The following is a 55,972-nucleotide window of genomic DNA, read 5'->3' as shown; positions in this document are numbered from 1 at the left end:
TGTTATCTTGATAATTTTTGCCGCATCTTTTTTAGGAGCTTTCGAAATTATGTTACCTAATTCTTGGGCTAACAAAGTAGACAGTCAAGCCAATAAGGGTGGGATTATCGGAATTTTCTTTATGGCTTTAGCATTGGCTATTGTTTCCTTTAGCTGTACCGGACCCATTGTAGGAACACTGTTGGTCGAAGCAGCATCAAAAGGAGGAATTGCACCTATAGTAGGTATGCTTGGATTCTCATTGGCTATTGCAATTCCTTTTGCATTATTTGCGATGTTCCCAGGTTGGATGAATACTTTACCAAAATCTGGCGGATGGTTAAACTCAGTAAAGGTAGTTTTAGGTTTCCTAGAATTAGCTTTAGCACTTAAATTTTTATCAAACGCCGATTTAGTTTTAGAGGCGCATTGGTTAGAGCGCGAGGTGTTTTTAGCACTTTGGATTGCTATTTTTGGTACCCTTACTTTATATTTATTTGGTAAAATCAGTTTGCCTCACGACTCTCCTTTAAAACATATTTCAGTTGGAAGACTCGGCCTAGGTTTAGTAACCTTATCTTTTACCATATACCTGATTCCAGGATTATGGGGTGCTCCTTTAAAAATGATAAGTGGTTTCCCACCACCTATGAATTATTCTGAATCTCCATATGGGGTAGGAAACACCAAAGGCGGAGGAACAGCTACCGCAACCAATAAAAGTGATTTCCCCGAACACGCCGAGCTAGGACCACATGATATTTTAGCTTTCACCGATTATGATGCGGGAGTAGCTTATGCTAAGGAAAATAACTTACCTATTTTACTTGACTTCACAGGAAAAGCATGTATAAACTGTAGAAAAATGGAAGAAAGAGTATGGAGTGAACCACAGGTTCTAAATAAACTGAAGAATGATGTTGTTCTTATTAGTTTATATGTAGACATTAAAGAGCAATTGCCTAAAGAGGAGCAGTACACCAGTGAAACTACCGGGAAGCGAGTTCGTACCATAGGTAACAAATGGAGTGATTTTCAAATCAAACACTATGGTATCAATGCTCAGCCATACTATGTATTACTTAATCACCAAGAAGTGGAGCTCAACAAACCCGTGGGTTATCTACCCGATGTAGAGGCTTATAGTGCTTGGTTAAAAGATGGAATTACTAAATTTAAAAATCAATAAATAAGATCTTTTTAGAAATAAAGAATAAAAAAACTCCCGTTTTAAGGGAGTTTTTTTATTCTTTATTTCTTGGTATTTAAATAATTTAAGAGCTGCTTAAAAGCTAAAGCTCGATGACTGATTAGATTTTTATCTTCTGCGGTCATTTCGGCAAAAGTTTTGGATTGATGTTGAGGTACAAATATCGGGTCATAGCCAAAACCACCTTCGCCACGGAGTTCATGGCTTATTTGTCCGGGGCAAATTCCGGTAAAGTCTTTTTGCTCTCCGTCAAAATACAAAGCAATTACGGTTTTAAATTGAGCCCTTCTGTCCTCTTTATCGGCAAGTTCGTCTAATAATTTAGCGATATTGGCTTGGTTGTTTTTTGACTCGCCAGCATAGCGAGCAGATAAAACACCGGGTGCCCCGTTTAAAGCTTTAACCTCTAAGCCTGTATCATCGGCAAAACAGTCATAACCATACTTTTCTTTTACATATTTAGCTTTGAGCCATGCGTTACCTTCGATGGTGTTTTCCGTTTCTGGAATTTCTTCGGTACAACCGATATCTTTGAGCGATAACAACTCGATATGTTGGGGTAAAAGTTGTTTTATTTCTGCCAGTTTGTTGGCGTTATTGGTAGCAAATACAAGTTTCATAATTATTGGTGATGATAGGGTTCATTTTTAAGAATTGTAAATCCTCGGTAAATTTGTTCAACAAAAAACAAACGTACCATTTGATGAGAAAAAGTCATTTTTGATAGACTAATCTTCTGCTTTGCTTGTTGGTAAACAGCATCTGAAAAGCCATAGGGGCCGCCTATTACAAAAACCAACTGCTTAGTACCGGCATTTAATTTTTTTTGTAATTCTTGCGCAAATTGCATTGAGGTAAAAGATTTTCCTGCTTCATCTAATAAAACCAACCAATCTGAAGTGTTGATTTCTTTTAAAATAAGCTCACCTTCTTTTTGTTTTTGTTGTTGTACATCTAAATGCTTTGTTTTTTTTAAATCGGGTATTACTTGCAACTCAAACGAAATATAATGTGTAAGGCGTTTACAATAATCTGCGATTAAATCCTGCAACGGACCTTTATCTGTTTTTCCGACGACAATCAGTTTTATTTTCATAGATATCTACTCTGTTTACAAAAATAAATGACTCTCCTGAATTTGAATCAATTTGTTTTATTTTTTCGAGATTAAATCCGCGTTAAGCGAAACTAAAATACAACTACAAAAGTTAGCAAATTGAAACACCTTTATGCTAACTATGAATAGATATCAAGATTCAACTACAAATTGAGAATACTTTATTATTTTAGCAGATAGAAATACCTTTTTATGATAGCACAAGCCCAATTTGAAAAAGAGATACAATTAATTATTGAAAATGCCATTCGCGAAGATGTAGGAGAAGGCGATCACAGTTCTTTAGCCTGTATACCGCAGGATGCATCTGGTAAAGCCAAATTATTGGTTAAAGATACCGGTATTTTAGCAGGTGTTGATTTTGCTAAACAGGTTTTTAGCTATGTAGATCCGGAATTGAAAGTGGAGACCTTACTCGAGGATGGAAGCCCTATACAATACGGAGATATAGCCTTTTATGTTTCGGGTAGCAGTCAGTCTATCTTAAAAGCCGAACGCCTGGTGCTTAACGCCATGCAGCGTATGAGTGCAATTGCTACTAAAACAAATGCTTTTGCGGAATTGCTCAAGAATACCAAAACCAAAATTTTAGACACCCGAAAAACAACCCCAGGCATACGCGCACTAGAGAAATGGGCGGTTAAAATAGGAGGAGGAGTAAACCATCGCTTTGCCTTATATGATATGATTATGCTTAAAGATAACCATATTGATTTTTCAGGTGGAGTAGGAGCAGCAATAGAGAAAACTCAAGCTTATTTACGAGAAAATTCGCTTGATCTAAAGATTATAGTTGAAGCCAGAAATATGGAGGAAATCAAAGAGATTTTAAAGTACGACGGTATTCATCGCATTTTAATTGATAATTTTAATTATGAAGATACTCGGGAAGCTGTGGCTTTAATCAATGGCAAAACCCAAACTGAATCGAGTGGAGGGATTACTTTAGAAACCGCGGCTGAGTATGCAGCATGTGGAGTAGATTACATAAGTAGCGGGGCTTTAACGCATTCGGTTTATAACCTTGACCTTAGCCTGAAGGCAGTAGATTAATGACAGATAAACAAGAAATAAGTTTCAAAAAAAAGCCTTTAGCCTGGTTTGAAGCCAAGGCCAGGAGCATTAAATTACCTGGCTTAAACGGCTTAAGCGTTTATGACTTGGGAGAGTTATATGCGTTGGGCATTATAAAAGGAACTTTTTCAACGCGAGCCAGTTCTATTGCATTTAGCTTCTTTATGGCGATTTTCCCATTTTTGTTATTTGTGCTGAACTTGATACCCTTTGTCTGGTTTATAGACGATTTTCATTTGGTGCTTTTGTCTTTTATAGATTCTTTTTTACCTCCCCAAACCTCAGGTTTTTTTAATGAGATTTTTGCAGATATTTTTAATAATCCAAGAGGTGGTTTATTGAGCTTTGTATTTATACTTTCTATTTTTTTAATGGCCAATGGGGTAAATGCCATATTCACCGGATTTGAATTTTCTTACCATACGCATATTAACCGATCGATTATTCGGCAATATATGGTTGCTGTAATCACTGCAATTATTCTGGCTATTTTGGTTTTAGTGGCGGTTATAGTGCTATTTTACTTAACCTTTATCATAGAGAATTTAAAAGCTTTAGGCTTGTTTACAGATGGCTTGCAGTGGGCACAATTTGGTAGATATGTCGTAGTGATCCTTCTTATCTATAATGCTGTTGCCATTTTATATTACTTTGGAACCAAAGAAGGTAGACAGTCTAGGTACCTTTCGCTGGGTGCGCTTTTTACAACGCTATTAATTTTATTAAACACCTATCTATTCAGTATATACATAGAAAATTTTAATAATTACAATGAGCTTTACGGAAGTATTGGTGCTTTACTAATTTTGCTTATATATATATGGCTAAATGCAAACATCTTGTTATTAGGCTTTGAATTAAATGCAACTATTTATAGATTAAAACAAAAAAAGTGATAAATTAGGCTTACAAATCTGAACACTATGAAAACACACATTAATTTATTATTGGCGCTATTTATTGCTTTTACAGGCTATAGCCAAACACAAGTAGAAGGGGTAACTTTGCCCAATACAATGAAAATAGGAGAACACCAAACCGTACTTAATGGTGCTGGAGTAAGAGAAAAGCTATGGATAGACCTTTATGTGGGGGCGCTTTATCTTACGGAAAAGAAAAGTAGTGCCAAAGAAATCTTAGATAGTAATGAACCAATGGCAGTACGTCTTCAAATCGTTTCAAAATTAGTTTCGAGTAGTAAAATGATAGAAGCCGTAGAAGATGGCTTTAAAAAATCAACCAACAATAATGTAGCTCCACTTCGCAAACAAATCGATCAATTTATAGGTTTTTTTGAGGAAGAAATTGTCAAAGGAGATATTTTTGATATTACCTACCAACCCGAGCGCGGCGTAGTAGCCTATAAAAATGGAGAGCAAAGAGGGGTAATACAAGGTAAGGCATTTAAACGAGCATTATTTGGTATTTGGTTAGACAAAAAGCCAGCAGATGACGATTTAAAAGAAGGCATGTTAGGTAAATAAGTTAGACTGTTTAAATAAATTGAAGCTATTAAAGCTTTTGGCTTGTCTATGAGTCATAATCTTTAATAGCTTTGTGTTTTAATAAGCTTTATGAATTTTTATATAGATGTAATTATCCCCTTGGCTATTAACAATACCTTTACTTATGCGATAAGTCAAGAGGAATATGATTTATTGCAACCCGGTATGAGGGTAGCAGTACCTTTTGGTAAATCTAAAATCTATACCGGTATTGTTGCAAAAATACATCAGCAGCACCCAGAAATTTATACGCCAAAATTTATAGAAACCATTCTTGATCAATCGCCGATAGTAAGCAAACTTCAATTGGCGTTTTGGGAATGGATTAGCTCCTACTATCTATGCAGTTTAGGCGAAGTAATGCGAGCAGCTTTACCGGGTATTTTTCTTCTTGAAAGTGAAACTGTGATTCAACGCAACAACCAACACGATACCATAGAGCTTGCCAATCAGCTTAGTGATGAACAATTTTTAGTGCTTGAGGCTTTAGAAAAACAATCGCAATTAAAAATTAAAGAAGTGGGGCAATTGCTGGGTAAAAAAAATGTATTACCCATTTTGCAAGAAATGGCCCAAAAAAAGTATATACTATTAGAGCAAGAAATATTTGAGCAATACAAGCCTAAATTGATTAAGTATATACGTTTAAGCGAATCTTATGAAAATCCGCAGGCTATGAATGCAATGTTAGAAGAATTGGGAAGAGCGCATAAACAAAAAGAGATTGTGATGCAATTCTTTACCTTAAAAGCACAATCGAATAAACCTATTTCAAGAAAAAAGCTAAAAGAAAAAGCTCAAGCTTCAGATGCCTCCTTAAATGCTTTGGTTGATAAAGGTTTTTTAGAAGAATATACGCTTCAAATAGATCGGGTGAAAAACCAAAACCAAATAGCACAACAATTAATTGATTTAAGCGCAGAACAGCAGGCGGCCTTGAACCAAATTGAGGCCAATTTTAAGGCTTCAAAACCTGTATTGTTTCATGGTATAACCTCTTCGGGTAAAACCGAAGTGTACATGAAGTTGATAGATAAGCAGGTGAAAAAAGGCAAACAGGTACTTTTTTTAGTCCCCGAGATTGCGCTGACCACCCAGCTTATCAAACGCCTAGAAGCCTACTTTGGCCAGGAGGTGATGGTTTATCATAGTAAATACTCACAACAAGAACGCTTTGAAACCTACCTGCATATTTATAATCAAACCAAAGGGAAAATTATTGTAGGAACGCGTTCGGCTTTATTATTGCCTTTTCAGGATTTAGGATTGATTTTGGTTGATGAGAGTCACGAGAATTCATTTAAGCAATTAAATCCCGCTCCACGGTACCAGGCAAGAGATGCTGCAGTAGTACTTAGTCATCTCTGTAAAGCTTCTATTGTTTTGGGTACGGCTACTCCGAGTATCGAATCTTATTACAATGCTCAAAGGGATAAGTATGCCCTTGTTAGTCTAAAGAAACGCTATGGCCAAGTGATACCTCCTGAAATCCATTTGATCAACCTTAAAGAAAAATATAAGCGTAATCAGATGAAAGGTCATTTTTCTGATGTGCTTATCGAGGCCATAGAGCAAACCATACTGGCTGGTAAACAGGTCATCCTTTTTCAAAACAGAAGAGGTTATTCCCCTACGCTTGAATGTCATACTTGTGGGCACAGTCCGCATTGTCCTAATTGTGACGTGAGTCTTACTTTTCATAAACACAATAATAGTTTGCGTTGTCATTATTGTGGTTATCACATTGCCATGCAAAAGGCGTGTATGGCTTGTGGGAGTAGCGAGGTAAGTACCAAAGGATTTGGAACAGAGCAAATAGAAACCGAGTTAAACACTTTGTTACCCAAAGCTCGTGTTGCCAGAATGGACTTGGACACCACCCGAGGTAAAAATGCTTACGATAAAATTCTAGATAAATTTGAGCAGCACAGTATAGATATTTTAGTGGGTACCCAGATGCTAACCAAAGGACTTGATTTTAGGAATGTAGATTTAGTGGGCGTAATGAATGCTGATAACTTATTAAATTTTCCCGATTTCAGAGCTCATGAACGTAGCTTTCAAATGTTGGTTCAAGTGGCCGGTAGAGCCGGAAGAACAGCCAAGCAGGGTAAAGTGCTGATTCAAACTTTTAATCCGCATCATCAAATTTTACAGCAGGTAACCACCAATAGCTATGAAGATATGTTCAAAGAGCAGGTGTATGAACGCAAAAACTTTAAATACCCTCCATTTTATAGACTTATAAAAATCACCTGTAAACAAAGAGATTATAACGCTGTAGAGGAGGCATCTTTGTGGCTTTCGGAGGCTTTGCGTCAGGGTTTACGCGATAATGTACTGGGTCCTGAATTTCCTGCAGTTGCGCGTGTGCGTAATGAGTACCGCAAGAATATTATTGTAAAAATACCTATGAATTATTCCGTAAAGAAAACCAAAGACTTTATTTTGAAAGTAAAAAAGTCTTATGAGTCTATAGGGAAATTTAGAAAAGTAAAGTTAACGATAGATGTAGACCCTGTTTAAGAAATCCCGATACTAGCCATAGCAAAATCTAACTCTTTCTTACGGTTACGGCTAATAGGTATTTCTATGTCTTTAATCCAAAGATTTTTTGACTCGTATTTCTTTATTTTGCTTAAGTTTACAATATATGATTTATGTACTCTTAAGAATTGATCGCTAGGCAAACGCTCGTTAAAACCTTTTAAGGTAGAAAGAACGGTATACGTTTGTTCTTTGGTTACAACTTTCACATAATCACCAAAAGCTTGAACATACTTGATGTCATCTAAAAACACTTTAAAGTTTTTAAAATTGCTTTTAATCATGATGTAATTATCGTCTGAGATACGCTCTTTTTCAATGCGCAATTTAAAGAAATCAAGCACTTTACTTATGGCATAATCAAAACGCTTTGCACTAACGGGTTTTTGCAAAAAATCGATGGCTTTGTAATCAAAAGCTTTAAAGGCATATTGAGTTTTACCAGTAATAAAAATAATTTGTGGTTGCTTCTCAAGATTGTCGAGTAAATCAAAACCAGAGATAATAGGCATTTCAATATCAAGGAAGATGAGATCGATATCTTCATTTTTTAAAGTTTCCTTAACTTTAATAGCGTTATTATGTTCGGCAATTAACTCTAAATTTGGATGATCTTTAACCAATTTGGTGATTGAAATTCGTTGAATGGTAGAATCATCCACAACTATGCAATTTAATTTAATATCATCCACAGGTTATTGGTGTTGGTTATATGGTCTAAATGTAAGCAACTTTCGATTAACTCACAAATTATCGGAATAAAAAAATAAGCCAAACTTGCTAATTCGATAAAAAAACGTATTTTTGCATCCAAATTTTATTAAACTATATATTATGAATCATTATGAAACTGTTTTCATCTTGAATCCCGTTTTATCTGAAGACCAGGTAAAGGAAACAGTAAAGAAATATGAAGATTTTCTTGTTTCTAAAGGGGCGAAGATGGTTAACAAGGAGAACTGGGGGCTTAAGAAGCTTGCCTATCCTATCCAACACAAGAAAAGTGGATTTTACAACTTATTTGAATTTCAAGTAGATGGTGAAGCTATCGAGCCTTTTGAACTTATGTTTAGAAGAGACGAGGCGGTGATGCGTTACCTTACCGTGAAATTAGATAAGCACGCCATCGAATGGGCACAAAAAAGAGTTAAAAGAAACAAAGAAAAAGCGTAAGTATGTCATCTATAGAGCAACAAGCTAAAGGAAAAAAAGATGGGGAAATTAGATATTTAACGCCTTTAAATATTGAAACCTCGAAAACAAAGAAATATTGTCGTTTTAAAAGATCAGGTATCAAGTATATCGATTATAAAGATCCAGATTTTTTAATGGCTTTTGTAAATGAGCAAGGTAAATTGTTACCTAGAAGATTAACAGGAACTTCTCTTAAATACCAAAGAAAAGTAGCTGTAGCGGTAAAAAGAGCTCGTCATTTAGCATTAATGCCATACGTTGGTGATTTATTAAAATAAAAGAAACGACATTATGGAACTGATATTAAAGAAAGACGTTGAAAATTTAGGATTTATTGATGATATCGTAACCGTTAAGAATGGTTATGGTAGAAACTACCTAATCCCACAAGGATATGCAGAGTTAGCTACACCTTCTGCTAAGAAAATGCTAGCAGAAACTTTAAAGCAACGTGCATATAAAGAGAAAAAGTTTGTTGAAGAAGCAGAAGAATTGCAAGCTAAAGCAAACAAGTTAGAGCTTACTTTAACAGCAAAAGCTGGAGCTGGAGATAAGATGTTTGGTAGTATTACCGCAGCAGATTTGGCCGAGGCTTTAGCAAAGAACGATGTAAACATCGATAAAAAATACATTACAATTTTGGGTGGTAACATTAAGCGTTTAGGTCAATACGAAGCTAAACTGCGTTTCCATAGAGAAGTGGTAACCGATTTTACTTTTGAAGTAGTTGGTGAAAATTAATCTTATTCATAAGACTTAAAGCCTATCTAAGCGATAGGCTTTTTTTTTATCTTGTTTTTTAAATAAATACCTTTTTAACAATGAAATATCAACGCTTAAGCCAGGAACAATTCAAAGAAATGCACCAAGAATTTATTAATTTCTTGGCCAGTCAGTCTATTACTGCCGATGAATGGGAAGAAATTAAAAAGAACAAACCCGAAGTTGCCGAAGAAGAGCTCGATATCTTTAGTGATTTGATTTGGGAGGGAGTGTTGAGAAAAGTGAAATATCTAGAGCATTATTCACCGCAGCACTTATTTCTTTTCTCTATAGATGAAGACTTTATAACGCTAATTGGTGTTAAAGTTAAGAATGAAACTATTAATATAACCACGCGTGAGGGCTATCGTTGGCTACAGCAAAATTTGGCGCATGAAGACGTAGAGCTATATACGTCGAAAAAGGCTTTAAAAGCCGACCGTAATAAAGATGTCTTTGCATTGATTCAGCAAGGAGCGCAAATTACTAAAGGAGAATTATTTGCTTATTTTCAAAAAATAGTTGAATAGAGTTAATAATATTTGAAGGTATGATGAGGCATCAAACCGCTTTATTCATACCTCAATGACTCTATTGGATCTTGTTTAGCGGCTTTAATAGCGGGATAAGAACCAGATATAATGGCAATTAATAGAGAAATAACCGTTGCCCAAATGATGGCCACCCAGGGGATGCTAAATTGAAAGTCAAAACTTTGAGCTACCGCAAAACCAATAAGCATACCTAGAAAAATACCTATGATGCCTCCCAGCTGACCAATAATTATTGTTTCGCTAAAAAACTGCAGTGCTATAGTGTTCCTTTTTGCGCCAAGCGCTTTTCTAACTCCTATTTCTCGTGTGCGTTCGGTTACTGATACCAACATAATATTCATTAAAGCAATAGAGGATCCCAGAATAGTTATAATCGAAATGATCCAAGCGGCAAAATCTAAGACACCAGTTATTTTATAAATTTCATTAAGCAAACTATCGCTGCGTTCAATTCCAAAATTATTTTCTTCTTTAGGATTGAGTTTTCTAATCTTTCTAAATGTGATAACTGCCTCGTCTTGCGCACCCTCTAAAAAATTTTTATCGGCTACTTTTATACTGATGTTGTAATTGGGTTGGATACTAGTGAACATACTTCGGGCCTTTTGAAGAGGAATAAGTACCCTTAAGTCTTCGTTATTTCCAAATGTTGACCCCTTGCCTTCTAAAACTCCTATTATTTTAAATTTGGCACCTCTAATACTTATGGTTTTTTGAAGAGGATCACTGTTTTTGAATAAACCTTTTTTAAAATCGGCACCTACAATACACACATTAGAATTGTTTTCTATATCAAAAAAAGAAAAATCACGCCCTTCCTCCAATTGCAAACAACTATTGCCTAGAAAGTGCTCATTAACGCCAATTACGCGCACCTCTGGATCTGTTTTATCTTGTTTATACTTTACTTCAGCTTGGCTGGTGCCAGTAAAAGATATACTGGTAGTAGCATTTGGGAACTCAAAATTTTCTTTAAAATCTACTGCATTACGGTAAGAAATAATAGGGTTAATTTTGTTGCGTTCTCCACGTCCGCGAGTTTGTACACTAAAATTATATCGTTGAAGATTAAATGTGTTGGCACCCATTGAGGTGAAATCGCTGGTAATTGTGTTTTCTAAAGCATTAACAGCGCTTAAAATACCAACTAATGCCGTTATTCCTATGGCAATAATAAGAACGGTTAAAATTGTTCTTAAAAGTTGTGTTCTTATGCTATCTAATGCAATTCTTACATTTTCTCGAAATAAACCAAACATAGGTGCGTTTTAATTGTTGTTTATAAGACGAGTGAAAGTACAAAAAGTTACTTATTTTTTCTGATTTGTTTCAGTATATTTGGACTCTAAAAGAAAACTATGGCTCAGAAACCTTCAATACCAAAAGGAACGCGTGATTTTTCTGCGCAAGAAGTAAATAAAAGACACTACATAATAAATACTATAAAAAACCAATTTACAAAATTTGGATTTCAACCCATTGAAACACCTAGTTTTGAGAATTATGATACCCTAATGGGAAAATATGGGGAAGAGGGCGATCGGCTTATTTTCAAAATTTTAAATAGTGGTGATTTTCTTAAAAAAGTAAACCCCAATGATATTAAGTCTGAAAACACTTTGGCAATAACGCCTAAAATTGCCGAGAAAGCTTTGCGTTATGATTTAACGGTGCCATTTGCACGCTATGTGGTACAACATCAAAATGAACTAGACTTTCCATTCAAACGCTATCAAATTCAGCCAGTATGGCGTGCCGATAGACCTCAAAAAGGAAGGTTTAGAGAGTTTTTTCAATGCGATGCAGATGTAGTGGGAAGCCAGAGTTTATGGCAAGAGGTAGAATTTGTTCAACTTTATGATGCGGTTTTTACTCAGCTCAAATTAGAAGGTGTTCAAATAAAAATTAATAATCGTAAAATTTTATCGGGTTTTGCCGAAATTATCGGTCAGTCAGATAAGCTGATTGACTTTACTGTTGCCCTAGATAAGTTAGATAAAATAGGAGAAGAGGCGGTTATAGAAGAAATGAAGGCCAAAGGTATCACAGCTCAAGCGATTGATACTATTCAACCTATTTTTAATTTAAAAGGCGATTTTAGCGAGCAGATAGCTAGCTTAAGAGGTATTTTAGCAGCATCTAAGAGCGGTCTAGAAGGTCTGCAAGAACTAGAGTTTATACAGCAAGCCATCGAAGCTATGCCTTTAAAAACAGCAAGATTAACACTAGATGTTACCTTGGCTCGAGGTTTAAATTATTATACGGGCGCTATTTTTGAAATTGCTGCACCACCTCAAGTAAAAATGGGGTCAATTGGAGGAGGAGGTCGCTATGATGATCTTACCGGTATATTCGGATTGAAAAATATGAGTGGAGTAGGGATCTCTTTCGGTTTAGACCGAATTTATTTAGTGCTTGAAGAATTAAAATTATTTCCAAAAACGGCTGATGCTCAAACTCAAGTAATCTTTATAAATTTTGGACATCAAGAAGCCTTATACGCTATGCAAGCGATACGACTGTTAAGAGATAAGGGGGTAGCCGCTGAATTATACCCAGATGAGGCTAAAATGAAAAAACAAATGAATTATGCCAATAAAAGAGCCATACCATTTGTAGTGTTAGCTGGTAGTAAAGAGATGCAGAAGGAGCAATTTACATTAAAGAATATGATGACCGGTGAGCAAAACGATGTAAACCTACAGGAACTTAAGAAGATGCTCCAAGCTTAGTTTTTGGTAGAACTATAATACTATAAAGGAGAAACTAATATTATGGTTTCTCCTTTTTTAATGCTTAAAAATAGTTTAAAAAAAAACCTTAAAGTTATATACCTTAAGGTTTGTTTTTTTGTAGCGAGACCGAGATTTGAACTCGGGACCTCCGGGTTATGAATCCGACGCTCTAACCAACTGAGCTACCTCGCCGTTTGCGGGTGCAAATATATAATTATTTTACAATAACCCAAATATCTTTTGAAAAATAAAAGCAACTTTTTTTCATCGTTTTTTAATAAAGAATATATATATTGCCTCACAACTAAGAATAATCGTTATGGATAAAGTAAAATATGAAATGGAATTTCCAATACAAGCTTCACCGGCTTTATTGTATCAATATATATCAACTCCATCTGGTTTAAGCGAATGGTTTGCTGATAATGTGAACTCCCGAGGCGAGGTGTATACCTTTATTTGGGAAGGCTCTGAAGAGAAAGCAAAATTATTGAGTAAAAAAAGCGGTGAAAGGATTAAATTGAGATGGATGGAAGATGTAGAAAACGAGGATGCTTACTTCTTTGAGATGCGTATTCAAGTTGATGAGATTACCAAAGACGTATCTTTAATGATTACCGATTTTGCCGAAGACGACGAGGATGAAATTAACGAAGGGAAAATGTTATGGGAAAATATGATTTCTGACCTAAAACATGTTTTAGGATCGGCTTAAAAAGCAACCAAAAATGTATATTTGCCTTGATTAATCAATCAAGGTTTTTTTATGCTTAATTTTAACGGGGAACTCACACAATCTAAAGAAACAACTTTCTTAGTCCAAAATAGAGCTTTTCAATATGGTGATGGTGTATTTGAAACACTACGCGTACTTGGGGGAAAAATTGTTTTTTGGGAAGATCATTATTTTAGGTTAATGGCTTCAATGCGTATTCTCCGAATGGAAATTCCTATGGATTTCTCACCCGAATTCCTAGAAGAAGAAATTCTAAAAACTATTGAAGCTCAAGATAATCCGCATATTAATTTTAGAGTAAAATTGGTTGTTTGCCGTAAACCAGGAGGGTACTATTTGCCCCAAAACTTAGAAGTAGATTACTTCATAACGCTAACCGAACTAGATCACCCCTTTTATCTTGCCAATAATTTAGATTATAGGGTAGAACTTTTTAAAGATCATTATATCACCTCAGGTCTTTTATCTAGTCTAAAGTCAACTAATAAAATAATCAATATTCTAGCCAGTATTTATGCTCAAGAAAATGATTATCAAAATTGTTTATTACTGAATGAAAACAAAATGGTGGTCGAGGCTACCAATGCTAACCTTTTTTGGGTGAAGGGAAATCAAATTAAAACACCTCCTATAAGTGAAGGATGCTTGAACGGAATTATAAGAAAAAAACTTATTGAGATTATTAAAAAGCTACCAACTTATACCCTTAAAGAAGAAAAAATAAGTCCGTTTAATTTGCAAAAAGCAGACGAACTCTTTTTAACCAATAGCATACAAGGAATACAATCTATAAGTGGATATAGAAAAAAACAATTTACACACGTAGTAGCCGATGAGTTACGCGGGAAATTAAATGCATTAGCGCGTTTAAGCTAATTGTAGTTAGGGTTTTCGGGTGCGTTGGCCCAGATTAAATAGTCACCACCCAATTCCTGAAGCATTTCTTTCCAGTAGTTTTCTTGATTGTGTGCCAAAAGATCATTCTTGTTATACTGATCAACAGTAATCCAGTGGTTAGCTTTCATTTCTTCCTCTAATTGTTTGGCTGCCCAACCTGAATAACCCAAAAAGAATTTTATGTCTTGAGATTTAATAAGCTTATTGCTGATGAGTTTTTTGACTGCTTGAAAATTACCCCCCCAATAGATTCCATTGCTTATTTCAATACTATCGGGAATGAGATTGGGAATATGGTGAATAAAATAAAGATTATCTTGTTCAACAGGGCCTCCGTTGTAAACAGGAAAATCTTGCTTAAGATCTGGAATTAAATCGGTAAGTGTTAAATTTAAATTTTTGTTCAGAATAAACCCTACTGCTCCTTGCTCGGTATAATCTGCTAAAAGCACAACAGAACGATTAAACGTGACATCGCCAAATATAGTTGGTTCTGCAATTAATAATACGCCTTTATTGGGTTTTTCGTGTTTCAAATTGAATGATTTTTAATTAAAGCTATTAAAATAAATCCATAAAACAAAAAAAAGACCCTTAATTTAAGGGTCTTTTGTATAAATTATCGACTAATTATTTTAGTTAACCGATTTCTGTAAATCAGAACCAGCCTTAAACTTCACTACATTTTTAGCAGCGATTTTAATGGTTTTACCAGTTTGTGGGTTTCTTCCTTCACGAGCTGCTCTTTTACTTACAGACCAAGAACCAAAACCTACTAGAGAAACTCTATCTCCTTTTTTAAGAGCTCCCTCAATGTTTTCTAAAAAAGATTCTAAGGCTTTCTTTGCTGCTGCTTTTGAGATTCCAGCATCTTCTGCCATAGAATCAATTAAATTTGTTTTGTTCATAATTTTGTTTTTTAAAATTAATGTTGGTTAAACGATTATGTATTCTTTACAAATTTAATAGCTTTTCGCTTCTATGCAAGGCTTAGCAAGGGAAATGCATAAAATTGTTAATAACTATAGTAAATTGTTAATAAAAATACTTGAAAATATCAAATATTTGCTAAGCTTAGTAAATTTAAGGGTTTCAAGACAATTTTATTTCTTTATCTAAATTAAATCCGTTAAGGAAATCAATCGCACTCATCTTTCTTTTCCCTTGTAATTGTAAGCTAATTATTTGAAGCGATTTGGTTGGAGTGCTAACTAGAAGCTTGTTGTTCTCTTTAAATAGAATACCTGGTGGTCTATTTGAAGGTAAATCGGTTTTTTGGGTTTCAAATATCTTTAAGCGTAATTTTTCTTGATTTTCGTTGTTTAGAAAGGTATATGCCACAGGAAAAGGAGAGAGGCCACGAATAAAATTATATATTTGATCAGCCGGTTGTTCCCAATTAATTTTTGTGTTTTCGGCGTTAAATTTATAGGCTGTTTTTAAATCTTCACTTTTGGGTTGTTGTACGGGTTTTGCTCTGTCCTTAGCTATTAGTTTTAAGGTTTCCAATACGGTTTCGGCTCCCAAATGCATGAGACGATCATGTAAATCGCCTGCACTTTCATGTGGATCTATGCTGGTCTTCTTTTGCAAAAGAATTGCTCCGGTATCTATTTTTTCGTCTAAGAAAAAGGTAGTTACTCCGGTTTGTGTTTCTCCGTTTATAATGGCCCAATTTATAGGAGCTGCACCACGGTATTGAGGAAGAAGCGAGGCGTGTAAATTAAAAGTGCCGAGAGGTGGGAGTGACCAAATACGTTTGGGTAGCATTCTAAAAGCCACAACCACAATGACATCTGGTTGTAAGGCCTGTAGTTCTTGGTAAAAAACATCAGACTTGAGGTTGGTGGGCTGTAAGATAGGAATACTCGTTTCTAGCGTGTAGGTTTTAACTGCCGATTGATGAATTTTTCGCCCTCTACCCGCGGGTTTGTCTGGTGCGGTGATCACACCAACAATTTGATGTTTAGCTTTGATCATTCGGTCTAAAATGCATACGGCAAAATCGGGCGTACCCATAAATACAATTCTAAGTGACTTCATTTCTTTAAACGGATTATATCGTGACTAGATTTTTCTATTATTTTCTTTTCATGCATTAAACGCAAAGTATATAAAGCATCTGCTTCGCTAAAAGGCGCGTTTAACACAAGCTCTTTTAAGTTGGTAGGTGTTTGTTCTAAAACCTGGCAAAAGTAAGTTTTAATTTCTTTTAAATTTCCCTTTGTTTGGGCTGTTTTCTTTTGATTTAGACACCAGCTGCATTGTCCGCAGGCTTTGGATTTCTTTTCATCAAAATAGTGCAGAAGTTGGATAACTAAACAATTGTCCTGTGAAAGTACGTAGTCTTCAACTGCTTTTATTTTTAACTCCTTATTTTCTTTTTGAGCACGAATATATTTTGCAAAAGGGTTAATGCTGCGCTCGTCTTCTCGCGGTACCAAAAAGGTAAGCGTAGTATCTTGATTTTTATGACTTAAGTCGATAAGTTCTTGATTGGCCAACTCTTGTAATTGTTCAATAATCTTTGCTTTATCTAAACCGGTTTTTTCTGATAGGCGCTCTAGAGGTACTTCTTTTTTAAATTCGAAAAAACCACCTTGAATTCTAAATAAATTTTCTAGTAAAAAAGAATAACGGCGATGCCTCTCCAGAAATGTAAAAAGTTGTTTGCTATTAATTAAAAATTGAAGTGCCGTTTTTTGCGAATATTCGCCAGCAAAAGTAAGTATTCCTAAACGCTCTAGGGTATTTAATGCTAAGTAGGTTTTTTGGGTGTTTAATTGATATTTTTTGCAAAAATTAAAAAAACTAAAATTATAGGTTTCATTTAATCCTTCACCAAAGGCAATACTAAACATGGTGTTTAGCTTTTTATAAACTTGTTTTATTTCTTTTACGCTAGGTAGGGGAAGCAAAAATTGATTTTTTAGTAAAGTAAAATCACTATCGTTATAGAGAATTATAGCCCGAGCGGGCAGTCCATCTCTTCCGGCTCGACCGGCTTCTTGATAATAACTTTCTAAAGATTCGGGTAAATGAAAATGAATCACATGTCTTACATTAGCCTTATCTATCCCCATGCCAAACGCTGTAGTGGCTACAATAATTTGCAGTTTTTCTTTTTGCCAATCGGTTAAAATATTTTCTTTTTCTTGACTAGGTAAACCTCCATGAAAAGCTTGCGCTGAAATATTTTGTGTTTTTAAAAATTGAGCTAGCTCTAAAGAAGTTTTACGGTTTCTAACGTAAATAATCCCTAATTCCTTGTACTTTTTAAAATACCATTGCAAATAATAACGTTTGTCTTCATAAGGTTTAACCACAAACTGAATATTGGGACGCTCGTAACTTTGCCTAAAAATAAACGGCTTGTTAAGTGCCAGCTGTTCAACAATATCCTTTTCAACTTTTTTTGTCGCCGTGGCAGTAAGGGCAATTACAGATATACCTGGCAGATAGTTTCTAAGTTGGATTATGTTTCTAAAAGCCGGCCTAAAATCGTGCCCCCAAGAAGAAATGCAGTGCGCTTCGTCTACAGCAACAAAAGAAACCTTCATTTGTTGAATTCGTTCTAAAATAAGATTTTGCTGTAAGCGCTCTGGCGATAGGTATAAGAACTTATAATGCCCGTAAATGCAGTTGTCGAGCGTGCGGTTTATATCGTCATAGCTCATACCGCTTTTGAGTTGAAGTGCTTTAATTCCTTTTTTAGTTAAACTTTCAACTTGGTCTTGCATTAAAGCCAGAAGTGGCGAAATAACAATACAAATACCTTCTTGGTAAATACCTGGTAATTGATAGCATAAAGATTTACCTCCGCCTGTAGGTAATAGTGCTAAACTATCTTGCCCTGCAAGAACTGCATCAATCAGCTCTTTTTGTCCTGGTCTAAACGCAGAATACCCCCAGTGTTTCTTTAGTAAATCTTTGATCTTAGTCATAAAGAGATTGATTTAACAACGACTCAAAATAAAATTAACCCGGTTTGCCACATTGTCTTGGGGTACAGCAATTAAATCATAGCCTAAATTGCGATAGGTTTGCTCTAGAAAGGATTGAATTTCTTTTGCTTCTGTTCTGTTTTCATAACGCTCGTTGTCTCCAACATATATATCTTCCCAAAATGGAAACAGGAAAACCAAATCATAACGGTATTGTAAATTGGCTTCTTTGAAATAAGTAGGATAGGTGTCTTTTTTATAATCCAGGTAGGCCGTAACATCGGGAATACCACGATCTATAAAAACTGTACCTTCCTGCATTTCAGCTTTTTTAAATTGATTGATGCGTCCTTCTAAAAGTCGCTGGCTAAACAGTAGCGGATCGGTTAAAAACAATTGTTCTATTCCGTTTTTCTGTGCATCTAAAATAACCTCTCTAGAAATTTCTGGATAACATGTGTATCCTTTCTTTTCTAATGCTTTTAAAGTTGTTGATTTGCCCGTACCTGGTCCTCCAATAATCAATGCCTTTTTACCCATTTTTAATTGATTTTGTTTTTTACGTTTGGCAAGTTAAAAAAATGCGTCAATAAGCTTATATTTGTTGCAAAAAGATAAACAAATTTTATGAGTAAAGAAAATGCCGAGGCTTTTTATAAGAAGTTGAAAATCAAATTAAAAGATACTAGTAATTGGCCTTCAAAATATTTGTATAAATTTATTGTTCCTTCTAAACCGCAGAAAATTAAGCAGGTAGAAGATATTTTTGATAATATGGGGGCGGTTATTCAAACTAAAACTTCTTCTAAGGGCACCTATACTTCGGTGTCTATTAATGTAATTATGGCCAATCCTGATGCGGTAATTGAAAAGTATAAAGAAGTAGGCAACCAAGTAGAAGGGGTAATTTCTTTATAATTTTTTTTACTTTACTAAAGTATACTTATAAATATTTATTATTTTGCAAGCGGAGCCAAGTAAATTAAAGGCTCTTATCACCTTATTATAATTTTCGATTTTGACATACGATTTAGAATACAATTCAGAAAGATCTACCTTGCATATTCCCGAATATGGTAGACATATTCAAAAAATGGTTGAATATGCGGTTAGCATTAAAGATGAAGAAGAACGCAATAAAGTGGCTAAATCTATTATAGCCGTAATGGGTAATTTAAATCCGCATCTTCGTGATGTTCCCGACTTTCAGCATAAGCTTTGGGATCAATTATTTATTATTAGCGATTTTAAACTAGAAGTAGATTCGCCATATCCTAAGCCTTCGCGAGAAATGTTAGAAGAGTCTCCTGCACCCTTAGATTATCCGCAAAACCATCCAAAGTATAGGTTTTATGGGAACAATATTAAGCGTATGATTGATGCGGCCTTAAAGTTTGAAGAAGGTGCTTTGAAAGAGGCGCTTATTTTTAATATTGCTAACCATATGAAAAAGTGCTATTTAAATTGGAACAGGGACACGGTAGAAGATAAGGTGATTTTTGATCATTTGTTCGAACTCAGTAATGGCCAAATTAACTTAAATAAAAAAGAAGAAGACTTGGCAGAAGCTTCAGACTTGATTAAGGGCAATAATAAAAAGCAATACAACAAAAACAAGTCTAAAAAGAATTATCGCAACAATAAGGGTAGAAAAAGATACTAAACATGGCAACTTTTCAAATAGAAGGGGGAATTCCTTTAAAAGGAGAAATTCAACCCCAAGGTGCTAAAAACGAGGCATTGCAAATTTTATGTGCTGTTTTATTGACCAAAGAAGAAGTTAGGATAGATAATATTCCAGATATTGTAGATGTCAATAAACTAATCGACATTTTAAGTAATCTAGGAGTTAAAATCCGTAAAAACGGAAAGGGTAGCTATTCTTTTATTAGTGATGATTTACAACTTGATTATTTAGAGAGCGAATTATTTAAGAAAGAGGGGTCTAGCTTACGCGGATCGATTATGATCGTGGGACCTTTATTGGCCCGCTTTGGTAAAGGATATATTCCCAGACCTGGAGGAGATAAAATAGGAAGACGTAGATTAGACACCCACTTTGAGGGATTTATTAAACTGGGCGCTAAATTTAGGTATAACAAAGAAGAACGCTTTTATGGTGTTGAAGCACCAAATGGTTTAACCGGAACTTACATGCTTTTAGAAGAAGCTTCGGTAACGGGAACAGCAAATATTGTGATGGCTGCCGTAATGGCTAAAGGTAAAACTACCATTTATAATGCAGCTTGTGAGCCTTACATTCAACAACTTTGCTCTATGCTGGTGGCAATGGGGGCTAGAATAAAAGGGATTGGCTCTAACTTATTGGAAATAGACGGAGTTGAAGAACTACACGGTTGTACGCATAGCATTCTTCCCGATATGATTGAAATAGGATCTTGGATAGGATTAGCGGCAATGACGAAAAGCGAAATTACCATTAAAAATGTAAGCTGGAAACATCTAGGCCTAATACCTTCTACCTTTGCTAAACTTGGTATTCAAATTGAAAAAAGAGGAGACGATATGTTTATCCCAGCTCACCGCGACGGGTACGAGGTTCAAAGCTTTATTGACGGGTCTATTATGAATATTAGCGATGCACCATGGCCCGGATTTACACCCGATTTATTGAGTATTATGTTGGTGGTGGCCACCCAAGCTAGAGGTAGTGTTTTAATTCACCAGAAAATGTTTGAGAGTAGGTTATTTTTTGTGGATAAATTGATTGATATGGGGGCGAAGATAATCTTGTGTGATCCGCATCGCGCTACTATAATTGGGCATGATTTTAAATCTCAATTAAAAGCCACCGTTATGAGTAGTCCAGATATTAGAGCTGGTATTTCTTTGCTTATCGCAGCCTTGTCAGCGAAGGGTACATCGACAATTCATAATATTGAACAAATAGATCGTGGTTATGAAAATATTGATGGTAGATTAAAAGCCCTAGGAGCAAAAATCGCGCGGATATAATTTTTAGGATAATACTAAAAAAGCCGTTTATATTTTTAAACGGCTTTTTTATTTTAATATTCTTAATAATTATTTTTAAACAGCTGGCTCGTGGTCTATTTTTCGATAACCAAAAAGCTCTTGTTCTTTTATCATGTCAGCGGTATTTTTGGGTAACATTTCTTCCCATCCCGCTTGTTTGTCTGCAATCATTTGAAGCACTTTACGCGAGTAAATATCCAATACCTCTGGATCGGCATCTTTAATATCAATAACCTTCCCATTGTATTTAAAAAATTTATAAAGCTCTTTCATTCGCGGATGCACTTTTAAGTTATTAGAATCGATAACTTCACCGGTTTTATCATCCTTCCAAGGATAAAGGTAAACCTTTAAGTTTTTAAAGAATAATTTACCAAAAGCCTCAAGAATTCCACCGCTTAAATGACGATAATATTTTTCATCAAAGATATCAATAAGGTTGTTTACCCCCATAGCAAGGCCCATTCTTTCTTTTGTAAAGCGAGAGAAATACTCTACCACTTTATAATACTGCTGGAAATTAGAAATCATTACAGTTTGCCCTAGTGAGCAAAGTAATTTAGCCCGATCCATAAAGTCTTTTTCATCAATTTCGCCCTCGGCCCTTAAGTTAGATAAGGTTATTTCAAAAATGCTAATTGCATTTTCTGGGTTAACTCTGTTTTCATTCAAAAATAACTCTAGTGAGTTTTTATAAATGTCCATATTTACATTGGTCACCGGCCTAAAACTACCACGAAGCGCTAAAACATTCTTTTTGTAAAGCACTTTTGCGGGTAAGACATTTTTACCATCGGGTGAAAACATCACGGCCTCGGTCATACCATTCTTAACCAATTGCAATGACATCAATCTATTATCAACATCTTTAAAAATAGGTCCCGAAAAATTTATGGTATCAATTTCAATTTGGTCTTTGTCTATATGATCATAAAGATAGCGCAGTAATTTTTTGGGAGAATCATACTTGTAATAGGCTCCATAAATTAAATTTACACCTAAAATTCCTAAGGTGTTTTGTTGAAGTCTTGCGTCATTTTCGTGAAAACGAACGTGTAATATTATTTCATTGTATTCGCCATCGGGGGTTACTTGATAACGTAAACCTACCCAGCCGTGACCTTTATATTTTTTTGCAAAATCTATAGTGGCAACGGTGTTGGCGAAACTAAAAAAAAGCTTATTAGGATGTTTTTCTCTAACAATGCGTTCTTCAATAAGGCGCATTTCGTGCGACAACATTTTTTTTAAGCGGGCTTCGGTTACATAGCGATGATCGTCTTCAACGCCATAAATTGCATCGCTAAAATCCTTATCATAAGCACTCATAGTTTTAGCAATAGTACCCGAAGCACCTCCGGCCCTAAAAAAATTTCGAACCGTTTCTTGACCTGCACCAATCTCTGCAAAAGTACCGTAAATGTTTTTGTTTAAATTTATGCGTAAAGCTTTACTTTTAATAGAAGGAATATTTTGAAATTCCCGATCTCCCATTATTGTTATTGGCATATTTTCTGGCTACTTAATTAATCAAGTTTGTCTTTATCAAAGGTAAACAATTGCTTTTTAAACAAAAAAATATCCCTACATTTGTGTTTAAAAAATATTTTGGAAATCACTTTTCTTGGTACCGGAACTTCTCAGGGTATACCCATTATCGGTAGCAAACACCCTGTTTGTTTAAGTCAAAATCCAAAAGATAAACGTTTACGGGTAAGTTTGCTATTAGAATGGGATACCTATACTTTTGTAATTGATTGTGGTCCAGATTTTAGGCAGCAAATGCTTAATCAAAATGTGCAGCAACTCGACGGTATTTTATATACCCATGAACATAACGATCATATCATTGGTTTAGACGATGTGCGCCCTTTTTACTTTAGACAAGGTGATATAAATCTATTTGCTAGCCAAAGGGTTATAAAAGCTTTAAAAAAGCGTTTTGACTATGTTTTTGAAAGCCATAATAAATATCCAGGAGCACCCAGTGTTAATCTTAATGAAATTGTAAATGAGCCTTTTGAAGTGGGAGGCAGGCAAGTAACCCCCATTGAAGTGATGCACAATACGTTACCAATTTTTGGGTTCAGGGTAGATAATATGGCTTATATCACCGATGCCAAAACCATTGATGCTACTGAAAAATTAAAGCTGAAAAATTTAGATGTATTAATTTTAAATGCCTTGCGAAGAGAGCCACACCCTTCTCATTTAAATTTAGAAGAAGCGCTGGCGCTTATAGAAGAATTGAAACCTAAAAAAGCCTATTTAACCCATATCAGTCATTTACTTGGCTTTCATGACGAAGTTGAACGCGAATTACCTGAAAATGTACATTTGGCTTACGATAACCTTAAATTAACTCTTTGATTATGAGAAAAAGTATCTTTCTTTATCTTTTTTTGTTCACCTTATTATTTGTTATTTTTCAATATACCAATTCTAAGAAAACTTTTGAACGCCTTAATTTGAAAATCACTGAACTAAAAGACGAAAGGGATGAAGCGCTGCTTTTGCGAGATTCGATAATGCATTTGGAAACTGCACAGCAAGAACGATTTACCCTGCAAAGCAATGACAAAGCTAGAATGTACGTTGAAGATTTAGGCTTTGAAGCTACAGAACTTGCTCAATTGCTTGAACAGAAAATTGTTGGGGCTAATGCTATAGATCAAGATAACCCTTACGTTCCTTACCAAGGTTTAAACGGAGTTATGCGCATTAATAGTGTAAAAGTTTTAAACCATAAATGGGTGATAGCCGAGTTTACCGATGGCACTTATTGGGGTGAAGTACTACTCAATTATTTTATCAATGAAGATAAATCAATAGATATTGAGGTGAACAATGGCTTGCTTTACGCTAATTAATTCCAATTGGTGCGTTGCGTTAACCACTGCTTAAATTCTTGAAAATTAGGAGGACAAACACCGTGACCCACTGGAAATTCAGAATACGTATAAACAATGTTTTTTTGGGCTAGATAATCTTTGTTTTTTCTGGCCCAGCTAACCGGAATAACCTGATCAACGCTCCCGTGCGAACCGTATATTTCAACTTTATTCTCTTGCGTCGTTGCGGATTTTATAATTGGTTCGTGAATATATCCGCTTAAAGCTATAACATTTTTTACTAATCCGGGGTACGACAATGCGGTAGCATAACTTAAAATTGCTCCTTGACTAAAACCCAGAAGCGTTATTTCTTGAGGATTAACTGGGTAAGCCTCCAGTGCTTCTTTAATAAATTGGTGAACCAATTCTCGTGAAGCAACAGCTTGCTCATCATTGGTAAATTTGTTTTGATTGGCGTCAAAATTTATTTCGTACCAAGCGTGACCATAGGGAACCATGTCTAAAGGAGCTTGAACCGATAGAATAAGGTAGCGCTCGTCTAGTTCTGGTGAAAAACTAAACAAGTCTTCAGCGTTACTCCCATAACCATGCAGCATAATAATAGTAGGAGCGAGGGTGCTTAAACTTGAAGATCTCACAAGATGCTTTAAACATAAATCTTTTGTTGTCATGGTGCTATAGTTTTAAACCAGTTTTGAAAATAATTACCCACTAGAGGTATGAGTACACGTCTTCCTTGAACGGCTCCTAAAAATGCATAGAACCACAAAACGAAGAACAAAATCCAGAAAGGGAAAATGAATACTAAATTATTAAATCCGCTAATGATTATAAATACCGAAATTTGTAGAAGATGCAACCCAATGGCTTGCCGAATATGAAAACTGGCAAATTGATTTTTTTCTTCGGCGTTCATAAAAAGGGCTATTAGTCCGCCAACAAAAGTGATATAGCTGATGATAGCTGTATTTTTACCTTTATCTATATTTGCATCTGTTTTCATAATTGTTTTAGCAATAATTGATTGTTGTGAATTATACCTATAGCTTTTCCTTTTAATTTTTCGCCGTAGAAAATACTGTTATTGTTGCTACTGATTACATCCTGTTCAGAAAATGTATAATCCTCATTTGGTAAAAATAAGCTTAGGGAGGCTTTTTGCCCTTCTTGAATGCTAAATTCTTGTAGCTGAAATACTTTTCTGCTTTGAGTGAGAAGGCTAATAGTTTTTTCGAGTCCAAATAAGCGGTTTAACGCGCCAAAAGCCGATTCTAAACCGACACTACCCGGTAGGGCGTGTTCAAATTCTACGTGTTTCTCTTCGGGTTTGCGAGGTAAGTGGTCGCAGGTAACGCAATCTATAATGCCAGATTCTACTCCCGCAACCAGCGCCAACCGATCTTCTTCATCGCGTAGAGGAGGCATAACTTTTTTTGCCGTATCAAATTCGTGTAAAACGGCATCATTGTAAAACAACTGGTGTATTGCAACTCCACAAGTCACTTGAAGACCATCAGCTTTAGCTTCTTGAATTAGTTGGAGTGCATTTTTTGTAGACACAAATGGGATGTGTAATTTACCGCCAGTATAAGCCAAAATGGCTAGGTCTCTTTTTATTTGTATTTCTTCTGCAAAGGCGGGTATTCCTTTCAGCCCCAATTGCAGGCTGTTTAAGCTTTCATGTACCTGTGCTTCTCTTGCTATTTGTTTTTCTAAGGGGTAAGATTGAACAAGACCTCCAAATCCTTGTGCGTATTGAAGTGCAATTTTTAAAATATTGGGGTTTTCAATAGGTTGTTTATAGTCTGTAAAAGCAATGGCTCCGGCTTGTTGCATTTCAAATAACTCAGCCAAATCTTTACCTTTTGCCTCTTTGGTTAAAGCACCTAAAGGAAATACCTCAACTGCTTGTGAGGAGTTATATTGTTGTGCAAAGCGAATGCCAGTTTGAGTATCGGTTACCGGACTAGTATTGGGGTTTAAGCCAATTTGGGCAAATCCGCTAAGGCCCGCTGTTTTAATTCCATTTACCAAAGTTTCTCGGTCTTCAAAACCCGGTTCACCAAAAGAAACACTAGGATCAAACCAAGAAGGAGATAGGTGTAGGTCTTCAATGGCTATCAATTGTGCCTCGGGGTCCTCAATGCTATGATCAATTTTAATAATGGTTTCATTTTCTATTAAAATGTCCCGAACGCTTTGATGGTGTTTGGAGTTTGCGTCTATTATACGTACAGCCTTAAGAATTATTTTTCTCATAGTTATTTGAGGCGTTTTAAAAGCAAAGTTTCTATCAGTAAAAACAGCAAGGCAAAAATAATAAACCATTTCCAAAGTTTTTGTTCCTCACTTTGTTTATTTACCAAATATGTAAAATCGGCTATAGATTTGTGTTTTTTAAAAGTTTCAAAAGTTTTAGATTCACTTTTAGTTAGTTTAGACTCTGTTCGCGGATGGTTGAAAGCCAACCGTCTGAGTGTATCTGTCCCTTTTAAAAGCTTATAAAAACCGGCAAAGTATGGTTCTTGATTCAGCGATATTTGCAAGTAGTCATCAAAGATGCGTTGCCTAGGTATAAATTTTTCTTGAGGATGAATCAATTGAACAATTTGGTCTTTTTCTAAACTATGAGGCAAACGAATTTCTTGATTGGTGTATGTAGTATGGTACATGACCTCTTGTGCACCACTATTTTTTGCGATAGTGTATAAACTGGGCACAATGAGCGGTGAGCGTTTATAATTAGAATTTTCTTTATTAAAAGCGGCAGCAAAGGCATACACATTTTCTTTCTTTACAAGAAAAGGTTCGCCTGTTGAAAAACTAATTATATTAGCTTGAATTCCACTTAAATCGAAATATGAGCTGACCTTTGGGTAGTCAAAATTGGTTGTTTTCTTTTTAAATACACCTTTTAAAAGCGGATGCTCGTAGTTAATTTTGGCAATTTTTAATTCATTTTGATTAAAATCTCCGATACCTATTCCTCGCTTCTGGGCAAATTGCCTTAAATTTTTATCGATTTGCACATCGGGCAAAATAAAAATTAATTGTTTTTGTTTGTCTAGATGTGTTTTTAGGTGTCCCGATAAGGCAGTAGGAATACTTTTTAATTCATTAAGAACAATTAGATCAGCTTCTTGTAATACTTTATAGTCAATAGTGTTTAAAGTAAAGTTATTATAAGTAAAATCGGGATCGTTTGAGAAAATGTGTTTTAAAAAATCATCACTAACCGAATTAATACTTACAATGTTAATGGGCGGTGTTTGTTGCTTGGTGAAATAAAGAAAGTTATCATAAGCAAGATCATTTTGATCAACCTCAATTCTTCCTTGGCGGATGCTACTCTGGTTTATTATGAATGGTAAGGTTTGCTTTAAACTATCTTGAAAAATTAAAGTCCTTTTGCCTAATAATTTATTGTCATCATAAACACTTACACTTATGGGATGATCAATTGAAGTGTTTGAACTAAAGCTTGCCCATAAAGCTATTGTTTCATAGGTATTCTGTTTAATAAAAGCTGTGTCAATTTTCACATTGGTATGTTTCTTGGCTTGATAATGAACCCAATGCCAGTCAGTTGTTTTTGCTGCTATAGAATCTGTATGATTAGAAGCGTGTAAACCATCGCTTAATATCAAGAAGGTATAAGGAAGATTTGGGTTTTCTTGTAAACGCTCTACATTTAAATAAATTTCTTTAAAATCGGGTTGTGTAGGACTGTATTCTAAATCAAATAATTCATCTTGAAACTCATTTATGCTTATGTTGCTATAGGTATGGTTGTTGGTAACCAGATTAAAGGTTTTATCTTTTGGTAAGTATTGAAGCAATTCTTGTTTGGCTTGTTCAAAAAGGCTTATCCCTTGATTTTTATGTTGCATACTTAAAGAATTGTCTAAGTAAACATTTAGTGTCTGATCTTCGTACTTTTTTGTTTTTGCGGGTATAAAAGGTTCAGCAAAAGCTAGTATTATAGCCGATAACATTAAAAGCCTAGAAAGTAAAACCAACCATTTTTTTAATTGAGAGCTTTTTCTTGATTGTAACTCGATTTTTTTTAGAAAAGCAACGTTAGTAAAGGGGGTGCTTTTAAATTTTCTAAACTGAAAAAGATGAATTAAAATAGGAATAAGCAGTAGGAATAACCCGTACAATACGGCTATATTTTTAAATGCCATTGTCTATCACTTTTTTTAAAGTAAAACTAACGCTAGTGTATTTATTTTCTTCAGATTCTAAACATACGTTACCTCCTAATTGCTTAACTAGTTTTTGAACTGTTGGTAAGCCTATACCAGTGCCTTTATTCCCGTTTCGATCTGGTTTTTCTTCGGTAAAAAACAATTTAAAAACATCTTTTTGTTTGTTCTTGGCAATTCCCATTCCATTATCGGTTACTGTAATCAAATAATTAAAATCGTCTTCTTTAATATTTATATCAATAACAATCTTGGATTTGTCGTTATATTTTAAGCTATTGCCCAATAAGTTAAGTAGAATCTGTTCTAATAATACTTTGTTGGTTAGTATTTCTGTGTTTTTTTCGGGGATGTTAATCTCGCAAGGCTGATTGATTTGGAGCAAATCGATAATATCTTCTAGCAGATAATTAAAATCAACAATTTCCATCTCGTTCTGTGCGTCTTCTTCACGGGCATAATAAGACAGTACTCTCTCGGTATAAGCGCTTAATTTTAATCCTGAAGATTTTAGGTAATCTAAATATTGCTTACCTGTATCATCGATATTTTCTTGATATTTCGCCTTGAGTAAATCTATGGTTAAAACAATATTTGCTAAGGGCATTTTAATATCGTGACTCACTTGGTTGGCGAATTGTTTAAGTTCTTTGTTTTTTTGTTCCAGCGACTTTTTTATGTGCTGTAAGGATTGTAAACTCTTCCTGAGTTCCAGTAAATTCATTACTTGGTTGGCCAAGTAGCGCATAGATTGTTTTCTAGAAGCACTTAATGAATTGGGTTTAAAATCTACCACACATAGGGTACCCAAAACATTTTGTTTCTTATCGTACAACTTCATGCCAAAGTAATAGCGAATAGGACTTTCTTTTTGCTGCACAAAAGGATTGTTGATAAAGCGATTGTCATTGAAAGTATCGGTAACCTCCAAGAAGTCTCGGTTTTGAGAAATGGTAAATTTACAAAAGGAGTCTTCTTTAGGCGTTTGTTTTATATTTAAACCATAAAAAGATTTAAACCACTGCTTGTCCTCGTCTATAAATGAAATAAAAGATACGGGCATTTGACATAAAGTAGCCGCTAGTCGTGTCAACTCATCGTAAGACTGCTCATCAGGACTATCGATTATATCATAGGTTTTTAACGACTCTAACCTTCTTACTTCTTTTACCTTGCTTTTGCTCATAAAGCGATTGGGGCTTAAACTAAAATTTTAGTAAATATAAAAAACAAATAATTGGATTGGACACAATATTAAAATTTCTCAAAAACACCTAGCCCAAATAAGGCAAAATCATATTTCACTGGGTCTATGGGATCTAAATTGCGTAGCGCATGATCTAATTCTTGCACTGCTTTTAAATCGTTTTGTTTTCGTTTTAAAACCCCTAATTTTCTTGCTACGTTACCCGAATGTACATCTAATGGGCAAGACAATTGGGCTGGTTCTAAGCCTTGCCATAAACCAAAATCAACTCCTTTATCCGCGGGTCTTACCATCCACCTTAAAAACATATTTATACGCTTTGCAGCTGAATTTTTTAAAGGGTCACTTACATGTTTTTGCGTTCTTCTTAAGTGCGGAATACTAAAAAATAATGTTTTGAATTGATGAATTCCATTGGGCATTGGATTTTTATTTTCAAAAACTTTCTGTAAGCCGCCATGGCTCTTATAAATATTTTGTAAAGACTTGATGAAAAATATAAAGTCTTCACCATTAAAGGTACGGTGTTTAAAGTTCAATAGGTCTTTTAAATCGGTTTCTTGATGATTCATCACAAAATCGAATGGTGACTCTTGTAAAAGCTGATTCATTCTAAAACCATTTTTCACTATACTTTTACGATTTCCCCAAGCTATTGTTGCAACCAAAAACGCGCTTATTTCAATATCTTCCTTTTTTGTAAATTGATGCGGAATGACAATTGGGTCGGTTTCAATAAAATCAGGTTGTTCGTAATATTCGGCTTTCGCATCTAAAAAGTCTTTCAAGTCTTGTTTGTTCATCGATTAATTTTAAAAATTTTACTTTGATTCAAACGATTAAAGCGATCAATTTTAAATACTTAATTGACGTTTTTATATTTGATAAATACCATTTATAAAAAGTATTTATGAAATGGAGCTTTAGGCTAGAATTAAATCCGCGTAAGCATTATAATTAACCTTATTAAACGATTGCACCATCTACCATGGTTAATTTTCTGTCGGCCATATCGGCAAGTTCTCTGTTGTGGGTTACGATCACAAAAGTCTGCCCAAATTCTTCTCTTAATTTAAAAAACAATTGGTGTAAATTATCAGCCGATTCAGAATCTAAGTTTCCCGAGGGTTCATCGGCCAAAATAACAGGAGGGTTGTTAATTAAAGCTCGGGCAACCGCTACACGTTGTTGTTCGCCTCCGCTCATCGCAGAGGGTTTATGGTTCGCCCTGTCTTTTAAACCAAGAAAACTTAATAATTCTAATGCGCGCTTTTCTAGCTGATTTTTAGGGGTTCCTTTTATAAATCCAGGGATACAAACATTTTCTAAAGCGGTGAATTCTGGTAATAATTGATGAAATTGAAAAATGAAGCCTATATTCTCATTTCTAAAAGCCGCTAACTCTTTTTTACTAAGCTCTAGGATTTTTATTCCGTTTATTATTATCGTAGTATCTTCTTTTTTAGCTGGTTTGTCAAGTGTTCCTAAAATTTGCAATAATGTGGTTTTTCCTGCTCCAGAAGCACCTACAATAGATATTATTTCGCCGGCTTGAACTTGTAAATCTACAGCATTCAATACGTGAAAATCATCATAAAATTTATGTAAATTATGAACTTGTATCATGGACTAAATTTAAAAACTAATATATTTAGCTAAAATAATTGAATTGTGCTAAACGAGGCACAAACTTAAGGAAAAGCTTTAAAAATATGACACAAGAGGTTATTACTTTAGCTAACGGTTGCTTTTGGTGTACAGAGGCGGTTTTTCAACGATTAAAGGGAGTTGAGAAGGTGGTTTCGGGTTTTAGTGGAGGTAAGATAAAAAATCCGCCTTACCGCGAAGTGGTGCAGGGTAGAACTGGACACGCCGAAGCTATTCAGCTTTATTTTGATCCCACAATTTTAAGCCTTAAAGATGTTTTAGCTGTATTCTTTAGCACCCATGATCCTACTACCCTAAATCGACAAGGTAATGATGTGGGTACACAATACCGTAGTGCTATTTTTTATCATTCATCTGAACAAAAAGAAATAGCCCAGCAATATATTAAGTATTTAGACAAGCAGGTTTTTGAGGGTAAAATTGTTACAGAGGTGACGCCTTTTTCTGGTTTTTATCCTGCAGAAGAAGAACATTATAATTTTTACAATCGTTTTCCAAATCAGCCGTATTGCCAATATATCATTGATCCAAAAATAAAAGTTTTAAGAAATCAATTTGCTCATCTTTTAAAGGATAATTAAACTGGTATAGTTTTTGAATTTTTCCAATTATGATAGATCAAAAAAATAAAAAAAAGCTACTAATAAAAAGTTTGCTTTTTGACGGAATCGGAATGTTAAGTATGCTTATACCGGGTATTGGCCCTTTTTTGGATATTGTATGGGCGCCAGTTGCTGCTAAAAAAATGACCGAGATGTATCCCGGAACAAAAGGTAAATGGGCAGCTGCCATAGTTTTTTTAGAGGAGATTTTACCATATACAGATGTACTGCCAACTTTTACTTTAATGTGGTGTTACCAGTACTTATGGTTATCTCGTTCAAAGCCGATAGAAGTAAAATAAAAAAAGCCACCTCAATTGGTGGCTTTCTATTTATGTAGAATAATTATTCTTCTTCATCATCATCAGGAAACTCTTCTTTCAACTCAGCATCGTCAATTACTTTTTTGTTATTACTGTCTAGCTCTACAATAGGCTCGTCAAAATCTTCATCTTCATAGTCATCCTCCTCAAAATTAGCCATAGTGTTTTCTAAACGTGTACTAACCTTTACCAAATATATAGCATCCTCGGTTTTTACCTCTACCGCTTCTACGGTTTCATTTTTGGCATTTTTAAAGGTAATGATGTGCTTGTCATCATAACCATCGGGGTATTTATTAACCAGGAGAGTCAGTATTTCTGGTGTTAATTTCTTATAGTCGACAATGACTCTTTTCATAATACTTAAGCATTTATTTTAGTTCACAATGATAAAAAAAATCGAGTATACTTCTATAAAACAAATAGCATATTTTTATTTTATTTCGGCCTCTATTATTTTGGCTTTTTGAGCACAATTTTCAACCTTAATTCTCAAGTTATTGTGCTCAATTTTAGCATCGATAACATATAGTTTGCAAGAATCTAAACTCGTATTGCTTGCGCCAAAATCTACATTCCCGGTGTGAAAAGCTTTTCGCATATCGGCGGTGTCTATTTGCGCAGCCCTTAATTGTTGGATAGTTTCTGAATTATAAACAAATTTTTTTTGCCGGATATTTTTAAGCACTCTATCATTGGGGGAATAGTCGCAGGAGGTTCGCTTACCACTAAAAAAGAAAATAAGAATGATGATTCCAAAAAACAATCCGACGGAATAATAGGCGAAACGGGTAATTAATTTCATATTTAAAAAATAAGTAAATGTATATCTCTATAAGGTAAATCAAACCAATTAGCTATAGACCTATTGGTTAAAATTCCGTGGTAAAAATACAAACCATTTTTTAAACCCTTGTCACATCGCAAGGTATTTTCTAGGCCTCCGTTTTCGGCTATATGTAATAAATAAGGGGTGCAAATGTTGCTTAATGCTATAGACGCCGTTCGAGCAAATCGAGATGGTATATTGGGTACTCCATAATGTATAACACCGTGTTTTATAAAGGTAGGGCTATCGTGACTGGTGATTTCAGAGGTTTCGACACAGCCGCCCATATCTATACTTACATCAATAATCACCGAGCCAGGTTTCATTTGTTCTACCATTGTCTGACTGATGATAATAGGAGCACGATGATTTCCGCGTACCGCAGTGATTACCACATCTGCTCGCTTCAAAGCTTTTAGTAAATACTTAGGTTGTAGGGTAGAAGTGGCTAACGGACGACTCAGTTTATATTGTAGCGCATTGAGCTTGGTAAGAGAATTGTCGAAAAAACGCACATTAGCACCTAATCCCAGCGCTGCTTTTCCGGCGAACTCGCCAACGGTACCCGCTCCAATTACGACCACCTCGGCTGGTGGAACGCCATTAATATTTCCAAATAATAAACCATTTCCTTTAGGTTTCGAAAGCAGTTCTGATGCAATGAGAACCGCTCCCGTGCCTGCGATTTCACTAAGCGCTTTAACGGCAGGATAGGAATCGTCATGATCTTGAATAAACTCAAAAGCCAATGCCGTAATTTTTTTCTCTTTTAACTTTTCAAAATAACTTTTATTTAAAGTTTTTAGTTGAAGAGCCGATATTAATGTACTGTTTTGCTGCATATAACTGAGCTCTTTAAGGCTGGGAGGTTCAACTTTTAGCACAGTAGGGCATGCAAAAATTTTTGCGGTATCTTTGGTTATTTCGGCACCGGCCTCAGAATAATCTTGATCGCTAAAGTTTGTATCTGCACCGGCATTATGCTCAACTAGAACCCGGTGCCCGTGTGCCGTTAATGCTGCAACCGCATCTGGAGTTAAGCATATTCTTTTCTCTTGATAAGAGGTTTCACGCGGCAGGCCTATAAACAACTTACCCTTCTTTTTTTGAATTTCAAGGGTTTCTTCTTGCGGAATTAATTCGGAGTGGCTAAAAGGCGTATTAGGCTGACTCATAAAAGATTATAGCTTAAAGATTACTAGTTCTAAAGCTAGCAATAATTATTAAAATTACCTAAAGAGATCTTTTAATTGTTCCCAAACTGTTTTTTCTTGCATTAAATCCGCTTCAAGCTCATCGAGATTGGTGGGGTTGATGCGCGCAATTATTCGGGCTCGTATAAGATAAATTAATGGAATGGTAGCAAGCATTATGGGGAGTACATAAATAAGCTCGGTCTCATCGGTGATTCTTAAATCATCGTTTAACACGCTTATGAGCTGAAATAAAAACATCCCTGTAGGGATAAGAATTACGTGATACCACCAATGCTTGCAAGTAAGAAACCAGATGATCAAAAGAAATAAAGGAATGAATTTGGTCATCATGGTCCAAATACTCACATTTACCTTTTCATAATAATTGCTCTCAAAAGTAAAAAGAAAAGTTTCCCAAGTTTTTGAATCTGGGAAACTTTCGTATGAGTAAAATATAAAAGGAGTTGCCGCTACTGCTAAGGCAATATAACTACCCGTTAGAAGGGATTTTAATATCTTTCTTTTCGATTGTTGTGGTTTCGGTTTGTCCTTTAATGTTGTCTTCTGTTGTGTGTTCATCAATGGCTTGAGGTGTACAAGATGTTGCTAAAAATACTAATGATACTGCTACGAAGATAAAGTTTTTAATTTTCATTTTAATAAGTTTTATTGTGATTTGTTGATACAAACCTAGGAAGAAAAAACTTATTTCCATGAACTTTCTTTGCCGTACCTTTGCAAACTTTTTTGCCAAAAAACAACTGCCTATCAATGAGTTAACTAGCTTTTGTTAATGAGTTACTTCACCTTTTTTAGCTATTTTTTGTCTAAAAAAAGGGCTCTAGAAAATTCATTTTTTTTCATAATTTCTATAAGATAATGTTTTTCGGGTAATAAATTGGTGATTTTTTGAGGCCATTCGATAAAGCACCAAGAATCTTGGTTTAAATATTCTTCGAAACCAATATCATAAGCTTCTTCTTCGTGATTGATACGGTAAAAATCAAAATGAAATATAGGTCCCGATGGAGAATGATATTCATTCACCAAAGAAAAAGTTGGGCTAGAAACGCGATCCTGGCTATCTAATGCTTTAACCATAGCTTTAATTAAGGTGGTTTTACCAGCCCCCATTTCGCCTTCAAATAAAATAGGCAGTGGTTCCTGCTTAATTTTGTCAATTAATTGTTGGGCAATTTGATCTATGCTCTCAATGGTGTAGGTAAGATTCATAATGTTTAAATTATCGGGGTGAAAAAACAGCAAACGGAATAATCATTTCTTCTAAAGATACACCACCGTGCTGGTAGGTGTTTCTGTAATAACTTACATAATGATTATAATTATTAGGATAAGCGAAAAAATAATCAGACTTCGCAAAAATAAACGAACTACTCATATGTATGCTAGGCAAACCAAATTCTTTCGGGTTTTTAACCGCGATAACTTCTTTATCTTGGTAAGAAAGACTCTTGCCGGTTTTGTAACGCAAATTTAAACTGGTATTTTTATCGCCAATAACTTTTGAAGGGTTTTTGGCATTAATGGTTCCATGGTCGGTTGTGATGATGAGCTGGAACTTTTCTTGTTGAGCGCGCTGAATCATTTCTAATAAAGGAGAGTTCTTGAACCAACTTTCGGTTAAAGAGCGGTACGACTTATCGGTTGAGGCTAACTCTTTTATCACTTCCATTTCTGTCTTGGCGTGCGATAGCATATCTACAAAATTGTAAACAACGGCCGTCAAATCATTGTTTTTTAATTGCTTAAAATCCTCAACCAGCTTTTTACCACTTTTTAAACTGGTAATCTTGTGATAGTCCATGACAAAATCTAACCCTAAGCGTTTCATTTGTGCTTGTAAAAAATCTTTTTCGTGAAGGTTTTTTCCTCCTTCGTCGGTGTCATTAAGCCACCAATCGGGGTGTAGCTTTTGCATATCGGCTGGCATGAGCCCAGAGAACAAAGCATTTCTAGCATATTGCGTAGCTGTAGGAAGAATACTATAAAAAGAGTCTTCTTGTATTTTTTTAAAATATTTGTTTATTAGCGGCTCAATACTTTTGAATTGATCGTAGCGCAGGTTGTCTATTACTATAAGCAAGGTGGGTTGTTTTTTGCTTAAAATAGGAGCAATTCTCTGTTGAAACAAAGTATGCGATAAGGTTGGTGCATCTTCACCGCTTAGCCAGTTTTTATAGTTTTTATCAATAAACTTAAAAAATTGATTGTTGGCCTCAGTTTTTTGAGACTCTAAAATTTCAATCATCCCGCTGTCTTCAATATGCTCTAACTGCAGTTCCCAATACACGAGTTTTTTATATAAATCTACCCATTCTTCGTGGGAGTTGATCATATTCATATCCATAGCAATTTTTCTAAATTCTTGCTGGTAGCTGGCTGTGGTTTTTTCAGAAATCAATCTAGAATGATCTAAAATCTTTTTTAAACTGAGTAAGATTTGGTTGGGATTTACTGGCTTGATTAAGTAGTCGGCGATTTGGGCTCCAATGGCTTCTTCCATTATATACTCCTCTTCACTTTTGGTAATCATAATTACTGGTAAGTTGTTTTTTACGGATTTTATTTCAGATAAAGTCTCTAATCCGGTTATACCAGGCATATTTTCATCTAAGAGAACCACATCAAAATTATGAACAGCAACTTCTTCTAAAGCTTCGGCCCCGCTTTGACAGGTAGTAATTTGATATCCTTTTTTTTCTAAAAATAGTATGTGGGGTTTTAATAAATCAATTTCATCATCAATCCAGAGTATGCTAATTTTATTCATATATGTATATTTGCGTTTAATTAAAATCGTTTACTTGAACAATACAAACAAACTTAAAATATTTAACGACCCAATTTACGGATTTATTACTATTCCAAATGAGGGTATTTATGATATTTTAGAGCATCCGTACTTTCAACGCTTGCGCAGAATTTCGCAAATGGGTATGTCTTATTTGGTTTACCCAGGTGCTCATCACACCCGCTTTCATCATGCCTTAGGCTGCATGCATTTAATGCGAAAAAGTATAGAAGTACTTCGTTTTAAAGGTGTTGCCATAAATGAAGAAGAAGAGAATGCCTTGCTTATTGCGATACTGTTACACGATATAGGCCACGGTCCTTTTTCTCATGCTATGGAACATTCAATCGTAGAAAACATTGATCACGAATGGATTTCCTTGCGTTTTATGGAAGCTCTAAATAAGGAATTTAACCAAAGTTTAACGCTGGCCATCAAAATTTTCAAAGGTGAATACCATCGTAAGTTTTTCAAACAATTGATTGCAAGTCAACTGGATATTGACCGACTTGATTATTTAAAACGAGATAGCTTTTATACTGGTGTGGCAGAGGGTAATATTAATAGCGAGCGTATTATTAGTATGTTAAATGTAGCCAATGACGAATTGGTAATTGAGCAAAAAGGAATTTATTCGGTAGAAAAATTTTTGGTTGCTCGTAGGCTGATGTATTGGCAGGTTTATTTGCATAAAACCAGTTTAGGAGCCGAGCAACTGTTAATTCGTGTGCTTAAACGCGCAAAAGAATTGGTGGCTCGTGGCGAAAAATTAAACGCCAGTGAGGCCCTGCATTTTTTCTTGAACACCCCAGTTACCAAGAAAAGCTTTGGTACCGATGTTTTGAAACGATTTAGTAATTTAGACGATATAGATGTTTTGGCTGCAATGAAATCCTGGAAAAATAATCCAGATTTTGTTTTGCAAAATCTTTGTAATATGCTACTGGATAGAGATTTGCTTAAGGTGAAACTGAAAAATAAACCTATTGGAAAGAAAAAAATGGCAGCCAAAAAAGAAAACTTAATGCAGAAATATGGTATTTCGGCACATGAGGCCGAATACTTTGTTTTTCATGGCAAGGTGAGCAATTTGGCTTATGATAATCACCAAGCCCCCATAAAGATTATGTATAAAAACCACAAGATAAAAGACGTAACTGAAGCTTCAGATCAACTGAATTTAAAAGCTTTGGCCACTCCGGTTTTAAAATACTATATCTGTTATCCAAAATAATCAGAAATTAACAATTTTTTATATTTTTGTCAGAATGAAATTTACCGCACAACAAATAGCCGAAATATTAGAAGGAGAAGTCGAAGGTAATCCCTTGGTAGAGGTTTCTAGTCTTTCGAAAATAGAGGAGGGAAAAGAAGAAAGTCTTACTTTCTTGTCTAATCCTAAATATGAAGCGTACTTGTATACCACACAAGCCAGTATTTGCATTGTGAATAAATCGCTTGAACTGCAAAAGCCTGTGAGCGCTACTTTAATCCGTGTAAACGATGCATACAAGGCATTTACACAGTTGCTTACTTATTACAATGAGGTAAAATTAAGTAAATCTGGAATTGAACAGCCACATTTTATTGGTGAGCAGTCGAGTTATGGTGAAGAAGTGTTTATTGGTGCGTTCTCTTATATTGGAAATAATGTGCAAATAGGAGATAAGGTGAAAATTTATCCGCACGCCTATATAGGAGATAATGTGCGTATAGCCGATAACAGTATTGTATTTGCTGGAGCTAAAATATATTCAGAATCGGTTATTGGTGAAAATTGTGTTATCCACGGAGGGGCTGTAATTGGTTCAGATGGTTTTGGTTTTGCTCCCGATGAAAAAGGAGAGTATCAAAAAATACCTCAAATAGGCAATGTAATTTTAGAAGATAATGTAGAGGTTGGTGCAGGAACAACCATTGATCGCGCAACTTTGGGTTCAACAATTATCCGTAAAGGGGTTAAGCTTGATAATCAAATACAAATTGCTCATAATGTAGAGATTGGCGAGCATACCGCTGTTGCAGCTCAAACAGGAATTGCTGGTTCGACAAAAATAGGTAAACATTGCCTTATTGGGGGGCAAGTAGGAATTGTAGGCCATATTAAAATTGGAGATAGAGTAAAGATACAGGCCCAAACGGGAATAGGTAGAAATGTAGATGATGATGAGGTACTGCAAGGTTCACCAGCGCTTGGTTATAATGATTTTAATAAATCTTATGTACATTTTAAAAATTTACCCACTACTATAAAAAGAATTAACGAAATTGAAAAAAAGCTTAAAGATTAAGCCTTATTACTATGAAACAGCAAACAATTAAAAGAGAAGTTTCTCTAAAAGGAGTGGGCTTGCATACAGGAAAAGAAGTAGAGCTTACTTTTAAACCAGCTCCTGCAGGTCACGGGTACGTTTTTAAGCGTAAAGACTTAGAAGGTCAACCGCTTATTGAGGCAGACGCTAGTTATGTAAACAACACCCAGCGAGGAACTTCGTTAGAAAAAAACGGCGTGCAGATACTAACCTCTGAACATGTGCTAGCTGCTTGTGTAGGATTACAAATTGATAACTTATTAATTGAATTAAATGCTAGTGAGCCACCTATTATGGATGGTTCATCAAAGTATTTTGTTGAGGCTTTAGAAGAAGCAGGAATAGAAGAGCAAGAAGAGGAGCGCGAGTATTACACCGTAAAAGAAGTTATTTCTTATAAAGACGAAGAAACGGGTAGCGAAATTATGCTTGTACCGTCTGAAGAATATCAAGTGACTACTATGGTAGATTTTGGCACCAAAGTTTTAGGGACTCAAAACGCCAGTATAGATAGCATTAAGGAGTTTAAAAAAGAAATAGCCGATTCAAGAACTTTTAGTTTTTTACATGAAATCGAAATGCTTTTAGATAACGGACTAATACGAGGTGGCGATTTAAATAATGCTATTGTGTATGTAGATAAGGAGTTATCTCAAGAAACTATGGGAAAGCTGCAGCAGGTTTTTAATAAAGAGAGTATATCGGTTAAACCTAATGGTATTCTTGACAACCTTACTTTACACCACCCAAATGAAGCTGCAAGACATAAATTATTAGATGTAATAGGTGATTTAGCCTTAATAGGAACACCGATTAAAGGTAAGGTAATCGCTAATAAGCCTGGCCATAAAATCAATACCGAATTTGCCAAGAAGGTTGCTAAGAAAATTAAATTAGAACGTCGCAATAAGGTTCCGCAAATCGATTTGAATTCCACTCCGCTTATGGATGTGAATCAAATCATGAAAATGTTACCGCATAGACAGCCCATGCTGCTTATCGATAAAATTTTTGAACTAAGTGAAACCCATGTTACTGGCGTTAAAAACGTGACCATGAATGAAGAGTTCTTTAAAGGTCACTTTCCTGGAGCGCCAGTTATGCCAGGAGTATTAATTGTAGAGGCCATGGCCCAAACAGGAGGGATATTAATTTTAAGCACCGTACCCGACCCTGAAAACTACTTGACATATTTTATGAAAATAGATAATGTTAAGTTCAAGCAAAAAGTAGTGCCTGGGGATACGCTAATTTTTAAGTGCGACTTAATATCACCCATAAGACGCGGGATTTGCCATATGCAAGGTTATGCCTATGCTAACGGTAAGTTGTGTGCAGAAGCCGAACTAATGGCACAAATTGTAAAATCTAAAGAATCTTAAGATTATGAATCAACCCTTAGCATACGTACATCCGGGAGCTAAAATAGCGAAGAATGTTGTGATTGAGCCTTTTACAACTATACACAATAATGTGGTTATAGGAGAAGGCAGTTGGATAGGATCTAACGTAACCATAATGGAGGGCGCAAGAATTGGTAAAAATGTAAGTATTTTTCCAGGTGCGGTTATTTCTGCTGTTCCACAAGATAAAAAATTTAACGATGAAGACACGCTAACGATTATCGGAGACAATACAACTATTAGAGAGTGTGTTACCATTAATAGAGGGACCTCAGACCGAATGAAGACCGTAATTGGTGAGAACTGCTGGATAATGGCCTACTGCCACGTGGCTCACGATTGTGTGGTGGGCGACAACTGCATTTTTTCAAATAACAGTACCTTAGCTGGGCATATTACCGTAGGAGATCACGTTGTACTGGCCGGTATGGCTGCAGTACAGCAATTTTGCAAAATAGGAAGCCACGCTTTTATTACCGGTGGTTCTTTAGTGCGCAAAGATGTTCCTCCTTTTGTAAAAGCAGCACGTGAGCCTTTATCTTACGTAGGAATCAATTCTATTGGCTTAAGAAGAAGAGGGTTTTCTACCAAAAAAATCAGAGAGATACAAAATATTTATAGAATTTTGTATCAGAAAAATTATAACAATTCTCAAGCAGTGGCAATAATAGAAGCCGAAATGGAGGCCACACCAGAGCGCGATGATATTTTAGAATTCATTAAAAATTCACAGCGAGGCATCATGAAAGGATATTTCTCAAATTAAATAAACTATGGCAACAACAAGCGATATTAGAAACGGACTTTGTATTCGATACAATCACGATATTTATAAAATTGTAGAGTTTTTACACGTAAAACCAGGAAAAGGGCCTGCTTTTGTAAGAACCAAACTTAAAAGTGTTACTACTGGTAAAACAATAGATAATACTTTTTCAGCAGGGCATAAAATTGATGAAGTGCGTGTAGAAACGCATAAATTTCAATTTTTATACCAAGACGGTGAATTCTATCACTTTATGAATACCGAAGATTACACCCAGATTAGATTATTAGAAGCTGCACTAGATGCTCCTAAATTACTTAAAGAAGGAGAAGTGGTAACCGTTTTAATCAACACAGAAGATAACGCTCCACTTTCGGTTGAAATGCCTCCGCATGTAGAACTTAAAGTGACCTTTACAGAACCAGGGGTTAAGGGTAATACGGCCACAAACGCCACAAAACCTGCAACGGTTGAAACCGGAGCCGAAGTAAATGTCCCTCTGTTTATCAATGAAGGCGACATGATTAAAATAGAGACAGAAAAAGGCACCTATAAAGAGCGTATTAAGTAATGCAGTTTCCTAAGCCTTACACTTTGGCGCAAATAGCTTCTATTTTAGATATAGAGTTTGTGGGTGATGCACAATTTCAAATTACGGGTATCAACGAAATTCACGTGGTGACCCCAGGTGATATCGTCTTTGTAGATCATCCCAAATATTATGATAAAGCACTGCAATCTCAAGCAAGTGTGGTTTTAATAAATAAAAAAGTAGATTGCCCAGCAGGTAAGGCTTTGTTGATTTCTAAAGATCCTTTTACAGATTTTAATCGGTTAACCCAGCATTTTAAGCCCTTCCAAAAATCATACGATTCGGTAAGTAAAACCGCAAAAATAGGAAGTAACACAATCATCCAACCTAATGTTTTTATTGGTAATCACGTAAAAATTGGCTCTAATTGTATAATCCACAGTAATGTGAGTATTTATGATCATACCCTAATTGGCGACAACGTCGAAATTCATGCCAACACAGTTTTGGGGGCTGCAGCTTTTTACTATAAAAAAAGACCAGAAGGTTTTGATCAATTGCTATCTGGTGGCCGTGTGGTCATTGAAAATGATGTGCATATAGGGGCGTCTTGTACTATAGATCGAGGTGTATCGGGAGATACTATTATTCAACAAGGAAGTAAATTAGATAACCAAGTACACGTAGGTCACGATACCCGAATAGGTAAAAAATGCCTTATTGCCAGTCAAACAGGTATAGCCGGTTGTGTAGTGATAGAAGATGAGGTTACTTTATGGGGTCAAGTGGGTGTGAAAAGCGATGTGATTATTAAAGAAAAGGCTGTTGTTATGGCACAATCAGGGGTAGGTAAAAACCTAGATTCAGGTAAAAGTTATTTTGGATCCCCTGCAAAAGAAACAAGGACAGCTTATCGAGAAATGGCAGCATTAAAAGATTTATCAAGCCCAAAAAAAGCAAAATCCAATGAGTAATAATAAAAAGCAACGTATCAAACAATTATTGGAGTCGTCTTTCTATAAAAATCCCGATGCGATGAAAGAATTTTTAGCTCCTGAAATTAAAATTAAATGGATGAGTGCTCAAGGAACCCAGCACCTGGGGTATGAAGCCTTTCAAAATAAAATTGAGCAAATGGGCAAATCATATGAAGAGCTTAATGCCGATTTTTCTCATTTAATTGAAGAAGAAGATACCGTGGCAGGTAAATTTACTTTTTGGATGACTACTATTGAGAATCCAGATGAGGTAGATCCTGTAGCTACCTTTATGCTGTTAGCGAGATTTGAGCAGAATTTGGTGACCGAGTTAGAGTTAATGAGTGTTTTGAACTAATTGACTCATAGGCTGTATAATCAGTCCCTTAAAAAGAAGTCATTTTCTTTTAGAGTTTCAAGTAAAAAGTTAAATTTGCAAGACAATAAATTCAAGAACAAATTATGAGTGTTTTAGTAAATAAGAATTCAAATATAATCGTACAAGGTTTTACTGGAAGTGAAGGTACTTTCCACGCCGAACAAATGATAGAATATGGTACCAATGTAGTAGGAGGAGTTACTCCTGGTAAAGGAGGGCAAAAGCACTTGGGTAAGCCAGTATTCAATACAGTTGCTGAAGCGGTAAAAGAAGTGAATGCAGATACCAGTATTATTTTTGTACCGCCGGCATTTGCAGCCGATGCTATTATGGAGGCAGCTGATGCAGGAATTAAAGTAATTATTACTATAACCGAAGGGATTCCTGTAGCCGATATGATTAAGGCTTCAGATTATATCAAAGATAAAGATTGTAGACTTATAGGTCCAAACTGTCCAGGAGTAATTACACCAGGTGAGGCCAAAGTGGGTATAATGCCAGGTTTTGTTTTTAAACCAGGAAATGTAGGGATTGTTTCAAAATCAGGTACTTTAACCTATGAGGCAGCAGACCAAGTGGTAAAAGAAGGTTTAGGTATTACTACTGCAATTGGTATTGGAGGAGACCCTATCATTGGAACTACCACCAAAGAAGCGGTAGAATTATTGATTAATGATGAAGACACCAAATGTGTGGTAATGATTGGCGAGATTGGTGGTCAATTAGAAGCCGATGCAGCAAAATGGTACAAAGCTAGCGGTTCTAAAAAACCAATCGTAGGCTTTATTGCTGGAGAAACCGCTCCAGCAGGTAGAACAATGGGTCACGCAGGTGCCATAGTAGGAGGTAGTGAAGACACTGCTCAAGCTAAGAAGAAAATCATGAGAGAATGCGGGATTCACGTTGTGGATTCACCAGCAGAAATCGGTAAAAAAGTAGCTGAAGTAATGGGCTAATTTTTAACTGAAATAAAGAATAAACCCTGCTTAAAACAAAGCAGGGTTTTTTTATTGAAAAACTTAAATAGATTATTATATTTGAGCAAAGTATTTTGCTGAATTTAGCAAATGACTTAGATAAAACAAACTTAAAAAGAATGAAATTATTAGCAGGTAAAAACGCAATTGTTACAGGAGCAAGTCGTGGTATAGGGAAAGGTATTGCCTTAGCCTTTGCTCAACAAGGCGCCAATGTAGCTTTCACCTATAGCTCATCAAAACAAGCAGCCGAAGAACTCGAAAAAGAATTACAAAGTTTAGGTGTAAAAGCCAAGGCTTACCAAAGCAATGCAGCCAATTTTGAGGAGGCTCAAAAACTGGTAGAGCAAGTTAATGAAGAATTTGATAGTATAGATATTCTGGTTAACAATGCGGGTATCACAAAAGATAATCTGCTCATGCGTATGAGCGAGGCAGATTTTGATAAGGTGATTGAGGTGAACCTAAAGTCTATTTTTAATATGACCAAAGCGGTACAGCGTACTATGTTGAAACAACGAAAAGGAAGTATCATCAATATGAGTTCTGTAGTAGGTGTGAAAGGAAATGCTGGTCAAGCTAATTACGCAGCTTCTAAAGCAGGAATGATTGGTTTCTCGAAATCTATAGCCCTTGAGTTAGGAAGCAGAAATATTCGTAGTAACGTGATCGCACCTGGTTTTATTGAAACCGAAATGACCGATAAATTAGATGAAAAAACCGTTGAGGGTTGGAGACAGGCTATACCTTTAAAAAGAGGTGGGTCACCCGAAGATATTGCAAACGCATGTGTTTTCCTTGGGTCTGATATGAGTGCATACATCACCGGACAAGTTATCAACGTTGATGGCGGGATGTTAACCTAAAAGCATGAGCTTAATTTCCGTATTATTTTTAGGAATAGCCGTATTGCTAAGCGCAGCTGCTGCATTGGGTTTATACTATTTTCCTAGAAATAAGAAAAGCGTAAAACACTGGAAGTATTTTAGTGTTTTACGCTTTTTTACGGTATTGGTAGGATTGATTTTACTCATCAATCCCAAGTTTGAACAAAACCAAGTTCGTATTGAAAAACCAAATCTTGTAGTGGTTTCCGATAACTCTAAATCGGTTCGTTTTTTAAAGGGAGAAAAACAAACAAAAAGGTTTTTACAAGAATTACTTCAAGACCAAGAGATCAAAGAGGCATTTAACGTTAAATCTTTTACCTTTGATGAAGAATTGCATTTTTCTAGAACACCGGAATTTTCGGGGAATGCAAGTGATCCTGGGAAGGCTTTAAAGCAACTTGCACGATTATACCCAGAATCCAACTCTCCACTTATTTTAATTACCGATGGCAACGCTACTCAGGGTACAGCACCTGTTTATGCCGCCAGCAAATACCAAAGCGAAATATTTCCGGTGGTGGTAGGAGACACCACCCAACACGCCGATGTATACATCGATTTGCTCAATGTGAATCCGTATGCTTTTTTAGACCAACGTTTTCCTGTAGAAATATTTGTTAACTATCAAGGAGACGCCAGCGTTCAGTCTAAATTGTTAATCAAAAAAGGTACGCGAGTGGTACATGAGACAAAGCTGAGCTTTAGTGCCGATAAGCAGGGAGAACAAGTAGAGATTATGCTGCCAGCCAAGCGTATAGGTAAACATAAATATACGGCTTATATTACTCCTTTAAACCAGGAAAAAAACTTACAAAATAACCAAAGAGATTTCTTTATCGAAGTGGTCGATCAGCAATCAAAAGTGCTGATACTTAGTAGCTTTTTACATCCCGATTTAGGAGCGCTTAAAAAAAGTATCAATAGCAATAAACAACGCCAAGCCCACATTAAATTAATCGATGAATTAAAGCAAGAAGAATTAAGCGAATACACCAACTTTGTTCTGTACCAACCTAATCAAAACTTTGAATGGGTATTTGATTACTTAGATAAAACTCAAAAAAATTATCTCCTTGTTGGGGGTACAAAAACAGACTATAATTTTCTAAATAGGATTCAGTCTTCTTTCCGTAAAGAATTAAAAATCAATCAAAATGAGGAGTTTCAAGCGCAATTGAATGAAAACTTTTCATTGTATCAACCCAGTAAAATCAATTTTTTAGATTATCCGCCTTTGAGCGATCAATTTGGCGAAATTAGTAATTTAAGCACAGGACAAGCCTTATTGCAACAGAACATAAACGGGGTTGCTACACAGCAACCTGTAGTTTACTTTGTGGAAAGTGGGCAACGTAGAATCGGACTTGTTTTTGGGGAGAATTTATGGCAGTGGCGTGTAAAGAATTTTGCTGATTTAGCAAATTTTGAAGCATTCGATTTGTTTATAAACGACATAATACAATTTTTAGGCGATAACAATCGTGGTGAAAGACTTAAGGTCGAAATGAAGACGGTTTTTAATCAAGGCGAGCCCATTAGAATGCAGGCACAGTATGTAGATAAAAATTATCGAGAAGACGCTCAAGCTACGATAAATCTTCGAGTGGTGAAACAAGAAGATGAGTCTATACAAAATTACAGTCTAAATTATGTAGATGGCAATTATGTGACCAATTTAGGAGCGCTTGCACCTGGTTCTTATACTTTTACCGCCCAAGTAGAGGGTGAAAATAGCTTGCAAACTGGTGATTTTGTGGTAACTGCCTTTGATATAGAAGAGCAGTTTAACCATGCGCAAGTAAGCGAACTTAATAAGATTAGCGATACCTTGTATTACAGTGAAGATTTTTTATCTTTAAAAACAAAACTACTTCAAACAGATATTTACAAACCAGTACAACGCACGCTTACTAAAAAAGTAGAATTAATAGAATTCAAGTGGCTTTTAGGCCTGTGGGTGTTGTTGCTAAGTCTAGAATGGTTTTTAAGAAAGTATAACGGATTAACTTAAATATTAAAAATGGAAAAATTACCTAAAATTGCTTTACCTGCTATATTTATTGGTGTAGTGGTATTAATTATTGTATTTAAATCAACGGTTACCATCGGCTCAGGAGAGGCTGGAGTGCTTTACAAAACTTTTGGCGGAGGTGTGGTTACAGATGAATCCCCTATGGGTGAAGGCTTTCACTTTGTAGCGCCTTGGAATGACGTTTTTATTTACGAGGTGAGACAACAAGAAGTCTTCGAAAAAATGAAGGTATTATCTAGCAACGGATTGGAAATAAAAATTGATGCATCGGCTTGGTTTCAACCTATTTATGGCAAATTAGGTAAATTACACCAAGAAAAAGGCGAAGATTATACGCAACGTGTTTTATTACCAGCTATACGCTCTGCAGCACGTAGTGTGGTAGGTAGATATACACCAGAACAATTATATGCCTCAAAGAGAGACGCCATTCAAGAGGAAATCTACACCGAAACCGAAAATATTGTAGATGACCAATACATACAGCTCAATGAAATTTTGGTACGCGATGTAACTTTGCCTCCTAGTATTAAAGATGCGATTGAGCGTAAATTAAAACAAGAGCAAGAATCTTTAGAATATGAGTTTAGACTTACCAAAGCGACCAAAGAAGCCGAGCGTCAAAAAATTGAAGCAGAGGGTAAAGCCCGTGCCAACCGTATTTTAAGCGAATCCTTAACCGATAAGGTTTTACAAGAAAAAGGAATTCAAGCAACTTTAGAGCTAGCACGTTCAAATAATGCCAAAACAGTAATTATTGGAGGTGGTGAAACCGGAATGCCTATAATACTTAATGACAAATAAAAATAAGTTTATTCAGTTAAAAACCTGTTTAATTTTTTTTAAACGGGTTTTTCTTTGTTATAATTGACCTAAAAGTAACTTTTAAATCATGCAACCCCAACGCTATTATTACCTCATTAAGCTTCAGTACTTGGGTTTTAGATACCATGGTTGGCAAAAACAACCCGATGTTAATACGGTAGAACGTATGCTAGAACGCACGCTTTCATACATTTTAGATAGGGCACGGTTTAAGGTAATCGCAGCAGGCAGAACAGATGCTAAGGTTTCGGTAAACCAAACTTATGTCGAATTATTTATTTATGAAAATAAGTTAGAATGCAGCGGATTTCTAGATTTGTTGAACAAGAATCTACCACCCGACATACGCGCCTTAGGAATTGAAGAGACCACGCGTGATTTTAACATTATAAAAAATGCTAAAGTGAAGGAGTACCATTACTTTTTTGCTTTTGCTAAAAAATTTCATCCCTTTGCTGCGCCGTTTATGGCCTATGTAAAAGATGATCTGGATATTGATTTAATGGCTCAAGGAGCTAGCTTATTTGTAGGAAAGCATGATTTTAGGGCTTATGCTTTTAGACCTAGTCCGCAAACGGTTACAACGGGAGAGATTTTTTCTTGTGAATTAGTGGAGAATGATGTGTACACAGCTAATTTTTTTCCAGAAAAAAGTTATGTCTTTAAAATTAAAGGTAGCGGTTTTAAACGGCATCAGATCAGACTTATGATGGGAGCGCTTATCGATCTAGGTAGGGGAGATGTAAACCTTGACTTTATCAAATCAACTTTAAATCCTGATAATGACATAAAACTAGAACATATTGCTCCGGCTTCTGGACTTATCTTGCATCAAGTAAAATTAAATCCGTAAAGTAATAGTTTATAGCATGCAAAATCTCCTAAAAAAATATAGCGCAGTCTTCATTAGTTTATTGGTATTTGGCATTTTAGGGCTTTGCTATGCTTTTATTCCGAGCTTTAAATCGGTTACCCAAGATTTGTGGGCGGCACTCTTAGCGGGCAATACCCAAGAGGTACAAAAAATTATAAGTGGCTTTGGTTTTTGGGGAGCGCTTATCTTAGTGCTAATTATTGTATTACAGATGTTTTTAATCGTGGTTCCTTCTTGGTTGCCCATGGTGGTAGCGGCATTGGCTTATGGCTTTTTTGAAGCGGTAGCCATTTCGGTAAGCGGTGTGTTTATTGCCTCGAGTTTAGGCTATGTACTCGGATTACAAATTGGGCACCACAATATCAAACGAATTTCAGGAAAGAAAAATTATAAGAAATTAAGCTTTTGGGTAAAAGAATACGGGTTTTTAAGCGTGCTGTTGTTTCGCATTTCTCCATTCTTGTCTAATGATGCCATCAGTTTTATTGCCGGTGGAATGAAAATGAATTTTTTTAAATTCATAGGGGCTACCTTAGCTGGTATTATTCCTTTAAGTGTTGCCATTGCTTATTTCTCTAGCAGTATAAACCAGCTAAAAGAAAGTCTATATTATATTGGTGGAGCTGGTATTTTGCTTTACGGAATTTTTATTTGGTTAGATTACCGAAAAAGAAAATCAAAAGCTTGAATCCAATTAAATAGCTTATTCTAAAGCTTTCAAACCATTTTCAACTTTTAAAATGAGCCAAACGATTGTTATGGCTATAAAAGTTAACCCAAAGGCAGCAGACCAAAAAGGAAAAAATATTTCTAGTAAATCTAACGGAGCGCAAAACAAGCTAATAAGTCCTATTTGCAATATATATTTTGCCGCAAATTGTTGCGCTTTAAACCAGTAGATTTTATTTTTTCGAGAGCGGTAACTGCTATAACCATAAAAAGAATTGATCTTCTTAGGGGGGTATGTTCTCAACATAATTCCGGCTAAAACCGAAATAAATCCATAGCCTGCCAGCAAAATCAAAAAATGTTTATCTACTAAAGCAATCATTGGTTCAGTTTACTAAAAAGAAAAGCTGTTTCGTTTTACCACCAGTTTTTACGCTTAAAGTAAATTACTAATGCCAAACTTATTAAAATCATAACTCCCCAAGTATAATAGTAGCCATACTCCCAATCTAGCTCGGGCATATGATCAAAATTCATCCCGTAAATACCTGCGATGAAAGTAAGGGGTATAAAAATACTTGCCATAATGGTTAGTACCTTCATCACTTCATTCATTTTGTTAGAAATACTACTCATATACATATCCATAAGTCCCCAAGTCATTTCTCGGTAAATTTCAATATTTTCAGCTACCTGTATACCGTGGTCGTGCAAATCACGCAAGTAATTTTTGGTACGTGCTTCTATGAGTTTATGCGATCCGTTCTCTAGGCGTGCAATAACTTCTTTAACAGGAAAAATAGCCTTACGCACCCTAATAATTTCACGTTTTAATTCTTGTATATCTAGCGCTGTTTGGTTGTTTACATTATTGGTGAACAGGTTATCTTCTAAATTTTCAACTTTTTCGGCCAGTTGTTCAACCACCTCAAAATAATGATCAAGAATAGCATCGAGTAAGGCATAGGCTAAGTAATCGGTTTTAAAGGTACGCAAGCGGCCTTGTGCATTTTGCAATCGCTCCCTTACACCATCAAAAACGTCGCTCTCTGCTTCTTGAAAGCTAATTACATAATTTTCTCCAAAAGCAATGCTCACGTGTTCTTTTATTAAAACATCTTGTGTATCATAATACAACATTTTTATTTGTATAAAAATATAATCTTCATACACATCTATTTTAGGCCGTTGGCGTGTATTAACAATATCTTCTAACAATAAGGGGTGTAAGCCAAAGTGATTTCCTAAAGATTCGATAGCTTGGGTATTGTTCAAGCCATCAAAATCTATCCAAGCAATATTTTTACTGTCTTTATAGGCAAAGGCCTCTTCAACCTGTGCCAACTTTTTATAGGTTAAAAAGTCTTTACTGTATTCAAATACCTCTATTAGGGTATCTTGGGTTTGTTTTTCTCCTACATAAACTACCTTTCCTGGTATTTGGTTAACAATTGATTTTTTGCTTTTTACTTTTTTCTTTCGCGGTTTACGCATAGTTTTTAAATGTTTTAAGCTTCTAGTAGCTGTAGCTGATCGATTAAGCGTTGCGCGATAAGCCTGTTGATACGTTTATTAACCTCAGATTTATTTTCCTGGTAGAAATCCATTTCCTCAAGGGTGAAAAGTGCTAGAGTGATTCCTTGTAGTAATTTTCTTAGCTGATTGTCTTTGTTGATTTCATTTGAAATATACGTTGGGCGATCCTCTTTTTTTAAACTATAAAACAGGTTTTTCCTTTTGCGGATATGCATTTTAAAAACCTCTAACAGCAACTCATTCTGGAATTTTAAAATAGGTCGTAAACAAGTGTTTTGAAAATGCTCAAGCGGAGTTTGAAGGGGAGAGGTAGCTAGATTTAAATTTGGTCTTAACTGAAAAAGTGCTTCAGATCTTGATTTCATAACAGATAAAACTAGTTTTTAATAAAAATACAGAAAATGCCTAGAGCTACACGTTAAAATCATCTTAATAAAAAATTGAATTCTACTACAGATGCTTATTTTTAACCTAAAATGAAACTATGATTAAATCTATAAATCCGTACACGGGAGAGACCATAAAAAAATACCGCCAAGACACAAAATCAATACTCAATAAAAAACTTAAACGCGCCGAAAAACAATATAAAGTTTGGCGCACGCATAGCTTGAGTAGTCGTGCTAAATTTGTACGAGCTATAGGCCAAGTTTTACGTGAAAATACCGATAAATATGCAGCGATGATTACCCAAGAAATGGGTAAGCCCATCAGCCAGGCTAAAGCCGAAGTTGAAAAATGTGCTTGGGTCTGTGATTATTATGCCGACAACGCAGCCGAAGCTTTGCAGAATGAAGTTATCGAAACCGATGCGTATAAATCTTTGGTGCGTTATGACCCTTTAGGGATAATTTTGGGCGTTATGCCTTGGAATTATCCGTTTTGGCAAGTATTCAGGTTTGCTATACCTACCTTAATGGCTGGTAATACAGTGCTTTTAAAGCACGCTAGCAATGTGATGGGATGTGCAGAACTTATTGAAGAAGCTTTTAATGAAGCCGGTTTTCCCGAAGGTTGTTACCAAAATTTAGTGATTAGTAGCAAGAAGGTAAATTCCATACTCAAAGACGATCGGGTTAAAGCCGTAAGTCTAACCGGTAGCAAACCGGCAGGTAGCGCAGTAGCTTCAAAAGCAAGCGAATTAATAAAACCTTCGGTATTGGAATTGGGTGGAAGTAATGCTCTAGTGGTTTTTGAAGATGCCAACCTAGAAGAAACCGTAAAAACATGCGTTCAAGCGCGTTTTCAGAATACAGGGCAAAGCTGTATTGCGGGAAAAAGGCTTTTGGTTCAAGAATCTGTCTATCTTGAATTTGTTGAGAAATTCATCACGCAGGTACGCGAATTAAAAAGTGGAAACCCTCAAGATGAAGATACCTTTATTGGTGTAATGGCGCGAGAAGATTTAGCCGAAGAACTAGAAAAACAACTCGAAGATTCACTTACCAAAGGCGCTCGCTTAATTCTAGGTGGCAAACGCCGAAAAACTTATTTTGAACCCACTGTTGTAATCGATGTGCATAAAAAAGCACGTATTTTTGAAGAAGAGACCTTTGGACCCGTAATGGGAATTACTCCCTTTAAAACCGATTTAGAAGCGATTGATTTGGTTAACCGCTCTAAATTTGGACTAGGAGTTTCTATTTTTACCGAAGATTACGAAAGGGCCGAAGCTTTGATCGGGCAGTTTGATGACGGAGCGGTTTTTGTGAATGAATTGGTAAAAAGCGATCCAAGACTACCCTTTGGTGGCACCAAAGAATCGGGTTATGGTCGAGAGCTAGGTACTTTTGGAATCAAAGAATTTGTAAATGCCAAAACGGTATACTTCAAAAAAAATTAAATCTTCAAATTTGATTTTGAGTAGGTTGCTCAGGTTAAAATAAAAAAAAATAAAATTAGTTAGAAAACAGCTTGATTTTTTTAAAAACAGTTATATATTTGCAACCGCTAACAGCAATGGTCGCGTAGCTCAGCTGGATAGAGCATCTGCCTTCTAAGCAGACGGTCACAGGTTCGAATCCTGTCGCGATCACAAAAACCCTTACTATTTTTTAGTAAGGGTTTTTCGTTTTTATCAGGTATCTCTTATTGATGACTAATAATGGGATCAAAACTATTTTCTGGGTTTTTGAGTTTTTAAGCAAATAATTTTTCAAGTCTATACAGGAAGAATTCAGTTCTTCTTACTCCTCTTAATTTAGCTCTAAATGCTTTAATTTTTGCGTGCTAAGTTTTAATGGAATACCTGATTCATTAAATGCTGCATTTTAAATCCGAGACGGTAATTAAAATTAATTACTCCCTTTAATCACATTTCCTTAAAGCTGATTTAGTTTTTAAGTATACTAAACTTATATCAAAGCAGGGTTTAAATCATATTGTCTTTATTCTAAATCCATATTGAATCTAGTATGCCTATACCTTAGTCCACTTTTTAGTGGACTTACTGTGGACTTACTGTGGACTCACCGTGGACTCAGGATACTTATGATAAAGCTTTAATAAGAAGCAAACAAACTTTGTATAGATATAAACAGTAGACGTGCCGGGTGAATTTTATGAATTAAGAATTTGTTTGTTTACTTAACTGTAAATCAAATAGTTGTTTTTTAGCTGGTAAAATTTAACACGTATAAACATACAAAACTCTAGTTATTGTTTTAATTTTGGAATAAATCCATTAAGAAGGAATAAATCCTTAAAAACAATGAAACCTCAAGCTATATTACACCTCGATTTAGATACATTTTTTGTATCTGTAGAGCGTCTTTTAGACAATCGATTGCAGCAAAAACCCATCTTGGTAGGTGGCTTAGGCGATCGTGGCGTAGTGGCGGCTTGCAGTTATGAGACTAGAAGTTATGGTATACACAGCGGTATGTCTATGCAAGTGGCCCGCAAACTTTGTCCGCAAGCTATTGTGATAAAAGGCAACGCTTCTACTTATACGCAATATTCTCACTTGGTGACCGAAATCATAAGGGCAGAGGTACCTGCTTTCGAGAAAGCCAGTGTAGACGAATTTTATGTTGATTTAACCGGAATGGATCGGTTTTTTGGTACGCAGCAATTTGCTTTTGACCTCAGAAAAAAGATCATTGCAGAGAGCGGTTTGCCTATATCTGTAGGCTTATCTCAAAACAAAGTAGTTTCAAAAATAGCTACAGGCGAGGCTAAACCCAATAATGAGCGTTATATACCTCAAGGAACAGAAAAGCATTTTTTAGCTCCGCTATCAACCAGAAAAATTCCTATGGTAGGTCAAAAAACCTACACCAAATTAGTGCAAATGGGCATACAACGCATACAAACTTTGCAAGAAATGCCTTTGGCTGTGATTGAGCAGGTATTGGGTAAAAACGGAAAAACCATTTGGTTGCGTGCACAGGGTATAGACAATAGCCCCATTATACCGTATCACGAGCGCAAATCAATTTCTATGGAGCGCACTTTTAACCGAGACACAATAGATGTAGTGCGTTTAAAAAATAGCCTACAAGCCATGGCAGAAAGCTTGGCTTATCAACTAAGAAACGCACAAAAATTAACCTCAATTGTTACGGTAAAAATCAGATACTCCGATTACCAAACGCAAAGCAAACAAACCCGAATAGCCTATACCAGTGCAGATCATTTACTGGTTCCTCAAGCCTTAGCACTTTTTGACCAGCTGTACCAAAGAAGAGTGCTCATAAGACTTATCGGGCTTAAGTTTTCGGGGCTAGTAGGGGGGCATCATCAAATTGATTTGTTTGATGATTCACAAAAATTAATCGATTTATACCAGTCTATTGATAAGATAAAAAACAGGTTTGGAGAACGCAGCATTTTAAAGGCTTCTACACTAGATAGTAAAAGTATTGGCGGCATGGGAAATCCGTTTAACGGTGAACCTCCTATGGTTTTGGCTCACAGAAAACAATAACAATGTATTTAAACTGTCATTCTTGGTTTTCATTGCGCTACGGGGTAATACCAGAAGATGAGCTCTGTGACTGGGTTTTAGCACAGGGTGTTCAAGATTTTGTATTAACCGATATCAACTCAACATCGGCTTGCTTATCGTTTATAAAGCATGCGCAAAAGCGCGGTGTTTGTCCGCGTGTAGGAGTAGATTTTAGAAACGAACATCAACAACTCTACGTAGGAATCGCGCAAAACAACCAAGGATATTATGAGCTCAATCGGTTTTTATCACAGTATTTAGAGCAGCAGCAAGACTTTCCGCTTCAAGCGCCTAATTTACCTAATTGTTATTTCATATATCCGATACATGCCCTAAAAAAGTTAGTAAGCTTTTCACTTTTATCCCAGCATTACGTGGGAGTTAGCTTTACGGATTTACTTTCGCTAAAGCGGAATAAATTAGCCTATCCAAAAGAAAAACTGGTGTTCTTACAAAGCCTAAGTTTTAGAAACAAAAAAGATTTTAATGCACATCGGTTACTGCGAAGCATCGATTTAAATTGCTTGTTAAGCAAACTGCCTGAAGCGCAGCAAGGCCAAGCAAAACACACTTTTTATACCCCAGAAGTAATAACGCAGTCCTGTAAGGGTATCGACTATTTGCTCAAGCAAACTCAAGAATTACTGGCTAACTGTCGGGTAGATTTTAAGTTTGGGGTACAATACAATAAAAACTTACAGCTACTGGGCAAAACTCAAGAGGAAGATACAAAGCGATTAAAAGATTTGTGCTACCAAAAGCTACCTAAACGTTACCCACAAGCATCGGTGGAGGTGATGCAACGGGTAAAAACCGAGCTGAATGCAATTATTAAGTTGGGTTTTGTTTCTTACTTTCTTATTAATTATGATATTATTTGCTACGCTCAAAAAAAGAATT

At 35.7% G+C, this 55,972-nt stretch carries 61 protein-coding genes and 2 tRNA genes (2 of these 63 only partly in view); 36 read left to right on the top strand and 27 right to left on the bottom strand.

Going from position 1 to position 55,972, the window contains the following annotated elements:
• Positions 1-1,168 carry the 3' portion of a protein-disulfide reductase DsbD family protein gene (locus ACFSQ0_RS07910; protein WP_379046617.1) on the top strand. The gene continues 908 nt to the left of window position 1, outside the view, so 1,168 of the gene's 2,076 nt are visible here — the last part of the coding sequence; the start codon falls outside the window, past its left edge; the stop codon is at positions 1,166-1,168.
• 62 nt (positions 1,169-1,230) lie between these two features.
• Here the strand turns inward: ACFSQ0_RS07910 and ACFSQ0_RS07905 are convergent, their stop codons facing one another.
• Together ACFSQ0_RS07905 and rlmH are read right to left on the bottom strand one after the other, a co-directional pair.
• Complete coding sequence (locus ACFSQ0_RS07905; protein ID WP_379046614.1) at positions 1,231-1,809, bottom strand: non-canonical purine NTP diphosphatase; 579 nt, start codon at positions 1,807-1,809, stop codon at positions 1,231-1,233.
• Positions 1,810-1,811: 2 nt separating this feature from the next.
• Positions 1,812-2,285: a 23S rRNA (pseudouridine(1915)-N(3))-methyltransferase RlmH gene (gene rlmH, locus ACFSQ0_RS07900; RefSeq protein ID WP_379046611.1), complete on the bottom strand. Its 474-nt coding sequence runs from the start codon at positions 2,283-2,285 to the stop codon at positions 1,812-1,814.
• Positions 2,286-2,498: 213 nt separating this feature from the next.
• Here rlmH and nadC point away from each other — a divergent pair, with 213 nt between their 5' ends.
• The 4 genes from nadC to priA all read left to right on the top strand — a co-directional run bounded on the left by nadC (position 2,499) and on the right by priA (position 7,411).
• Positions 2,499-3,359, top strand: a complete 861-nt coding sequence (gene nadC / locus ACFSQ0_RS07895) for a carboxylating nicotinate-nucleotide diphosphorylase (protein WP_379046609.1) — start codon at positions 2,499-2,501, stop codon at positions 3,357-3,359.
• Positions 3,359-4,276: a YihY/virulence factor BrkB family protein gene (locus ACFSQ0_RS07890; RefSeq protein WP_379046606.1), complete on the top strand. Its 918-nt coding sequence runs from the start codon at positions 3,359-3,361 to the stop codon at positions 4,274-4,276. The genes nadC and ACFSQ0_RS07890 overlap by 1 nt, the downstream gene beginning before the upstream one ends.
• A 27-nt stretch (positions 4,277-4,303) precedes the next feature.
• Positions 4,304-4,864, top strand: coding sequence for a chalcone isomerase family protein (locus tag ACFSQ0_RS07885; RefSeq protein ID WP_379046603.1), 561 nt, complete (start codon positions 4,304-4,306; stop codon positions 4,862-4,864).
• Between the two features lie 90 nt (positions 4,865-4,954).
• Positions 4,955-7,411, top strand: a complete 2,457-nt coding sequence (gene priA, locus ACFSQ0_RS07880; protein WP_379046600.1) for a replication restart helicase PriA — start codon at positions 4,955-4,957, stop codon at positions 7,409-7,411.
• Here the strand turns inward: priA and ACFSQ0_RS07875 are convergent.
• Complete coding sequence (locus tag ACFSQ0_RS07875) at positions 7,408-8,094, bottom strand: LytR/AlgR family response regulator transcription factor (protein WP_379046597.1); 687 nt, start codon at positions 8,092-8,094, stop codon at positions 7,408-7,410. The genes priA and ACFSQ0_RS07875 overlap by 4 nt on opposite strands.
• Before the next feature lie 172 nt (positions 8,095-8,266).
• Here ACFSQ0_RS07875 and rpsF point away from each other — a divergent pair, with 172 nt between their 5' ends.
• From rpsF to ACFSQ0_RS07855, 4 genes are all read left to right on the top strand, one after another.
• Positions 8,267-8,605: a 30S ribosomal protein S6 gene (gene rpsF / locus ACFSQ0_RS07870; RefSeq protein ID WP_147860745.1), complete on the top strand. Its 339-nt coding sequence runs from the start codon at positions 8,267-8,269 to the stop codon at positions 8,603-8,605.
• A 2-nt stretch (positions 8,606-8,607) separates the two neighbouring features.
• Entirely contained in the window at positions 8,608-8,904 is a 297-nt protein-coding gene (gene rpsR / locus ACFSQ0_RS07865) for a 30S ribosomal protein S18 (protein ID WP_147860746.1), read from the top strand.
• A gap of 13 nt (positions 8,905-8,917) precedes the next feature.
• Positions 8,918-9,367 carry a 50S ribosomal protein L9 gene (gene rplI / locus ACFSQ0_RS07860; RefSeq protein WP_379046593.1) on the top strand — a complete coding sequence of 150 codons (450 nt, stop codon included), beginning with the start codon at positions 8,918-8,920 and terminating at the stop codon, positions 9,365-9,367.
• 80 nt (positions 9,368-9,447) lie between these two features.
• Positions 9,448-9,918, top strand: coding sequence for a DUF6495 family protein (locus tag ACFSQ0_RS07855; protein ID WP_379046590.1), 471 nt, complete (start codon positions 9,448-9,450; stop codon positions 9,916-9,918).
• Positions 9,919-9,959: 41 nt separating this feature from the next.
• Here ACFSQ0_RS07855 and ACFSQ0_RS07850 read toward each other — a convergent pair whose 3' ends face one another.
• Positions 9,960-11,201 (bottom strand): ABC transporter permease, encoded by a 1,242-nt coding sequence (locus tag ACFSQ0_RS07850; protein WP_379046587.1) that lies wholly within the window; start codon positions 11,199-11,201, stop codon positions 9,960-9,962.
• A 99-nt stretch (positions 11,202-11,300) separates the two neighbouring features.
• Between ACFSQ0_RS07850 and hisS the strand changes: the two genes are divergently transcribed.
• Positions 11,301-12,674 carry a histidine--tRNA ligase gene (gene hisS / locus ACFSQ0_RS07845; RefSeq protein WP_379046584.1) on the top strand — a complete coding sequence of 458 codons (1,374 nt, stop codon included), beginning with the start codon at positions 11,301-11,303 and terminating at the stop codon, positions 12,672-12,674.
• Positions 12,675-12,795: 121 nt separating this feature from the next.
• On the opposite strand, the gene ACFSQ0_RS07840 is transcribed toward hisS, so the two are convergent.
• A tRNA-Met gene (locus ACFSQ0_RS07840) sits at positions 12,796-12,869 on the bottom strand.
• A gap of 127 nt (positions 12,870-12,996) precedes the next feature.
• Here ACFSQ0_RS07840 and ACFSQ0_RS07835 point away from each other — a divergent pair.
• The gene (locus ACFSQ0_RS07835) at positions 12,997-13,392 is read left to right on the top strand and encodes an START-like domain-containing protein (protein ID WP_379046581.1); all 396 of its coding nucleotides are present in this window, start codon (positions 12,997-12,999) and stop codon (positions 13,390-13,392) included.
• Positions 13,393-13,443: 51 nt separating this feature from the next.
• Positions 13,444-14,289: an aminotransferase class IV gene (locus ACFSQ0_RS07830; RefSeq protein WP_379046578.1), complete on the top strand. Its 846-nt coding sequence runs from the start codon at positions 13,444-13,446 to the stop codon at positions 14,287-14,289.
• Here ACFSQ0_RS07830 and ACFSQ0_RS07825 read toward each other — a convergent pair.
• The 5 genes from ACFSQ0_RS07825 to ACFSQ0_RS07805 all read right to left on the bottom strand — a co-directional run bounded on the left by ACFSQ0_RS07825 (position 14,286) and on the right by ACFSQ0_RS07805 (position 18,794).
• On the bottom strand, positions 14,286-14,846 hold the full coding sequence (locus ACFSQ0_RS07825; protein ID WP_379046575.1) for a YqgE/AlgH family protein: 561 nt from the start codon (positions 14,844-14,846) through the stop codon (positions 14,286-14,288). The genes ACFSQ0_RS07830 and ACFSQ0_RS07825 overlap by 4 nt on opposite strands.
• Positions 14,847-14,945: 99 nt before the next feature.
• A complete protein-coding gene (locus tag ACFSQ0_RS07820; RefSeq protein WP_147860754.1) occupies positions 14,946-15,218 on the bottom strand; it encodes an HU family DNA-binding protein in 273 nt (90 codons plus the stop codon).
• 184 nt (positions 15,219-15,402) lie between these two features.
• Positions 15,403-16,353, bottom strand: a complete 951-nt coding sequence (gene fmt / locus ACFSQ0_RS07815; RefSeq protein ID WP_379046571.1) for a methionyl-tRNA formyltransferase — start codon at positions 16,351-16,353, stop codon at positions 15,403-15,405.
• Positions 16,350-18,254 (bottom strand): RecQ family ATP-dependent DNA helicase, encoded by a 1,905-nt coding sequence (locus tag ACFSQ0_RS07810; RefSeq protein ID WP_379046568.1) that lies wholly within the window; start codon positions 18,252-18,254, stop codon positions 16,350-16,352. Before ACFSQ0_RS07810 ends, fmt begins: the two co-directional genes overlap by 4 nt.
• A gap of 12 nt (positions 18,255-18,266) precedes the next feature.
• Positions 18,267-18,794 (bottom strand): AAA family ATPase, encoded by a 528-nt coding sequence (locus ACFSQ0_RS07805; RefSeq protein WP_379046565.1) that lies wholly within the window; start codon positions 18,792-18,794, stop codon positions 18,267-18,269.
• An 87-nt stretch (positions 18,795-18,881) separates the two neighbouring features.
• Here ACFSQ0_RS07805 and ACFSQ0_RS07800 point away from each other — a divergent pair, with 87 nt between their 5' ends.
• From ACFSQ0_RS07800 to murA, 3 genes are all read left to right on the top strand, one after another.
• Complete coding sequence (locus ACFSQ0_RS07800) at positions 18,882-19,172, top strand: DUF493 family protein (RefSeq protein ID WP_379046562.1); 291 nt, start codon at positions 18,882-18,884, stop codon at positions 19,170-19,172.
• 100 nt (positions 19,173-19,272) lie between these two features.
• Entirely contained in the window at positions 19,273-19,917 is a 645-nt protein-coding gene (locus tag ACFSQ0_RS07795) for a DUF4290 domain-containing protein (protein WP_379046559.1), read from the top strand.
• A gap of 2 nt (positions 19,918-19,919) precedes the next feature.
• The gene (gene murA, locus ACFSQ0_RS07790) at positions 19,920-21,230 is read left to right on the top strand and encodes a UDP-N-acetylglucosamine 1-carboxyvinyltransferase (RefSeq protein WP_379046556.1); all 1,311 of its coding nucleotides are present in this window, start codon (positions 19,920-19,922) and stop codon (positions 21,228-21,230) included.
• A 75-nt stretch (positions 21,231-21,305) separates the two neighbouring features.
• On the opposite strand, the gene ACFSQ0_RS07785 is transcribed toward murA, so the two are convergent.
• Positions 21,306-22,760, bottom strand: a complete 1,455-nt coding sequence (locus ACFSQ0_RS07785; protein ID WP_379046553.1) for a TonB-dependent receptor — start codon at positions 22,758-22,760, stop codon at positions 21,306-21,308.
• Positions 22,761-22,859: 99 nt separating this feature from the next.
• Here ACFSQ0_RS07785 and ACFSQ0_RS07780 point away from each other — a divergent pair, with 99 nt between their 5' ends.
• Positions 22,860-23,621, top strand: coding sequence for an MBL fold metallo-hydrolase (locus tag ACFSQ0_RS07780; protein WP_379046551.1), 762 nt, complete (start codon positions 22,860-22,862; stop codon positions 23,619-23,621).
• Between the two features lie 2 nt (positions 23,622-23,623).
• Positions 23,624-24,121 (top strand): hypothetical protein, encoded by a 498-nt coding sequence (locus tag ACFSQ0_RS07775; RefSeq protein WP_379046548.1) that lies wholly within the window; start codon positions 23,624-23,626, stop codon positions 24,119-24,121.
• Here the strand turns inward: ACFSQ0_RS07775 and ACFSQ0_RS07770 are convergent.
• From ACFSQ0_RS07770 to ACFSQ0_RS07740, 7 genes are all read right to left on the bottom strand, one after another.
• Positions 24,118-24,777: an alpha/beta hydrolase gene (locus ACFSQ0_RS07770; protein WP_379046546.1), complete on the bottom strand. Its 660-nt coding sequence runs from the start codon at positions 24,775-24,777 to the stop codon at positions 24,118-24,120. The two genes, ACFSQ0_RS07775 and ACFSQ0_RS07770, sit on opposite strands and share 4 nt — an antisense overlap.
• A complete protein-coding gene (locus ACFSQ0_RS07765) occupies positions 24,774-25,109 on the bottom strand; it encodes a hypothetical protein (protein ID WP_379046543.1) in 336 nt (111 codons plus the stop codon). The genes ACFSQ0_RS07770 and ACFSQ0_RS07765 overlap by 4 nt, the downstream gene beginning before the upstream one ends.
• Positions 25,106-26,365 (bottom strand): dihydroorotase, encoded by a 1,260-nt coding sequence (locus ACFSQ0_RS07760; protein WP_379046540.1) that lies wholly within the window; start codon positions 26,363-26,365, stop codon positions 25,106-25,108. The genes ACFSQ0_RS07765 and ACFSQ0_RS07760 overlap by 4 nt, the downstream gene beginning before the upstream one ends.
• A gap of 2 nt (positions 26,366-26,367) precedes the next feature.
• On the bottom strand, positions 26,368-28,293 hold the full coding sequence (locus ACFSQ0_RS07755) for a BatA domain-containing protein (RefSeq protein ID WP_379046538.1): 1,926 nt from the start codon (positions 28,291-28,293) through the stop codon (positions 26,368-26,370).
• A complete protein-coding gene (locus ACFSQ0_RS07750; protein WP_379046536.1) occupies positions 28,283-29,500 on the bottom strand; it encodes a sensor histidine kinase in 1,218 nt (405 codons plus the stop codon). The genes ACFSQ0_RS07755 and ACFSQ0_RS07750 overlap by 11 nt, the downstream gene beginning before the upstream one ends.
• Before the next feature lie 68 nt (positions 29,501-29,568).
• A complete protein-coding gene (locus ACFSQ0_RS07745) occupies positions 29,569-30,324 on the bottom strand; it encodes a TIGR02757 family protein (RefSeq protein ID WP_379046533.1) in 756 nt (251 codons plus the stop codon).
• 163 nt (positions 30,325-30,487) lie between these two features.
• Positions 30,488-31,147, bottom strand: coding sequence for an ABC transporter ATP-binding protein (locus ACFSQ0_RS07740; RefSeq protein ID WP_147860770.1), 660 nt, complete (start codon positions 31,145-31,147; stop codon positions 30,488-30,490).
• Between the two features lie 86 nt (positions 31,148-31,233).
• Between ACFSQ0_RS07740 and msrA the strand changes: the two genes are divergently transcribed.
• Both msrA and ACFSQ0_RS07730 read left to right on the top strand, forming a co-directional pair.
• Positions 31,234-31,770, top strand: coding sequence for a peptide-methionine (S)-S-oxide reductase MsrA (gene msrA / locus ACFSQ0_RS07735; RefSeq protein WP_147860771.1), 537 nt, complete (start codon positions 31,234-31,236; stop codon positions 31,768-31,770).
• A gap of 29 nt (positions 31,771-31,799) precedes the next feature.
• Positions 31,800-32,093 carry a hypothetical protein gene (locus tag ACFSQ0_RS07730; RefSeq protein ID WP_147860772.1) on the top strand — a complete coding sequence of 98 codons (294 nt, stop codon included), beginning with the start codon at positions 31,800-31,802 and terminating at the stop codon, positions 32,091-32,093.
• 43 nt (positions 32,094-32,136) lie between these two features.
• On the opposite strand, the gene ACFSQ0_RS07725 is transcribed toward ACFSQ0_RS07730, so the two are convergent.
• The 6 genes from ACFSQ0_RS07725 to porX all read right to left on the bottom strand — a co-directional run bounded on the left by ACFSQ0_RS07725 (position 32,137) and on the right by porX (position 36,930).
• Positions 32,137-32,472, bottom strand: coding sequence for a hypothetical protein (locus ACFSQ0_RS07725; protein ID WP_379046528.1), 336 nt, complete (start codon positions 32,470-32,472; stop codon positions 32,137-32,139).
• Positions 32,473-32,547: 75 nt separating this feature from the next.
• Complete coding sequence (locus ACFSQ0_RS07720) at positions 32,548-32,919, bottom strand: hypothetical protein (protein ID WP_379046525.1); 372 nt, start codon at positions 32,917-32,919, stop codon at positions 32,548-32,550.
• A gap of 2 nt (positions 32,920-32,921) precedes the next feature.
• Positions 32,922-34,118 (bottom strand): alanine dehydrogenase, encoded by a 1,197-nt coding sequence (locus ACFSQ0_RS07715; RefSeq protein ID WP_379046522.1) that lies wholly within the window; start codon positions 34,116-34,118, stop codon positions 32,922-32,924.
• A 54-nt stretch (positions 34,119-34,172) separates the two neighbouring features.
• Complete coding sequence (locus tag ACFSQ0_RS07710) at positions 34,173-34,718, bottom strand: hypothetical protein (protein ID WP_379046519.1); 546 nt, start codon at positions 34,716-34,718, stop codon at positions 34,173-34,175.
• Positions 34,719-34,955: 237 nt separating this feature from the next.
• Positions 34,956-35,372, bottom strand: a complete 417-nt coding sequence (gene tsaE / locus ACFSQ0_RS07705) for a tRNA (adenosine(37)-N6)-threonylcarbamoyltransferase complex ATPase subunit type 1 TsaE (protein ID WP_379046516.1) — start codon at positions 35,370-35,372, stop codon at positions 34,956-34,958.
• A gap of 10 nt (positions 35,373-35,382) precedes the next feature.
• Positions 35,383-36,930, bottom strand: a complete 1,548-nt coding sequence (gene porX / locus ACFSQ0_RS07700; protein ID WP_379046513.1) for a T9SS response regulator signal transducer PorX — start codon at positions 36,928-36,930, stop codon at positions 35,383-35,385.
• A gap of 34 nt (positions 36,931-36,964) precedes the next feature.
• Between porX and ACFSQ0_RS07695 the strand changes: the two genes are divergently transcribed.
• The 13 genes from ACFSQ0_RS07695 (at position 36,965) to ACFSQ0_RS07635 (ending at position 49,606) form a co-directional block, all read left to right on the top strand.
• Positions 36,965-38,185, top strand: a complete 1,221-nt coding sequence (locus tag ACFSQ0_RS07695; protein ID WP_379046510.1) for an HD domain-containing protein — start codon at positions 36,965-36,967, stop codon at positions 38,183-38,185.
• 34 nt (positions 38,186-38,219) lie between these two features.
• Positions 38,220-39,242 carry a UDP-3-O-(3-hydroxymyristoyl)glucosamine N-acyltransferase gene (gene lpxD, locus ACFSQ0_RS07690; RefSeq protein ID WP_379046507.1) on the top strand — a complete coding sequence of 341 codons (1,023 nt, stop codon included), beginning with the start codon at positions 38,220-38,222 and terminating at the stop codon, positions 39,240-39,242.
• Between the two features lie 11 nt (positions 39,243-39,253).
• Positions 39,254-40,645 (top strand): bifunctional UDP-3-O-[3-hydroxymyristoyl] N-acetylglucosamine deacetylase/3-hydroxyacyl-ACP dehydratase, encoded by a 1,392-nt coding sequence (locus tag ACFSQ0_RS07685; RefSeq protein ID WP_379046504.1) that lies wholly within the window; start codon positions 39,254-39,256, stop codon positions 40,643-40,645.
• Between the two features lie 4 nt (positions 40,646-40,649).
• Positions 40,650-41,432 (top strand): acyl-ACP--UDP-N-acetylglucosamine O-acyltransferase, encoded by a 783-nt coding sequence (lpxA, locus tag ACFSQ0_RS07680; protein WP_147860781.1) that lies wholly within the window; start codon positions 40,650-40,652, stop codon positions 41,430-41,432.
• Positions 41,433-41,439: 7 nt separating this feature from the next.
• Positions 41,440-42,003: an elongation factor P gene (gene efp, locus ACFSQ0_RS07675; protein ID WP_379046501.1), complete on the top strand. Its 564-nt coding sequence runs from the start codon at positions 41,440-41,442 to the stop codon at positions 42,001-42,003.
• Positions 42,003-42,938, top strand: a complete 936-nt coding sequence (locus tag ACFSQ0_RS07670; RefSeq protein ID WP_379046498.1) for a UDP-3-O-(3-hydroxymyristoyl)glucosamine N-acyltransferase — start codon at positions 42,003-42,005, stop codon at positions 42,936-42,938. The genes efp and ACFSQ0_RS07670 overlap by 1 nt, the downstream gene beginning before the upstream one ends.
• Positions 42,931-43,299 carry a nuclear transport factor 2 family protein gene (locus tag ACFSQ0_RS07665; protein ID WP_379046495.1) on the top strand — a complete coding sequence of 123 codons (369 nt, stop codon included), beginning with the start codon at positions 42,931-42,933 and terminating at the stop codon, positions 43,297-43,299. Before ACFSQ0_RS07670 ends, ACFSQ0_RS07665 begins: the two co-directional genes overlap by 8 nt.
• Positions 43,300-43,403: 104 nt before the next feature.
• Positions 43,404-44,276 (top strand): succinate--CoA ligase subunit alpha, encoded by an 873-nt coding sequence (gene sucD, locus ACFSQ0_RS07660; RefSeq protein WP_379046492.1) that lies wholly within the window; start codon positions 43,404-43,406, stop codon positions 44,274-44,276.
• A 140-nt stretch (positions 44,277-44,416) separates the two neighbouring features.
• Positions 44,417-45,163, top strand: a complete 747-nt coding sequence (gene fabG, locus ACFSQ0_RS07655; RefSeq protein WP_147860786.1) for a 3-oxoacyl-[acyl-carrier-protein] reductase — start codon at positions 44,417-44,419, stop codon at positions 45,161-45,163.
• Positions 45,164-45,167: 4 nt separating this feature from the next.
• On the top strand, positions 45,168-47,198 hold the full coding sequence (locus ACFSQ0_RS07650; RefSeq protein ID WP_379046489.1) for a hypothetical protein: 2,031 nt from the start codon (positions 45,168-45,170) through the stop codon (positions 47,196-47,198).
• 9 nt (positions 47,199-47,207) lie between these two features.
• The gene (locus tag ACFSQ0_RS07645; protein WP_379046486.1) at positions 47,208-48,023 is read left to right on the top strand and encodes a prohibitin family protein; all 816 of its coding nucleotides are present in this window, start codon (positions 47,208-47,210) and stop codon (positions 48,021-48,023) included.
• Between the two features lie 88 nt (positions 48,024-48,111).
• Positions 48,112-48,897 carry a tRNA pseudouridine synthase A gene (locus ACFSQ0_RS07640; RefSeq protein ID WP_379046483.1) on the top strand — a complete coding sequence of 262 codons (786 nt, stop codon included), beginning with the start codon at positions 48,112-48,114 and terminating at the stop codon, positions 48,895-48,897.
• Between the two features lie 16 nt (positions 48,898-48,913).
• Entirely contained in the window at positions 48,914-49,606 is a 693-nt protein-coding gene (locus tag ACFSQ0_RS07635) for a TVP38/TMEM64 family protein (protein ID WP_379046481.1), read from the top strand.
• Between the two features lie 15 nt (positions 49,607-49,621).
• On the opposite strand, the gene ACFSQ0_RS07630 is transcribed toward ACFSQ0_RS07635, so the two are convergent.
• Genes ACFSQ0_RS07630 through ACFSQ0_RS07620 form a run of 3 tightly spaced genes read right to left on the bottom strand, consistent with a single transcriptional unit; the run spans position 49,622 to position 51,488 of the window.
• Positions 49,622-49,969, bottom strand: a complete 348-nt coding sequence (locus ACFSQ0_RS07630; RefSeq protein WP_379046478.1) for an SdpI family protein — start codon at positions 49,967-49,969, stop codon at positions 49,622-49,624.
• Positions 49,970-50,004: 35 nt separating this feature from the next.
• Complete coding sequence (corA, locus tag ACFSQ0_RS07625) at positions 50,005-51,081, bottom strand: magnesium/cobalt transporter CorA (protein WP_379046475.1); 1,077 nt, start codon at positions 51,079-51,081, stop codon at positions 50,005-50,007.
• A 14-nt stretch (positions 51,082-51,095) separates the two neighbouring features.
• Complete coding sequence (locus ACFSQ0_RS07620; protein ID WP_379046472.1) at positions 51,096-51,488, bottom strand: glyoxalase; 393 nt, start codon at positions 51,486-51,488, stop codon at positions 51,096-51,098.
• Between the two features lie 119 nt (positions 51,489-51,607).
• On the opposite strand from ACFSQ0_RS07620, the gene ACFSQ0_RS07615 reads away from it, so the two are divergent.
• The 4 genes from ACFSQ0_RS07615 to ACFSQ0_RS07600 form a co-directional block, all read left to right on the top strand.
• Positions 51,608-52,966, top strand: a complete 1,359-nt coding sequence (locus tag ACFSQ0_RS07615) for an NAD-dependent succinate-semialdehyde dehydrogenase (RefSeq protein WP_379046469.1) — start codon at positions 51,608-51,610, stop codon at positions 52,964-52,966.
• 118 nt (positions 52,967-53,084) lie between these two features.
• Positions 53,085-53,158 (top strand) — tRNA-Arg (locus ACFSQ0_RS07610).
• A 675-nt stretch (positions 53,159-53,833) separates the two neighbouring features.
• Positions 53,834-55,051, top strand: a complete 1,218-nt coding sequence (gene dinB / locus ACFSQ0_RS07605) for a DNA polymerase IV (protein ID WP_379046466.1) — start codon at positions 53,834-53,836, stop codon at positions 55,049-55,051.
• A 2-nt stretch (positions 55,052-55,053) separates the two neighbouring features.
• Positions 55,054-55,972, top strand: partial view of a DNA polymerase III subunit alpha gene (locus ACFSQ0_RS07600; protein ID WP_379046463.1) — the 5' portion only. 2,048 nt of this gene lie beyond the right edge of the window; only the first 919 of its 2,967 coding nucleotides appear in the window; its start codon is at positions 55,054-55,056; its stop codon lies off the right edge, out of view.

This window comes from Mesonia sediminis, from assembly GCF_042684705.1.
GTDB lineage: Bacteria > Bacteroidota > Bacteroidia > Flavobacteriales > Flavobacteriaceae > Mesonia > Mesonia sediminis.
Note: the sequence above shows the minus strand (reverse complement) of the source record. Positions and strands in the feature narration are given on the sequence as shown.

Excerpts from the sequence above, each read along its gene's own strand:
- ACFSQ0_RS07905 (WP_379046614.1), bottom strand. The coding sequence starts at position 1,809 with ATGAAACTTGTATTTGCTACCAATAACGCCAACAAACTGGCAGAAATA.
- rlmH (WP_379046611.1), bottom strand. The coding sequence starts at position 2,285 with ATGAAAATAAAACTGATTGTCGTCGGAAAAACAGATAAAGGTCCGTTG.
- nadC (WP_379046609.1), top strand. The coding sequence starts at position 2,499 with ATGATAGCACAAGCCCAATTTGAAAAAGAGATACAATTAATTATTGAA.
- ACFSQ0_RS07890 (WP_379046606.1), top strand. The coding sequence starts at position 3,359 with ATGACAGATAAACAAGAAATAAGTTTCAAAAAAAAGCCTTTAGCCTGG.
- ACFSQ0_RS07885 (WP_379046603.1), top strand. The coding sequence starts at position 4,304 with ATGAAAACACACATTAATTTATTATTGGCGCTATTTATTGCTTTTACA.
- priA (WP_379046600.1), top strand. The coding sequence starts at position 4,955 with ATGAATTTTTATATAGATGTAATTATCCCCTTGGCTATTAACAATACC.
- rpsF (WP_147860745.1), top strand. The coding sequence starts at position 8,267 with ATGAATCATTATGAAACTGTTTTCATCTTGAATCCCGTTTTATCTGAA.
- rpsR (WP_147860746.1), top strand. The coding sequence starts at position 8,608 with ATGTCATCTATAGAGCAACAAGCTAAAGGAAAAAAAGATGGGGAAATT.
- rplI (WP_379046593.1), top strand. The coding sequence starts at position 8,918 with ATGGAACTGATATTAAAGAAAGACGTTGAAAATTTAGGATTTATTGAT.
- ACFSQ0_RS07855 (WP_379046590.1), top strand. The coding sequence starts at position 9,448 with ATGAAATATCAACGCTTAAGCCAGGAACAATTCAAAGAAATGCACCAA.
- ACFSQ0_RS07850 (WP_379046587.1), bottom strand. The coding sequence starts at position 11,201 with ATGTTTGGTTTATTTCGAGAAAATGTAAGAATTGCATTAGATAGCATA.
- hisS (WP_379046584.1), top strand. The coding sequence starts at position 11,301 with ATGGCTCAGAAACCTTCAATACCAAAAGGAACGCGTGATTTTTCTGCG.
- ACFSQ0_RS07835 (WP_379046581.1), top strand. The coding sequence starts at position 12,997 with ATGGATAAAGTAAAATATGAAATGGAATTTCCAATACAAGCTTCACCG.
- ACFSQ0_RS07830 (WP_379046578.1), top strand. The coding sequence starts at position 13,444 with ATGCTTAATTTTAACGGGGAACTCACACAATCTAAAGAAACAACTTTC.
- ACFSQ0_RS07820 (WP_147860754.1), bottom strand. The coding sequence starts at position 15,218 with ATGAACAAAACAAATTTAATTGATTCTATGGCAGAAGATGCTGGAATC.
- fmt (WP_379046571.1), bottom strand. The coding sequence starts at position 16,353 with ATGAAGTCACTTAGAATTGTATTTATGGGTACGCCCGATTTTGCCGTA.
- ACFSQ0_RS07810 (WP_379046568.1), bottom strand. The coding sequence starts at position 18,254 with ATGACTAAGATCAAAGATTTACTAAAGAAACACTGGGGGTATTCTGCG.
- ACFSQ0_RS07805 (WP_379046565.1), bottom strand. The coding sequence starts at position 18,794 with ATGGGTAAAAAGGCATTGATTATTGGAGGACCAGGTACGGGCAAATCA.
- ACFSQ0_RS07800 (WP_379046562.1), top strand. The coding sequence starts at position 18,882 with ATGAGTAAAGAAAATGCCGAGGCTTTTTATAAGAAGTTGAAAATCAAA.
- murA (WP_379046556.1), top strand. The coding sequence starts at position 19,920 with ATGGCAACTTTTCAAATAGAAGGGGGAATTCCTTTAAAAGGAGAAATT.
- ACFSQ0_RS07785 (WP_379046553.1), bottom strand. The coding sequence starts at position 22,760 with ATGCCAATAACAATAATGGGAGATCGGGAATTTCAAAATATTCCTTCT.
- ACFSQ0_RS07775 (WP_379046548.1), top strand. The coding sequence starts at position 23,624 with ATGAGAAAAAGTATCTTTCTTTATCTTTTTTTGTTCACCTTATTATTT.
- ACFSQ0_RS07770 (WP_379046546.1), bottom strand. The coding sequence starts at position 24,777 with ATGACAACAAAAGATTTATGTTTAAAGCATCTTGTGAGATCTTCAAGT.
- ACFSQ0_RS07765 (WP_379046543.1), bottom strand. The coding sequence starts at position 25,109 with ATGAAAACAGATGCAAATATAGATAAAGGTAAAAATACAGCTATCATC.
- ACFSQ0_RS07760 (WP_379046540.1), bottom strand. The coding sequence starts at position 26,365 with ATGAGAAAAATAATTCTTAAGGCTGTACGTATAATAGACGCAAACTCC.
- ACFSQ0_RS07755 (WP_379046538.1), bottom strand. The coding sequence starts at position 28,293 with ATGGCATTTAAAAATATAGCCGTATTGTACGGGTTATTCCTACTGCTT.
- ACFSQ0_RS07750 (WP_379046536.1), bottom strand. The coding sequence starts at position 29,500 with ATGAGCAAAAGCAAGGTAAAAGAAGTAAGAAGGTTAGAGTCGTTAAAA.
- ACFSQ0_RS07745 (WP_379046533.1), bottom strand. The coding sequence starts at position 30,324 with ATGAACAAACAAGACTTGAAAGACTTTTTAGATGCGAAAGCCGAATAT.
- ACFSQ0_RS07740 (WP_147860770.1), bottom strand. The coding sequence starts at position 31,147 with ATGATACAAGTTCATAATTTACATAAATTTTATGATGATTTTCACGTA.
- msrA (WP_147860771.1), top strand. The coding sequence starts at position 31,234 with ATGACACAAGAGGTTATTACTTTAGCTAACGGTTGCTTTTGGTGTACA.
- ACFSQ0_RS07730 (WP_147860772.1), top strand. The coding sequence starts at position 31,800 with ATGATAGATCAAAAAAATAAAAAAAAGCTACTAATAAAAAGTTTGCTT.
- ACFSQ0_RS07725 (WP_379046528.1), bottom strand. The coding sequence starts at position 32,472 with ATGAAAAGAGTCATTGTCGACTATAAGAAATTAACACCAGAAATACTG.
- ACFSQ0_RS07720 (WP_379046525.1), bottom strand. The coding sequence starts at position 32,919 with ATGAAATTAATTACCCGTTTCGCCTATTATTCCGTCGGATTGTTTTTT.
- ACFSQ0_RS07715 (WP_379046522.1), bottom strand. The coding sequence starts at position 34,118 with ATGAGTCAGCCTAATACGCCTTTTAGCCACTCCGAATTAATTCCGCAA.
- ACFSQ0_RS07710 (WP_379046519.1), bottom strand. The coding sequence starts at position 34,718 with ATGAACACACAACAGAAGACAACATTAAAGGACAAACCGAAACCACAA.
- tsaE (WP_379046516.1), bottom strand. The coding sequence starts at position 35,372 with ATGAATCTTACCTACACCATTGAGAGCATAGATCAAATTGCCCAACAA.
- porX (WP_379046513.1), bottom strand. The coding sequence starts at position 36,930 with ATGAATAAAATTAGCATACTCTGGATTGATGATGAAATTGATTTATTA.
- lpxD (WP_379046507.1), top strand. The coding sequence starts at position 38,220 with ATGAAATTTACCGCACAACAAATAGCCGAAATATTAGAAGGAGAAGTC.
- ACFSQ0_RS07685 (WP_379046504.1), top strand. The coding sequence starts at position 39,254 with ATGAAACAGCAAACAATTAAAAGAGAAGTTTCTCTAAAAGGAGTGGGC.
- lpxA (WP_147860781.1), top strand. The coding sequence starts at position 40,650 with ATGAATCAACCCTTAGCATACGTACATCCGGGAGCTAAAATAGCGAAG.
- efp (WP_379046501.1), top strand. The coding sequence starts at position 41,440 with ATGGCAACAACAAGCGATATTAGAAACGGACTTTGTATTCGATACAAT.
- ACFSQ0_RS07670 (WP_379046498.1), top strand. The coding sequence starts at position 42,003 with ATGCAGTTTCCTAAGCCTTACACTTTGGCGCAAATAGCTTCTATTTTA.
- ACFSQ0_RS07665 (WP_379046495.1), top strand. The coding sequence starts at position 42,931 with ATGAGTAATAATAAAAAGCAACGTATCAAACAATTATTGGAGTCGTCT.
- sucD (WP_379046492.1), top strand. The coding sequence starts at position 43,404 with ATGAGTGTTTTAGTAAATAAGAATTCAAATATAATCGTACAAGGTTTT.
- fabG (WP_147860786.1), top strand. The coding sequence starts at position 44,417 with ATGAAATTATTAGCAGGTAAAAACGCAATTGTTACAGGAGCAAGTCGT.
- ACFSQ0_RS07650 (WP_379046489.1), top strand. The coding sequence starts at position 45,168 with ATGAGCTTAATTTCCGTATTATTTTTAGGAATAGCCGTATTGCTAAGC.
- ACFSQ0_RS07645 (WP_379046486.1), top strand. The coding sequence starts at position 47,208 with ATGGAAAAATTACCTAAAATTGCTTTACCTGCTATATTTATTGGTGTA.
- ACFSQ0_RS07640 (WP_379046483.1), top strand. The coding sequence starts at position 48,112 with ATGCAACCCCAACGCTATTATTACCTCATTAAGCTTCAGTACTTGGGT.
- ACFSQ0_RS07635 (WP_379046481.1), top strand. The coding sequence starts at position 48,914 with ATGCAAAATCTCCTAAAAAAATATAGCGCAGTCTTCATTAGTTTATTG.
- ACFSQ0_RS07630 (WP_379046478.1), bottom strand. The coding sequence starts at position 49,969 with ATGATTGCTTTAGTAGATAAACATTTTTTGATTTTGCTGGCAGGCTAT.
- corA (WP_379046475.1), bottom strand. The coding sequence starts at position 51,081 with ATGCGTAAACCGCGAAAGAAAAAAGTAAAAAGCAAAAAATCAATTGTT.
- ACFSQ0_RS07620 (WP_379046472.1), bottom strand. The coding sequence starts at position 51,488 with ATGAAATCAAGATCTGAAGCACTTTTTCAGTTAAGACCAAATTTAAAT.
- ACFSQ0_RS07615 (WP_379046469.1), top strand. The coding sequence starts at position 51,608 with ATGATTAAATCTATAAATCCGTACACGGGAGAGACCATAAAAAAATAC.
- dinB (WP_379046466.1), top strand. The coding sequence starts at position 53,834 with ATGAAACCTCAAGCTATATTACACCTCGATTTAGATACATTTTTTGTA.